The 57,671-nt window shown below is 73.6% G+C and carries 45 protein-coding genes (2 of these 45 cut by a window edge); 16 read left to right on the plus strand and 29 right to left on the minus strand.

Annotated elements, in window-relative coordinates:
- Positions 1-2,161 carry the 3' portion of a CHASE2 domain-containing protein gene (locus tag J421_RS29065; protein WP_025414638.1) on the plus strand. 614 nt of this gene lie to the left of the window's left edge, so only the last 2,161 of its 2,775 coding nucleotides appear in the window; its start codon lies beyond the left edge, outside the window; its stop codon occupies positions 2,159-2,161.
- Here the strand turns inward: J421_RS29065 and J421_RS29070 are convergent.
- From J421_RS29070 to J421_RS33235, 6 genes are all read right to left on the minus strand, one after another.
- Positions 2,125-4,986, minus strand: coding sequence for a CHAT domain-containing tetratricopeptide repeat protein (locus J421_RS29070; RefSeq protein WP_025414639.1), 2,862 nt, complete (start codon positions 4,984-4,986; stop codon positions 2,125-2,127). The two genes, J421_RS29065 and J421_RS29070, sit on opposite strands and share 37 nt — an antisense overlap.
- Positions 4,986-7,937: a CHAT domain-containing tetratricopeptide repeat protein gene (locus J421_RS29075; protein ID WP_158508974.1), complete on the minus strand. Its 2,952-nt coding sequence runs from the start codon at positions 7,935-7,937 to the stop codon at positions 4,986-4,988. The genes J421_RS29070 and J421_RS29075 overlap by 1 nt, the downstream gene beginning before the upstream one ends.
- Before the next feature lie 103 nt (positions 7,938-8,040).
- On the minus strand, positions 8,041-8,523 hold the full coding sequence (locus tag J421_RS29080; RefSeq protein WP_025414641.1) for a GAF domain-containing protein: 483 nt from the start codon (positions 8,521-8,523) through the stop codon (positions 8,041-8,043).
- Complete coding sequence (locus tag J421_RS29085; RefSeq protein WP_025414642.1) at positions 8,520-9,272, minus strand: S8 family serine peptidase; 753 nt, start codon at positions 9,270-9,272, stop codon at positions 8,520-8,522. Before J421_RS29085 ends, J421_RS29080 begins: the two co-directional genes overlap by 4 nt.
- Positions 9,269-10,096, minus strand: a complete 828-nt coding sequence (locus J421_RS29090; RefSeq protein WP_025414643.1) for an RNA polymerase sigma factor — start codon at positions 10,094-10,096, stop codon at positions 9,269-9,271. The genes J421_RS29085 and J421_RS29090 overlap by 4 nt, the downstream gene beginning before the upstream one ends.
- Positions 10,083-10,436 carry a hypothetical protein gene (locus J421_RS33235; protein WP_025414644.1) on the minus strand — a complete coding sequence of 118 codons (354 nt, stop codon included), beginning with the start codon at positions 10,434-10,436 and terminating at the stop codon, positions 10,083-10,085. Before J421_RS33235 ends, J421_RS29090 begins: the two co-directional genes overlap by 14 nt.
- Before the next feature lie 211 nt (positions 10,437-10,647).
- On the opposite strand from J421_RS33235, the gene J421_RS29095 reads away from it, so the two are divergent.
- The 4 genes from J421_RS29095 (at position 10,648) to J421_RS32425 (ending at position 14,972) form a co-directional block, all read left to right on the plus strand.
- Positions 10,648-11,028 carry a hypothetical protein gene (locus J421_RS29095; RefSeq protein ID WP_025414645.1) on the plus strand — a complete coding sequence of 127 codons (381 nt, stop codon included), beginning with the start codon at positions 10,648-10,650 and terminating at the stop codon, positions 11,026-11,028.
- 175 nt (positions 11,029-11,203) lie between these two features.
- Entirely contained in the window at positions 11,204-11,707 is a 504-nt protein-coding gene (locus J421_RS29100; protein WP_025414646.1) for a hypothetical protein, read from the plus strand.
- Complete coding sequence (locus J421_RS29105) at positions 11,704-14,190, plus strand: caspase family protein (protein ID WP_025414647.1); 2,487 nt, start codon at positions 11,704-11,706, stop codon at positions 14,188-14,190. The genes J421_RS29100 and J421_RS29105 overlap by 4 nt, the downstream gene beginning before the upstream one ends.
- A 557-nt stretch (positions 14,191-14,747) precedes the next feature.
- Positions 14,748-14,972 carry a hypothetical protein gene (locus tag J421_RS32425; RefSeq protein WP_148306618.1) on the plus strand — a complete coding sequence of 75 codons (225 nt, stop codon included), beginning with the start codon at positions 14,748-14,750 and terminating at the stop codon, positions 14,970-14,972.
- A gap of 80 nt (positions 14,973-15,052) precedes the next feature.
- Here J421_RS32425 and J421_RS33240 read toward each other — a convergent pair whose 3' ends face one another.
- The 10 genes from J421_RS33240 to J421_RS29150 all read right to left on the minus strand — a co-directional run bounded on the left by J421_RS33240 (position 15,053) and on the right by J421_RS29150 (position 23,339).
- Entirely contained in the window at positions 15,053-15,457 is a 405-nt protein-coding gene (locus tag J421_RS33240; protein WP_025414648.1) for a hypothetical protein, read from the minus strand.
- Positions 15,458-15,772: 315 nt separating this feature from the next.
- Positions 15,773-15,928 (minus strand): hypothetical protein, encoded by a 156-nt coding sequence (locus J421_RS33245; RefSeq protein ID WP_158508976.1) that lies wholly within the window; start codon positions 15,926-15,928, stop codon positions 15,773-15,775.
- A 166-nt stretch (positions 15,929-16,094) separates the two neighbouring features.
- Entirely contained in the window at positions 16,095-16,697 is a 603-nt protein-coding gene (locus J421_RS29115; RefSeq protein WP_025414649.1) for a hypothetical protein, read from the minus strand.
- A gap of 103 nt (positions 16,698-16,800) precedes the next feature.
- Positions 16,801-16,989, minus strand: a complete 189-nt coding sequence (locus tag J421_RS29120; RefSeq protein ID WP_025414650.1) for a hypothetical protein — start codon at positions 16,987-16,989, stop codon at positions 16,801-16,803.
- A 198-nt stretch (positions 16,990-17,187) separates the two neighbouring features.
- A complete protein-coding gene (locus J421_RS29125) occupies positions 17,188-17,433 on the minus strand; it encodes a hypothetical protein (protein WP_148306619.1) in 246 nt (81 codons plus the stop codon).
- The gene (locus J421_RS29130) at positions 17,430-17,912 is read right to left on the minus strand and encodes a response regulator (protein WP_025414652.1); all 483 of its coding nucleotides are present in this window, start codon (positions 17,910-17,912) and stop codon (positions 17,430-17,432) included. The genes J421_RS29125 and J421_RS29130 overlap by 4 nt, the downstream gene beginning before the upstream one ends.
- 299 nt (positions 17,913-18,211) lie before the next feature.
- Positions 18,212-18,415: a hypothetical protein gene (locus tag J421_RS29135; RefSeq protein ID WP_025414653.1), complete on the minus strand. Its 204-nt coding sequence runs from the start codon at positions 18,413-18,415 to the stop codon at positions 18,212-18,214.
- Positions 18,416-18,635: 220 nt separating this feature from the next.
- The gene (locus J421_RS29140) at positions 18,636-21,155 is read right to left on the minus strand and encodes an ABC transporter permease (protein ID WP_025414654.1); all 2,520 of its coding nucleotides are present in this window, start codon (positions 21,153-21,155) and stop codon (positions 18,636-18,638) included.
- Positions 21,152-22,474, minus strand: a complete 1,323-nt coding sequence (locus tag J421_RS29145; protein WP_025414655.1) for an alpha/beta hydrolase-fold protein — start codon at positions 22,472-22,474, stop codon at positions 21,152-21,154. The genes J421_RS29140 and J421_RS29145 overlap by 4 nt, the downstream gene beginning before the upstream one ends.
- A gap of 40 nt (positions 22,475-22,514) precedes the next feature.
- A complete protein-coding gene (locus J421_RS29150) occupies positions 22,515-23,339 on the minus strand; it encodes a helix-turn-helix domain-containing protein (protein WP_025414656.1) in 825 nt (274 codons plus the stop codon).
- Positions 23,340-23,443: 104 nt separating this feature from the next.
- Here J421_RS29150 and J421_RS29155 point away from each other — a divergent pair, with 104 nt between their 5' ends.
- A complete protein-coding gene (locus tag J421_RS29155) occupies positions 23,444-24,580 on the plus strand; it encodes a hypothetical protein (RefSeq protein ID WP_025414657.1) in 1,137 nt (378 codons plus the stop codon).
- Here J421_RS29155 and J421_RS29160 read toward each other — a convergent pair.
- Positions 24,570-25,400, minus strand: coding sequence for a helix-turn-helix transcriptional regulator (locus J421_RS29160; RefSeq protein ID WP_025414658.1), 831 nt, complete (start codon positions 25,398-25,400; stop codon positions 24,570-24,572). The genes J421_RS29155 and J421_RS29160 overlap by 11 nt on opposite strands.
- Positions 25,401-25,589: 189 nt before the next feature.
- Between J421_RS29160 and J421_RS29165 the strand changes: the two genes are divergently transcribed.
- The 4 genes from J421_RS29165 to J421_RS29180 all read left to right on the plus strand — a co-directional run bounded on the left by J421_RS29165 (position 25,590) and on the right by J421_RS29180 (position 30,776).
- Entirely contained in the window at positions 25,590-25,799 is a 210-nt protein-coding gene (locus tag J421_RS29165) for a hypothetical protein (RefSeq protein ID WP_025414659.1), read from the plus strand.
- A gap of 126 nt (positions 25,800-25,925) precedes the next feature.
- Entirely contained in the window at positions 25,926-26,402 is a 477-nt protein-coding gene (locus tag J421_RS29170; RefSeq protein ID WP_025414660.1) for a hypothetical protein, read from the plus strand.
- A 154-nt stretch (positions 26,403-26,556) separates the two neighbouring features.
- Entirely contained in the window at positions 26,557-28,209 is a 1,653-nt protein-coding gene (locus J421_RS29175) for an ankyrin repeat domain-containing protein (RefSeq protein WP_025414661.1), read from the plus strand.
- Positions 28,210-28,283: 74 nt separating this feature from the next.
- Positions 28,284-30,776 carry an ABC transporter permease gene (locus J421_RS29180; RefSeq protein ID WP_025414662.1) on the plus strand — a complete coding sequence of 831 codons (2,493 nt, stop codon included), beginning with the start codon at positions 28,284-28,286 and terminating at the stop codon, positions 30,774-30,776.
- Positions 30,777-30,802: 26 nt separating this feature from the next.
- Here the strand turns inward: J421_RS29180 and J421_RS29185 are convergent, their stop codons facing one another.
- The 4 genes from J421_RS29185 to J421_RS29200 form a co-directional block, all read right to left on the minus strand.
- Complete coding sequence (locus J421_RS29185; protein WP_104023477.1) at positions 30,803-31,462, minus strand: hypothetical protein; 660 nt, start codon at positions 31,460-31,462, stop codon at positions 30,803-30,805.
- Positions 31,463-31,495: 33 nt separating this feature from the next.
- Positions 31,496-31,894, minus strand: a complete 399-nt coding sequence (locus tag J421_RS29190; protein WP_025414664.1) for a hypothetical protein — start codon at positions 31,892-31,894, stop codon at positions 31,496-31,498.
- An 84-nt stretch (positions 31,895-31,978) separates the two neighbouring features.
- Positions 31,979-32,848 (minus strand): class I SAM-dependent methyltransferase, encoded by an 870-nt coding sequence (locus J421_RS29195; RefSeq protein WP_025414665.1) that lies wholly within the window; start codon positions 32,846-32,848, stop codon positions 31,979-31,981.
- Complete coding sequence (locus tag J421_RS29200) at positions 32,845-34,491, minus strand: M28 family peptidase (RefSeq protein WP_025414666.1); 1,647 nt, start codon at positions 34,489-34,491, stop codon at positions 32,845-32,847. Before J421_RS29200 ends, J421_RS29195 begins: the two co-directional genes overlap by 4 nt.
- Before the next feature lie 166 nt (positions 34,492-34,657).
- On the opposite strand from J421_RS29200, the gene J421_RS29205 reads away from it, so the two are divergent.
- Entirely contained in the window at positions 34,658-34,972 is a 315-nt protein-coding gene (locus J421_RS29205; protein ID WP_148306620.1) for a hypothetical protein, read from the plus strand.
- 81 nt (positions 34,973-35,053) lie between these two features.
- Positions 35,054-37,525 (plus strand): ABC transporter permease, encoded by a 2,472-nt coding sequence (locus J421_RS29210; protein WP_025414668.1) that lies wholly within the window; start codon positions 35,054-35,056, stop codon positions 37,523-37,525.
- A 34-nt stretch (positions 37,526-37,559) separates the two neighbouring features.
- On the opposite strand, the gene J421_RS29215 is transcribed toward J421_RS29210, so the two are convergent.
- A complete protein-coding gene (locus tag J421_RS29215) occupies positions 37,560-38,288 on the minus strand; it encodes a BPL-N domain-containing protein (protein WP_025414669.1) in 729 nt (242 codons plus the stop codon).
- A 4-nt stretch (positions 38,289-38,292) separates the two neighbouring features.
- On the minus strand, positions 38,293-39,465 hold the full coding sequence (locus tag J421_RS29220; RefSeq protein WP_104023600.1) for an MFS transporter: 1,173 nt from the start codon (positions 39,463-39,465) through the stop codon (positions 38,293-38,295).
- Between the two features lie 225 nt (positions 39,466-39,690).
- Here J421_RS29220 and J421_RS29225 point away from each other — a divergent pair, with 225 nt between their 5' ends.
- Together J421_RS29225 and J421_RS29230 are read left to right on the plus strand one after the other, a co-directional pair.
- Positions 39,691-42,939, plus strand: a complete 3,249-nt coding sequence (locus tag J421_RS29225) for a WD40/YVTN/BNR-like repeat-containing protein (RefSeq protein ID WP_025414671.1) — start codon at positions 39,691-39,693, stop codon at positions 42,937-42,939.
- Positions 42,930-43,457 (plus strand): EVE domain-containing protein, encoded by a 528-nt coding sequence (locus tag J421_RS29230; protein ID WP_236646393.1) that lies wholly within the window; start codon positions 42,930-42,932, stop codon positions 43,455-43,457. Before J421_RS29225 ends, J421_RS29230 begins: the two co-directional genes overlap by 10 nt.
- Positions 43,458-43,491: 34 nt before the next feature.
- Here J421_RS29230 and J421_RS29235 read toward each other — a convergent pair whose 3' ends face one another.
- The 5 genes from J421_RS29235 to J421_RS29250 form a co-directional block, all read right to left on the minus strand.
- Positions 43,492-43,998, minus strand: a complete 507-nt coding sequence (locus J421_RS29235; RefSeq protein WP_025414673.1) for a DinB family protein — start codon at positions 43,996-43,998, stop codon at positions 43,492-43,494.
- Positions 43,991-46,630 carry a protein kinase domain-containing protein gene (locus tag J421_RS29240; RefSeq protein ID WP_025414674.1) on the minus strand — a complete coding sequence of 880 codons (2,640 nt, stop codon included), beginning with the start codon at positions 46,628-46,630 and terminating at the stop codon, positions 43,991-43,993. Before J421_RS29240 ends, J421_RS29235 begins: the two co-directional genes overlap by 8 nt.
- A gap of 75 nt (positions 46,631-46,705) precedes the next feature.
- Positions 46,706-48,274, minus strand: a complete 1,569-nt coding sequence (locus J421_RS29245; protein WP_025414675.1) for a M28 family metallopeptidase — start codon at positions 48,272-48,274, stop codon at positions 46,706-46,708.
- Between the two features lie 82 nt (positions 48,275-48,356).
- Entirely contained in the window at positions 48,357-48,566 is a 210-nt protein-coding gene (locus J421_RS33250) for a hypothetical protein (RefSeq protein WP_158508978.1), read from the minus strand.
- Positions 48,567-48,570: 4 nt separating this feature from the next.
- Complete coding sequence (locus J421_RS29250) at positions 48,571-51,558, minus strand: CehA/McbA family metallohydrolase (protein WP_025414677.1); 2,988 nt, start codon at positions 51,556-51,558, stop codon at positions 48,571-48,573.
- A gap of 112 nt (positions 51,559-51,670) precedes the next feature.
- On the opposite strand from J421_RS29250, the gene J421_RS29260 reads away from it, so the two are divergent.
- Positions 51,671-54,823 carry a SusC/RagA family TonB-linked outer membrane protein gene (locus J421_RS29260; protein WP_025414678.1) on the plus strand — a complete coding sequence of 1,051 codons (3,153 nt, stop codon included), beginning with the start codon at positions 51,671-51,673 and terminating at the stop codon, positions 54,821-54,823.
- On the plus strand, positions 54,820-56,328 hold the full coding sequence (locus J421_RS29265) for a SusD/RagB family nutrient-binding outer membrane lipoprotein (RefSeq protein WP_025414679.1): 1,509 nt from the start codon (positions 54,820-54,822) through the stop codon (positions 56,326-56,328). Before J421_RS29260 ends, J421_RS29265 begins: the two co-directional genes overlap by 4 nt.
- 192 nt (positions 56,329-56,520) lie before the next feature.
- Here the strand turns inward: J421_RS29265 and J421_RS29270 are convergent, their stop codons facing one another.
- Positions 56,521-57,671 carry the 3' portion of a beta-L-arabinofuranosidase domain-containing protein gene (locus J421_RS29270; RefSeq protein WP_104023603.1) on the minus strand. Its footprint extends 913 nt past the window's final position, so only the last 1,151 of its 2,064 coding nucleotides appear in the window; its start codon lies beyond the right edge, outside the window; the stop codon is at positions 56,521-56,523.

Raw genomic sequence — 57,671 nt, forward strand, 5'->3', positions numbered from 1 at the left:
ACCGATGCAAGGCCGCGAGGGCGACTACGTGCGCGATCCGATCGTCGGACACGAGGAGCTGCTCGACCTGCATCGCGGTGCCCCGCGCGTACTCACGTTCGACCTCGACGCGCTGTCCCGCGGCCGCGTGCCGCGCGCCTGGGTGGCCGGCCGCATGCTCTTCGTCGGCTACGACGCCGCGTCCATCCGCGACGAGGTGTACCTGCCGACTACGGATCCCGATCGGCAGCCGCCGGGCGAGCCGGGCGCGTTCTACCACGCACTCGCCGCGAGCCAGGCCGCCGACCTCACGCTCGGCGGCGGCTCGGTGCTTCGGGTGCGCACGCTGCCCGACTGGGGCGAGTGGATCGCGCTCGCCGCCGGCTGTGCGTTGGGAGCGACGTTAGGCGCGCTGCTCGGTCCTCTCCTCGGCATGCGGCGAACGGGCGCGTGGCTGCTGCTGGCCGCGTGCGCGTCGCTCGCGCCGCTCGCCGTGCTCGGTGCGTGGGGCGCGCTCCGCGCCGGCTGGTGGCTGCCGCTCGTGCAGCCGCTGCTCGGCTGGGCGACCGCGGCCGCGGCGACGACGGCGATGCTCGCCGTGGCGGAGCGGCGCGCGCACGCCGCGGTGATGCAGCTCTTCTCGCGGCACGTGTCGGCCGACGTGGCGCGCGACATCTGGCGACGGCGGCACGAATTCCTCGACGGCGCGCGACCGCGGCCGCGGCGCATCCCGGTGACGGTGCTTCTCGCCGACCTGAAAGGCTACACGAGCGCCGCGGAGCATGCGCCGGCCGAGCAGGTGATCGCGTGGGTGAGCCGCTTCACCGACGCGATGGCACGCGAGATCGATCGACACGGCGGGATCGTGGACGACTACGCGGGCGACGGCATCAAGGCCGATTTCGGCGTGCCGTTCGCGCGCGCGACCCACGACGAGGTGCGCGACGACGCGCGCCGCGCGGTCGGCTGCGCGGTCGCGATGGCCGGCGCGCTGGAGCGGCTGAACTCCGAGTGGCTCGCGGCCGGGCTCCCCGTCGCCGCGATGCGCATCGGGGTCGCGAGTGGAGAGGCGGCGGTCGGCAGCATCGGCAGCGCCGACCGCCTGAAGTACACCGTCGTCGGCGACGTCGTGAACGTGGCGTCGCGGCTCGAATCGCTCGACGTCGTGCACGACTTCGCGGCGCTGCCGTGCCGGATCCTCCTCGACGCGGCGACGCACGCGCTCGTGCGCGACACGGTGCCGTGCGAGCCGCTCGGCGCGCAGCCCGTCCGCGGACGCGCGCAGCCGGTCGAGGTGTATCGCGTGCGCGCGGGCGCGACCGTCGCCCGTCTGCCGGCGGTGCCGAACGCGACAGTCGCGGCGCGCACGCTCGTCGTGCTCGCGTGCCTGACGGTTTCCGCAGCGGCCGCCGGTGCGCAGCCGCGCACGCGCGCGGCGGCCGAGTCCACGCCGCCTCACGCGCGCGCCGACTCCACGACCCGGAGCGCGGCGCGCCGGGCGACAACGCGCGCGACGCCGCCGGCGACGCGACGGATCGCGTACATGAAGGTCGGGCTGCCGCCGCGGCTGATCGGTGCCGGCGCGCGCGGCTGCGCGCCGCGTCGACTGCCGACGGTCGTCCTCCTCGCGCCGCACGACCACGTGGCGCAATCGGCCACGGCGAGCCCCGTCCTGTTCTGGCGCTACGCGGCGGCGCCCGAGGTCGCGCCGAGCGACGTGATCCTCGTGCTCGCGGGTGCCGGGCGCGCGGACACGGCGCGGTTGCCGGTGCCTGACGGGCCCGTCGTGCGGCGCGTGCGTCTGGCCGATCTGGGCTACGCGCTGCGGCCCGGCGTCACGTACACGCTGCAGGTGCGCGCCCGCGTCGGCGGACGCACGCTGGCCGGCGACAGCGTCGCGCTGCGCATCGCGCGCGACGTGCGGCCGCGGCTCTCGGGGGAGGCCGCCGTCGCCGCCGCGCGCCGGTTGGCAGGCGGCGGCGTGTGGTACGACGCCTACGCGCTGCTCGCCGACAGCGCGAGCGTCGCGCCTAACGACGACGCCATCGCGGCGCTGCGCGACACGCTCGAGCGCGACGCCGAGCGCGCGTCGCATCACGCCGCGCGGCCGTGCTCGGAAGACGACGCGGCGGTTGATCGGCCGCGCTACCGCGCGCCGACGAGCTGGAACGCGGCCCAGTAGCGCGGCGACGCAAAGCCGGGCGTTAGGCGCACGTCGGTCTGCGCGAGGCGCAGCGCCTCCGCCTTGCTGCGCGCCGGCTGCCCGTCGGCGCCCAGCCAGTGGGCGTAGAACTGCCGCATGAGCAGCGCCGTCGCCCGGTCGTCGACGCTCCACAGGCTCACCAGCACGCTGCGGGCCCCCTTCGCGAGCAGCGCGCGCTGGAAGCCGACCGTCCCTTCGGCCCGTTTCAGATCCCCGAGCCCGGTCTGACACGCGCTCAGCACCACGAGGTCCGCCGAGAGCGGCGGCACCGCGTCGAGCAGCTCGCCGATCGTGAGGAGACCGTCGTTCTTGCCGTCGGGCGCGAGCGCGACGTACGAATCGCGCACGCGCGCCTCGCTGCCGTACGCGAGCCCGTGCGTGGCCAGATGGACGAGGTGCGCGTTCGGCAGCGCCTGCCTGACGGCCGTCTCCGTGGCGCCGCGGTCCGTCAGCACGGCGACGCCGAAGCGTCGCGCCACGGCGTCCCCCTCCGCGCGGGCGGCAGGCAGGTCGCGCAGCTTCACGCGCCGCCCGTCGGCGGCCGTGACGGTCGGCATCGCCGGGTCGCCGACCACGAGCGCGCGGCCGGCCGCTCCGGCGACGGCGTGTGCCTCGGCGGCGGCGAGCGCACGCAGCGACGGCGCGTAGCGCAGCGCGTAGCGAGCGCCTAACGGCAGCGTGTCGCCGACGATGGGGAGCGCGCCGAACGGCACGAGACCGAGCACGCCGTGAGGCACGATGACGAGGTCGGTGCCCGCCGGCACCGTCCGCGCGAGTCCCGGCGGGAGCAGCGTCGCGGCTAACGCTGCCATCACGGCGCGGAGCCGCGCCTGCGCCTCCGGACTCGCCTCGTCCTCGACGCCACGCGACCCCGCGGTGTCGTCAGGCGAGCGCCGAGCGACGCGCTCCTGCTCGACGTCCCCACCGCGCGCCATGCGCGTCCGCGCAGCGTCCGCGCCGAGTGCCGCGCGCAATGTCGTGACGAGCGCGGCGAGGCTGTCGCCGTTCAGGCGCCTGCGACCGCCGACGCGAAGTTCGCCGGTCGGGCTCAGGAGCCACGTCGTCAGCGCAGCGGGGCTGATGAAGTAGTAGAGCGCCGCGGAGCCGGCGCGCCGCAGCGCGTCCAGCTCCGACGTGCCTTCCGTCGCGAGGTCCGCATCGGGCACGGTGTCGTGCGCCCAGCCCGTGGAGTCGGCCGTCGGCCCGGCCGCGCTCCCGGACCGGGCGAGCAGATCGCGCAGCCCCTGCGCTCTCCCGCGCTCGGCGGCGGCGAGAGCGGCGGTGACTGCCACGGTCGCGGACGTGTCGCGCGACGCCGCTCTCGAGAGCCAGGCCCCGACCCACATGTCGGCCGCGTCGTGGTGGTCTTCCGCAAAGGCCACCGCACCGGCGTCGCCGCCGGCGTGCATCCGGATCGTGGCGTACAGCGCCATCGCGCTGTCCAGCACGTGCAGCGCCGCATCGTACCGGCGTATGCTTCCGTAGATCCGACTGATGGCGCTCAACGTCCCCGCCTGTTGACTGGGGTCGCCCACCGCGCGAGCGAGCGAGAGCGCCGCCCGGAAGTACGCGAGCGCCGAGTCGGCTTGGCCGCGCTCGGCGAAGCCGCGGCCGATGTCGCCGAGTGTCTCGGCCTCGCCCCCGCCGTCGCCGACGGCGCGATGGAGCGGGAGTGCCACGCGGTAGTACGTCAGCGCCGAGTCGACGTGGCCCGTGCGGTGGTACGCGACACCCATTCTGCTCAGCGCCAGCGCCTCGCCGCGGCGGTCGCCGACGGCGCGCAGGAGCGGCAGTGCCGCCCGGAAGTACGTGAGCGCCGAGTCGAGCGTTCCGATGCCGGTGAAGATCCAGCCGAGGTGGCTGAGCGTCACCGCCTCGCCGGTTCGATCACCCACGGCGCGGACGCGGGGGAGCGCCGCGCGGTAATAGAAGAGCGCCGAGTCGGGCTGTCCCGTGCGGCTGAAGACGCCGCCGATGCTCGCGAGCGCGGTCGCCTCGCCCGCGCGGTCGCCGACGGCGCGGTGCAGGAGCAGCGCCGCGCGGAGGCACGCGAGGGCTGAATCGGGCCGGCCGATGCCCTCGAGGACCGCGCCGATTACCCTGAGCGTCTCCGCCTCGCCTTGGCCGTCGCCCGCGGCGCGACGGAGCGCCAGTGCCGGCCGCAGGAACACGAGCGCTGAATCGGGCCGCCCCGTCTTGAAGTACTCCCCACCGATCGTGGTGAGCGTCTCCGCTTCGTTCTTGTGGTTGCCGACCGCGCGGTGGAGCGCGAGTGCCTCGCGATAGTATGCGAGTGCGGAATCCGGACGGCCGATGCGCCCAAAGACGACGCCGATGTTGGTGAGCATCGACGCCTCGCCACCGCGGTCGCCCGCCGCGCGGTAGAGCGCGAGCGCCAACCGGTCGTAGGCCAGCGCCGAGTCGGGTTGGCCGAGCCGGGTGTAGACCACGGCGAGATCTTGGAGCGCTCCCGCCTCAGCGTTGCGGAGCCCCAGCGCGCGCGTGAGCGGCAGCACCGACTGGTAGTATCCGCGCGCCGAATCGACCTGGCCGATGGTGAGAAACACTCTGCCGATGCCGTACAGCGCCGCGCCCTCGCTCCGGCGTTCGCCGACGGCGCGACTGTGCGTGAGCACCGCCCGGAACGTCGCCAGCGCAGAATCGCGCTGGCCCGCCCCGAGCTGGCGTTCGCCACGACCCACGAGCGACATCAGACTGTCGGCTGGCGTCTGGGCGCGGCACGGCGACGCGGACGGAACGACGAGCGCCGCGAGCAGCGCGAATGCGCCGACCGCCGCACGCATCAGCGGGCCCCCACGAGCTGGAAGGCGGCCCAGTAGCGCGGCGACGCGAAGCCGGGCGTCAGCCGCACGTCGCTCTGCGCGAGCCGCAGCGCCTCCGCCTTGCTCATCGCCGGCATGCCGTCGCTGCCCAACCAGTGGGCGTAGAAGCGATCCATGAGCAGCGCCGTCGCCCGATCGTCGACGCTCCAGAGGCTCACCAGCACGCTGCGCGCGCCTTTCGCGAGCAGCGCACGCTGGAAGCCGACCGTCCCCTCCGCCTGCTTGAGATCCCCAAGTCCGGTCTGGCACGCGCTCAGCACGACGAGATCGGCAGCGAGCGACGGCACGTCGTCCAACAGCTCACCGATCGTGAGCAGCCCGTCGTTCGCGCTGTCGGGCGCCAGCGCGACGTACGAGTCCCGCACGCGCGCTTCGCTGCCGTACGCCAGGCCGTGCGTCGCCAGGTGCACGACAGGAGCGGTCGGCAGCGCCTGCCGGACCGCCGTCTCGGTGGCCGCGCCGCCGGTGAGCATCGCGACGCCGAAGCGGCCGGCGACCACCTCGCCCTCGCGGCGCGCCGCAGGGAGGTCCCGTAGCGGGACACGTCGACCGTCCGCGCTCACCACGCGCGGCATCGCCGGGTCGCCCACGACGAGCGCGCTTCGAGCGCGCGACACGCCGCGCGACTCCGCCGCATCGAGTACGCGGAGCGATGGTGCGTAGCGGAGCGCGTAGCGGGCGCCTAACGGCAGGGTGTCGCCGGCGATGGGGAGGGCGGCGAACGGCACGAGGGCGAGCACCCCGTGCGGCACGATGACGAGGTCCGTGCCGGCGGGCACGGCGCGTGTGAGCGCGTCGGGGAGCAGCAGCGCGCCTAACGCCGCGGTCGCGGCGCGGGATCGCGCCTGCCCTTCAGGGGTCGACTCGTCCTCGACACCGCGCGAACGGGCCGCGTCGTCGGGCGCTCCGGTGCCTGAGGCGGCCCGCTCCTGCTCGAGCTGCCCACCCCGCGCCATGCGCGTGCGCGCGGCGTCGGCGCCCAACGCAGTGCGCAGCGTCGTGACGAGCGCCGCGAGACTGTCCGGCTTCACGACGGCCAGGCCGGCGAGGCGCAGCTTTCCCGCCGCGTCGAGCAGCCAGGTCGTCAGCGTGTCCTGACTGCTGTAGCTGTCGTGACCGAGGAAGTAGTAGAGCGCGGCCGTCCTCGTGTGGCGTAACGGGGCCAGCTCCTTCGCCGCCTCGGCGGCGAGGTCCGCGCCGGGCACGGTGTCCCGCTCCCACAGGATGTCGGCAGAATTCGGCACCGCCGGTCCGGCCGACGTCGACGCGCGGGCGAGCAGATCCCGCAGCCCCTGCGCGCGCCCGCGTTCGGCGGCGGCGAGGGCGGCTGCCACGGCTCCATCGGATGCCGCCCGCGCGTGCGTGAGCCAGCTCCGTACCCAGAGATCGACGGCACCCCGCTGGTCTTCGGCATACGCCACGGCGCTCGCGTCGCTCCCGGTACGCATCCGCACGGTCGCGAAGCGCGCGCTCGCGCTGTCCAGAAGGGCGCGCGCCGCGTCGGACTGGCCGGCGTGATCGAGCAGCTTGCCGATCCACGAAAGCGCCGCCGCCTCGCCCTGCGGGTCGCCCATGGCACGCCGGAGTGCGAGCGCGTCCCGGAAGTCGCCGAGCGCGGCATCGGGCCGACCGGTGCGCCAGTACAGCACACCGATGTTCGCGAGCGCGCTCGCCTCGCCGTCACGGTCGCCCACGTCGCGCTGCAGTGGAAGCGCCATCTGGTAATACGTCAGCGCCGAGTCGAATTGGCCGATGCGATGATAGACGGTGCCGATGTTGCCGAGCGCCGACGCCTCGGTGCCTCGGTCTCTGACTTCACGGCTGAGTCGCAGCGCCTCCCGGTGGTAGCTGAGCGCCGAATCGAGCTGACGCATGCCCCAGTAGGCCGATCCGACGCTGTTGAGTGCCTCCCCCTCGAGCGCACGGTTGTTCACCGCGTGGGCGAGCGGCAGCACCGACCGGAAGTAGCTGAGCGCCGAATCACGCTGGCCGGTGCCGAGATAGATCGAGCCGATGTCGTAGAGCGTCGTCGCCTCGCCTCCCCGATCCGCGACGGCACGCTGGATCAGCAGCGCCGAGCGGAAGTAGGCGAGCGCCGAATCGATCGCACTGGCGCCGTGATACACCAAGCCGATGCTGCCGAGCGTCGTCGCCTCGGCTCGGCGATTGCCTGCGGTCCGGTAGTAGGCGAGCGCAGCTCGGTAGTAAGCGAGCGCCGAGTCGGCCGGGCCGATGCGATAGTAGATCGTGCCGATGGTCGATACCGTCGCCACCTCGCCGGCACGGTCGCCCATCGCGCGTCGGAGGGGCAGCGTCGCGCGGTAGTAGGCGACCGCGGAATCGCGGCGGCCGGCGGAATCGTGGGCCATGCCGATGCTGTTGAGCATCGCCAATTCGCCCCCACTGTCGCGCAGCGCGCGGACGAGCGGGAGCGCCGCCCGCAAGTAGCCGAGTGCCGAGTCGGGGCGGCTCGTGCGAAGGTAGAACCCGCCGACGCCGACGAGCGCCATCGCCTCGAGCCGGCCGTCGCCCGAAGCGCGGCTGAGCGGAAGTGCTTCCCGGAAGTAGCCGAACGCCGAGTCCGGACGGCCCGTCGTCTGGTACAGTAGACCGATGGTCGTGAGCGTCGTCGCTTCCAGCCGGCGGTCGCCGCCATCGCGCGCGAGCAGGAGCGCCGCCCGGAAGTAGATGAGTGCGGAGTCGGGCTGGTGAGTGCTGAAGTGCAACAGGCCGATGCCATTGAGAACTCTCGCCTCGCCGCCGTGATCAGCGATCGCATGCTTGAGCCGGAGCGCCGCCCGCAGCGAGACCGCCGCCGAATCGAACTGGCGTGACTGGGTCTGGCGCAGCCCGCGATCGAGCAAGTCCGTCGCGCTGTCCGCGGTCGTCTGCGCGTGAGACGGCGACGACACGAGAACGGGTGCGAGAAGCATCACGATGCGCGTGCAGCGCATATCCACTCCCGATTCCGATTCCTTCACGCTGCGCGCGACCGCGCCGCAGCGCCAGCCTCGCTCATTCGGGCACGGCGGCCTTGGCGTGCGTCAGAACCGCCTCGATCAGGAACGCATACCACGCCGCTTCCGCGAGATCCTCGACTCCGAACCGCGCGCGCTCCGCGGGGTTGATCGCCGACAGCACGCCGACCACCTCGCCGCCTAACGTCACCGGCACGGCGACCATCGCCGTGACCGGTCTGCCCGTCGCGCGCATCACCGTCGGGTTCTGCCAGTCGTCCGGACCGACGACCATCCCCGAGCCCTGCGTGGCGACGAATCCGACGACGCTCGCGGTCACCGGCACCGACTGCGCCTCCACCACCGATTCGTCAGGCCCGTGATTCAGCGCCGCGGCGAGCGCGTCGTCGCCGTCGTACGTCCACAGCGTCGACTCGGCGGCGCCGAGAGCACGTGCCGCACCGGCGAGCAGGCGACGCAAGCGAGCGGCGAGCGGCGGCCGTCGGCAGAACCCGGCGTCGACGTCAGGGAGCGTGCTCATGTCGCCATCGGTCGCGCGATGTCGTACAGCGCGGCCTTCACCTGCGTCGCGTTCCACCGCGGATGCCGCTCGCGCAGCCGCGCCACGAGCGCGGCGACGTGCGGTGCGGCGAAGCTGCTTCCCGTGACGACCGCCGTCGCGCCGTCCCGCCAGGCCACCGGCACGTCCACGCCCGCGGCGCGGAACTCCACGAGCCGTCGCGCGCAGCGCTCGAGCGCGAGCGGCGGCAGCGCGGCGTGCGCCACGGACACGACGGAGGCGAAGTGGGCCGGGTACTCGACGATGTCTGGATCGAGATTGTTGCACGCCGACACGAGGATCGATCCCGCGACGTACACGCCGTCCACCGCCGGCTTGAATCGGCCGAGCAGCGCGAGGTACGTCGAGCCGAGGCTCGTGTTGATCACGTCATAGCGCTGCACGACGGCCCACTCGAGCGCCGCGAGCAGATGCTCCGTGGTGCCGCGCCCGCGCTTCCCGACGACGCGCACGCTCGCGAGCGCCGCGTCGGGCGCGTGCCGCCTGACGATCGACGCGACGGCGGTGCCGTGGCCCACCAGATCGTTAGGCGCGTCGGGCACGACGCGCTTCCGACCGTCCTCCGACTCGTCGACGGCGAAGTGCGCGACCGCCGCACCGGCGAGCGCCGGATGCGCGTCGTCGACACCCGAATCGACGATGAGCACGCGCACGCCGCGCCCCGTCAGGCCGGCGAGCGGCTCCGCCGACTCGTGCGCGAGCGTGCTCACGTGCGTGGCAGCGCCTCATGCACGTCGTCCGCGAAGCGGTCACCGTACCGCTCGATCACTGCACGCCGGAGCCTCTTGAGCGCGTCGAAGCGACGCTTGCGCAGCGCGACCTCGCTGCGTCCCGTCGCCACGGTCAGCTCCGCGTACGAGCGCCCCTCGACGATCTGCTGCTGCAGTAGCTCCCAGTCCTCGGGCTTCAGCACCTCGCTGGCGACGGAGGCGAGCGCGCGTGCCATGCGCTTCAACTGCATGTCGCGCTCGCTCGTCATCACCTCGCCGTCGGCGGTCCAGCCGCCCTCGAGGCCGCGCACCTCGCCGTCGCGCGCCTCGAGCGGAACATGCTCGGGCTTCGCGTCGGCCGCGCGCATCCAGTTCTTGAGCGCGTTCGCGCTCACGGTGGCGCCCCACGTCCTCAGCGACGACTGCCCGCGGTACGTCGCGAGCTTGTCCCACAGGCGCGCGAACACCAGCTCGACGAGGTCGGCCTCGTTCCATCCGAGGCCGTAGGCGTAGATCCGCTTCAGCACCACGGGCTCGAGGCGGCTCCGGATCTCGACGAGCGCCGACTCGCTTCCCTGCTGCGCCTTGAGCGCGAGCGCGAGATCGGCCGCGTGGGCGGGCGGCGCCTCGCGCAAGAACAGGTCGAATCGCGCGCGCCGTCGCCGCGCACGCCGCGCCAGTTCGGCCGCCACCGTGCCCAGACGCGCGTCGACACGTGCGACGGCGGCGGACGCGCCGCGCAGCGCGCCGAACACGCGCACGACGGCCGCGAAGAAGGTCTCGTCCGCCGAGTCGATGAAAGGTGCGGCGTTAGGCTCGCCCATGGGACGGCGCGTGTTGCGGGTGGATCGAGAACTCTCCGGTCGCCCCGGCATCGTCGAGCCAGACGCCAGCGATGCCGTGGCCGAGCGCCGCGCCATCGAGATCCGTGGCGGAGCCGTCGGATGCCGTGAGCAGCAGGGCGAACCGCCCGGACTCGGCCCCGTAGATCCCGAAGACGTCGAACGGGCCGCGCGGCTCGTCACCACTCCCGACGATGATACCGTCGTGGAAGCGGAGCGCGAGTCGGAGGCATCGGCGCGTGCCGGCATCGCTACGGTACCCGGCCCAGCAGCCGTCGGGAGGTTGCCGTCGTGCGTGCGTGGCGGTGGAGGGCTGTGGCATCGGAGTCCGGTGAACGTGTCTCCGCGGGGCTGACACCGTAAGACGGCGTGCGTTACCGCCGGCGCGCGCGCCGCGCGCGTTGCGCGCGTTGCGCGCGACTCGTAACGCGTCGCCGGTGCGCGTGTCAGTCGGTGTGCGCAGCCGCCCCGATCGACAACAGCCGACTTCCCGGCCCGGCGGCGCGCTCGACTCTCACCCCAGGGTTCCTGCCATGCGTGCCACGCTTCGTGCTTCCGTGATCGCGCTCCGCGACCGTCTCGCCCGCCGTCCGCTCGTCGCCGCCGCCGCGGCGCTCCTCCTGATCGCCGCACCCGCCGGCGCGATGGCCGACGCCTATCTGTTCACGAGCCGCGCGATGCCGCACGACTACAACATCCACACGATCTACGCCTCCGGCGGGCGCGTCACCGTACGCGGCGACGGCGACACCGATCTCGACTGCTACCTCGTGAAGAACGGCCAGGTGATCGCGACGGACGACGACGCCACCGACTACTGCATCCTCGACACGCACGGCTACGCCGGCCCGTACGCGCTGATCGTGAAGAACTGGGGCAACGTCTACAACCAGTACGACGTGCGGATCGAGTGACGGCGGACACTTCGGTCCCGAAGTATCCTGGCGGGTCCCGCCGCGTGGGCGCGGGACCCGCCGACGGCACCATTCGCCGCGACACAGCATTGACAGCCGCATCCCACGCCCCACTGTTGTCCTGCCTCACCCGAAGTCGATGCGGCTGCGCGTCCTTCACCCTCTTGGAGGTCCCATGTCATCGATCGTCGGTCGACACCTCAGACCATTCTTCGCCGCCCTGCTCGTCGTCGTGACGCTGGCGTTGTCCGTGGGTGCGCTCGAGGCGCGGGCGCTCAACGAACCGCACCGCCAGCCAACGCAGCCTGCGCAGGTGGTGCACACGAAAGGCGTGAAGAGCCGGGGCGCCGCGACGGACCCGAACGTCAAGCGCGACTCGCTCCCCGCGAATCATGCCGGCACCACGGTGCCGGCCCCGCCGAGCAAGGGCGGCGCGAAGACGCGCGGCGCGATGAGCGGCGCGCTGCACGTCGACAACCGCACGTCGTGGATCATTCGCATCTACGTGGACGGCGACTACGTCGGCAACGTCGGCCGGTACGGCGACTCGTACGGCTACTACGGCTGCTCCGTCCGCACGCTCTACGCTCGCGCGTACTTCGACGACGGCACGTGGATCGCCTGGGGGCCGGTCCGCCGTGACCTGTGCGACAACTACACGTGGGAGCTCGACCCGTGAGCCCCGCGCGCCGCCACGCCGGCCGTCTCCTGCTCCGCGTGGCGGCGCTCGCACTCGGCGCGCGCGCCGCACACGCGCAGTCGCGCCATGCGCTGCTGATCGGCATCAATCAGTACGAGTACGCCGCGCCCGTCCTCACGTCGTGGCAGCGCCACGTGCAGCCGGCGGTCGCCGCGTGGCGAGCGCGGTTACAGGGCAGCGCGCCGGCGACTGCGGCGCGCCTCACCGGCGAGCCCGCGCCGCACCGGCAGCTCGTCGGAGATCTCGACGGTGCGGTGAACGACGCGACGGCGATGGCCGAAGTGCTCCAGCATAGATATCAGTTCGCACCGCCGCGGCTCCTGCTCAATGAGCACGCAACGCGCGACTCGATCCTCGCCGCGCTGCGCCAGCTCGCCGACGACGCGCGGCCGGGCGATGTGATCGTGTTCTACTACGCCGGCCACGGCTCGCAGCGCGTGAACTCGCTCAGCACCCGCAAGCTGAACCACCTCGATCAGACCATCGTCCCGGCCGACGCGAACGCGGGCCAGTTCGACATCCGCGACATGGAGCTTGCCGCGGCGTTCGATCGCGTGCTCGATCGCATCGGCCCGACGGGCACGCTGACACTCATCTTCGACAGCTGCCACAGCGGCGCGGTCACGCGCGGCGAACCGAGTCCGTCGAAGGTACGGTGGGCAGCCGCCGACCCGCGCGACGCGGCCGACTCCGTCGCCGTACCGCCGCCGGAGGATCGCGGCGCGCTGTTCCTCGCCGCGGCGCAGGACTTCGAGCCGTCGAGCGAGGTGACGACGTCCGACATCGAGGGGCGGCCACGCGCGCACGGCGCGTTCACCGCGGCGCTCCTGCGCGTCATGCGCTCGGCGCCCCCGAACGAGCCGGCGATGCGGGTGTTCGAGCGCGCCCGCGCGATCCTGCAGCAGGACGGCCTCGCGCAGAACCCGGTGATCCGCGGCACCGAGTCCGACCGCCGCCGCTCGCTGTTCGGCACGTATCACGGCGCGATCGCGGGCGGCGTCACCGCGCCGGTGCTGCGCGTCGAGCACGACACGGTGCGGCTGCAGGCGGGCCTCGCCGTCGGTCTCGCGCCGGGCGCGGAGCTGCGACTCGTCGACTCGGCGCCTAACGCGCCGGTGCGGCTGAAGGTCGTCGCGGTGCACGGACTCGCCGAGAGCGACGCGGTGGCCATCGCCGGCTCGCCAGGTCGCCTCTCGCCCGGCACGCTCTTCGTGGTCGACCGATGGACGTCCGCGAGCGGTCCGGCGCTGCGCGTGTGGATCCCGGCCGGCCGCGAGCCGGCGGCGCTGACGCGCGACGTCGCCGCGCTCGGCGCGCTCCGCCACGGTTCGGTCGCGGAGTGGACCGACGATCCCACGACGCTGCCCGACGACGGACGGCCGTTGTACGTGGTGCGCTACGAGCCGGACGGCTGGCATCTCGTCACACCGGCCGGCGCGACGATGCGGCTCGCCACTGCAACAGCGGACGAGGTGGGCCGCGCGATCGCCGCGGCGGAGTCCGCCGCGACCTCGGTGCGCGAGCGCGAGCGTACCGCGCTGCGTGCCGCCGGCGCCCAGGCCGATGGCATCCTGCCGCCCGCGGGCGTACGGCCACGCGTGGCGGTGCTCGTGCCGCCGCCGACACCGCTGCGCACCAGTCTCCGGCTCGGACGCGGAACGCCGAACGACGCCGTCGAGCCGGTCGACGACCCCGCGGCGGCCGACTACCTGCTCGCCGGTCGGCTCGGCGACGGTGGCGTCAGCTACGCGTGGCTGCGGCCTAACGGCAGCGCGGCGTCGCAGCGGCGCTCGAGTCTTCCGCCGCGCACGCTGTGGGTGGGCTCCGGCGCGCTCGACGTCGCGGCCGACTCACTCACCGAGCTCGCGACGCGCCTGGCGCGGCTGCGCGGCTGGCTCACGCTCGCGGCGCCGCCGGACACCGGCGAGTCTCGGTTCCCGTATCGGCTCGCCCTTCGAAATCGAGCGACCGGCGCGCTCCGCGACTCCGGCGAGACGCACGACGGGGAGAGCTTCGACCTCGTGCTGCAGCGCGACTCGACGATCCCGGTCGACCGCATTCCCGCGCGCTGGGTGTACGTGCTGGCGATCGACAGCTACGGACGCGGCATCCCGCTCTTCCCTTCGGCGGGGCTCGGCGGTAACCGGGTGCCGATGGACTCCGCGGGCACCGACATCGCGCCGCCGGTGATCACGCTGCCGCGCCGCGCGCCCATCCGCATCGTGCCGCCGTACGGCGTCGACACGTTCGTCCTGCTGACGACGGCGGAGGCGATCGACCCCGACGTGCTGCGCTTCGACGGCGTACGCGGAGCGTCGAGCGACGCGGCGGGCGGAACACTCTCACGGCTCCTCGCCCGCGTCGGGCGCACGCGCGGCGTGGACGACGACCCCGTGCCGTCGTCGTGGTCGGTGCAGCGGCTAGCGCTGCGCAGCGGGCCGGCGACGACGGCGAAGCCGTGACGACCCGCTCCGCGAGCATTCCCTCACACATCGCCCACGACCAGCGACGAGCCGGCTGCCGTGACACCGCCGCGATGTTCCCGCCGTCTACCGTGGCCATCGTGGCCTCGGCGAGGCCGGCGGCGATCTCGGATTCGGTCTCGGACCTGCCTACCGCGGCCAGCCCCGCGCCAGGTACCGGCAGCACGAAGGCGAGTGCCTCGGGACCGTCGCGCAGGCTCGCCACCAGACGGCATGTAGCGACCGTCGCCTGACGCTGTTCGGCGTGGGCCGGGCCAAGGTGTGCGATCCGTCGGCGCCATTGAGCGATGAGCTACGCGCGAAACTCCGCGCTATGCCTCGCTGCCTAACGATGCGCGACGGACGACCAGTGACGCCCGGCGCGACCCGGGCGCCTCCGATCGCCATCCACCGTCGGCCGTGCATCGCGCGCATCCTGCCTCCTTCGTGGGGAAGTCGATGCGACGCCCCAATCGAGGACTAGGCCGAGCGCCCCCGACATCGATAGATTGTCTAGGACAACTATTGGACAGCGCCATCCTTCATCCTGGCTCCTCGTGTCCATCTTCGGCCCGTTCCACCATCCGACCGCGGCCCCGCCTAACGGCAGCCTGTATCGCAGGACAGGCACACTGCAACTCGGCCCGCTCCGGCTCGAAGGCGGAGCCGAGGTCCGGCAGGCAGCCTCGCGGGAGCTCGGTGGCACCGTCGCGCCGTCCACCGCGGTGGTCGTCACCACGAAGCCGGCGGCCGCCGGTGTGCGTCCCGACGCCGGCGCGTGAGGCGTCTGTCCAATCGGTCGGTGCGACGAGCCTCGAGACGAGCCTCGAGAAGAGCCTCGAGCTGTCGTCACCGCGGGTCGTCACACGATGCTGCGGTCGCGGCTCTGCACCGGCTGGGTCGCGTCGAGCTGCTCCATCGCCGTTCGAACGATGCGGGCCGACGACCACCACCGGTCACTCGGCACGTGGAAACGGATCACCGACCCGTCGCCTCCGCCGTCGGTGAGTGGTCCGGCGTGCCACTCGTCGACGAAGATCGGTGCGCTGGCCGACGTCGCCCACGCCCGCGCGCTCATCGCCGCGCTGTACGGCCGGCCGGCCACGGTCCAGCGCACACGGGTGCAGTAATCCCGCGTGTAATCCCACTCCTCGCAGAGCGAGGCCTCGTCCACCCCGGGAAGGATCTCGACCTCGGGCACTCGGTGCGCCGCGTCCGCGGCGTAGAGTGGCGGGGCGGTCGCGCCCGCCGGGCGTGTGCGGCGCATGCTCGGGAGGTCCTCAGGTGAGCGCGCGAAGTCCGTCGCGCAGGGTCGGCTGGCGACGGCGTGGCATGGTGCAAATGCGTAGGTCTCAGTCCGACGTCTGTCAAGCTTTTGTCTTGGACAATTCGTTGACGCTGTGCCTGCTGCGCGCCATGCTTCTCTCCTGCGAGACGGCCTGACGCCGTCGCTCGCGCGGGCAGAGTTCGATCTCGTCGCGCACCCGGGGCTCAACGATCGCGTCCGGACGCTCGGGGCGCGCCTGCGCGAGCGCTGACGTGCGGCACGCCTAACGCGCCGCACGCCTGACGAGCCCCGCGCCTAACGCAGCGCGACGCCGAGCAGGATGGCGGCGCCGACGACGTTCGCGAGCACCAGGAGCGCGCGCAGCAGCACACGGAGCCAGCGTCGCGGATCCTCCGCGGACGGGGCGGGCGGGCCCAGGATCTCCGACGGGCGCATCACCTCCATCGCCATGGCTCGCGGGAGCGCGCGTTCGGGTGCGCCCGCGTGGACCCGTGTGCTCACGTGGCGAAGCACGCCGCGACGCTGCTGCGACCGGCACCGTGCAGCAACGCGTCGAGCGCGTACGCGCCGACGGTCCGTGCGAGCGCGGCGTGGGCCGCAGTCGAGAACGTGGGCATCAGCCCGAGTCACCGGCGGCGACGTCCACGACGGCCTGCGCCAGGAGCGCGAGACAATGCGCCGCCAGCGCGTCGGTCTCGTAACGCGTCCCGTCGGCCATGCACCACCCCCAGTCGGCGGGGACGGACTGCGCCTCGGCGACGTCGATCGCGTCGACGTCGAGCGCGGCGACGTCATCGAGCGCTCCCCCCCGATCGTCGCAGTAGAACACCAACGCCCGGACGATCGTCGCGCCGCCTGGCCCACGCTGCGCCGACCCGGGACGGGAGACGGTTCCGCGCCAGACGAGGACCTGCAGCTCACCGAACGCCGCGTCGCTGGCCGCGTCGGGGAACCACGACACGCTCACCGCGGCCGCGGCGCTCTGCAGGATGCACGCGCGCGGCGTGCGATGACGCTCGACGGGCTGCGGCGGCCGCGCCGCGCGGATCACCGTGCGCTCGGGCGCGAGGATGTCGAGCAGGCGATTGACCGCGCGTTGGACGCCGGCGCGCGCCTTGTGCGTCGGCGGGTCCGTCCACCGTCTCGTGAGGTCGACGCGCTCCGGTGACTCCGCGGCGTCGGCCCGGTCGAGCAGCAGCGCATCTTGATGGTCACTCACTTCGCGGTTCCTCCCAGTCGGTCCCGTGCCGTGCAGCCCCTGCGCGGCGGAGCGCCGCGCATGTGGGCCCGCGCAGTCGCATGCGTGCCGCGGGCGCGAGACGTCACGGGTCGTACGTGACGGCTTTCGGCGCCGTCAGCGCGCTCGCGGCGAGCCGCTGACAGAGGTCGCCGATGACGTAGCTCGGCGCCGTCGCGATCGCGATCTCGCGCCGTGCTTCGAGCTTCGCCTCGGCCTCGGCCAGCGTGCGCCGCAGCGGCGGGTCCTTGTACTCGTCGTATGGGCGTGCCATCGGTGCCGCTCCCGCGCGGGTGACGTGCAGGTCGCCGCTGCATCGCGACCGTGCCGGACCCTCGGAAGGTGTGCCGGGGACCGCACAGAGTCAAGAAACTGTCTAGGACATTTTCTCGACAATCCTGCGTGCCCGGTCCAACCGGCACCTCGGGCAGCGCACGGTCGGAGACCGGGGAGGGCGTGCCGGATCTCCGAGCTACGGCTGCGCCATGAGGGCCTCGAGATCGACCGGTGCGAGCGCGCGCCAGTGGAGCGGGAAGTTCCACGCGCGGCGCACCAGCCCTTCCGAGAGGAAGATGAGGCACCGCGCGCCACGCGAGCCCGGCACGAGCGCGGCGTCGCACTCCACCACGCGCCACGCGATGCCGTGGGCGTCGACGAGGTGCACGGCGTCGGGCGCGTTCCAGAGGGGCGCGCCTAACGGGTCTCGGGCAACGCTCACGGCGCCGCACCTCCGGCGCGGCCGTCCTCCGATCCGCCGTTCGTCCCGCCCAGCGCATCGAGTCGGCGCACCTCGCGCAACAGCACACTGGCGGTGGCCGGCTTGTACAACACCGCGTCGCTGCCGGTCTGCAGCGCCCGGTCGAGATCGGCGGCACTCCGGTGGCGGGTGTAGACGAGCACGCGCAGCCGCGGGAGCCGGCGCCGGTCCCCCTTGAGCACCATGACGACGCACGGCCCCTCGGCGCACCCGATGTGCAGCTCGGACACCACGCAGCGCGTGAGGGCGGCGCGCACCAGCCGCAGCACGACGTCGCCGTCCACCTCCGCGGCGACCTCGTACCCACCGCGCTCGAGCACGGCGCGACTCGCCGCCGCGTCGGCAGGGACGTCGTCGACGAGGAGCACCGGCGGCACCGCGGACGGCGCGCGCGCGGCCGGCTCCGCCGCCGGGCCGTCGCCGAGATCGAACGGGCACATGCAGCGCTCCGGGACCGGGAACGCCCGGCGGCGTGCCGGGCGGGTCGAGCGGGCGCTGACGGGGGCGCGGTCTGGGAGAGGTCGACGGACCCGGGAGGGCGTCTGGGGACCGGAGAGACGGCGGCTGCGTCAGCCGAACCGTGAAGTGACCACCGTACTGCATTTCCGGCTCCACGACCACGGCCCACGCGCACCGCGGCGTTGCACGGCGCGCGTCCGCCGCCGGCACGGGCGCGATGACGATCGCCGGTGCGCCCCGACGAACACGCGCGACCGCACCGTACGCCCGGCGCCGTCGCTCAGTCCGCGCGCTCGAGCGAGCGCACGCACACCACGCCGCGGGCGCGTGCGCTCACGCGGCCGGTGAGGTCGAGCGCGCTCAGTGCATCCTCCAGGCGGCGGACCACCCGCGCCATGACCTGCGGGCTCACCAGCGCGGCCGAGCGCTGGCGCGCCGCGGGCCACTCGGCCGTCTCGAGGACGGATTGGCGGGGGTTCGTCATCGCAGTGCTTCCTCCGGTGCGGGGATCGGGCGGGTCCGTATCGGCGTCGTCTGCCACACGGTACGGGTGTCGCGGCGGGCCAGCATGAGTCAGGTGACCCCGCCGCGCGCGACAGTGTGGCGGTGCCGATCAGCAATACGCCGCACGGCCCGTATTCGCGTCACCGCGACGCGCGCAGCCGCCTAACGGCGCGGGCAACGACGCAGGACGCCCGCTCCGGTCACTCGTATCGCAGCGCCCGAATCGGCTCCACGGTCGCGGCCCGGCGCGCGGGCAGATAGCCCGCCCCGTACGCCACGAGCGCGAGCAGGGCCGCCGCGAGCCCGATCGACAGCGGGTCCCAGCCGGGGAGCCCGAACAGGAGCGACTTCGCCGCCGTGCCGAGGGCGAGCGCCGCCGCGACGCCCACGACGCCGCCGGCGAACGTCATGCGCGTCACCTGGCGCAGCACCATCCCGCGGACCTGGGCGCGGCTCGCCCCGAGCGCCATGCGCACGCCGATCTCGCGCGTCCGCTGCGCGATCGTGTACGCCAGCACGCCGTACAGCCCGATCGCCGCGAGCAGCGTCGCGAGCACCGCGAACGCGACGGCGAGAACGCTCACGAGGCGGTCGAGGTAGGTGTTCTCGCGCACCTGCTGCGGCAGCGTCTTGAGGTTCTCGACCGGCAGGTTCGGGTCGAGCGACTGCACGATGCGCGGAATCGCTCGCAGCACCTGCTCGGACGTGAGCGTCGTCCGCACGTAGTAGTTCATCTCGCCGATGGCGCTGTCCTGCCGGAACGGGAGGAGGAACGTCGGCGGCGTCTCGCCCTTGACCTCGGAGTACTTCGCGTCGCGCATCAGCCCGACGATCTCGATGTCGAGCCGGTGATCGGCGTCGCTGCCGATGTTGCCCATGGCCATGTGCCGGCCGACCGCCTGCCGTCCGAGGCCGAACTTCCGCGCGAACGTCTCGTTGACGATCGCGACCTTCGGGGCGCCCGGGCCATCCGCGGCCGTGAATGCCCGCCCGGCGAGCAGCGCGCTGCCTAACGTCTGGAAGTAGCCCGCGCCGACCTGGTTGTAGCGCGCGTTGGCGTCGGTGTCGGCGTCGCGGTGGAATCCCTCGACGGCGACCTCGGTGCCCCAGTTGCTGCCCGCGAGCAGCGGCACGCGCGCCGCCGTGACGGCCGCGACGCCCGGCTGGGCCGCGAGCTCCTGCTCCAGCCGCTCGAACAACGCCGCCGACCGCGCGTTCGCGTAGCCGTTGAGCTGCGGCGAGATCCCGAACGTCACGACGCGCTCCGTCGCGAGACCGAGGTCGACGCGGCTCACGTTCACGAGACTGCGGATGAACAGTCCGGCGCAGACGAGCAGCGTCATCGCGAGCGCGATCTGCGTCGTCACGAGCGACGTGCGGAACCGCGTCGCCGCCCTCGCGCCGGAGAGCTGCCCCGCGCTCGACCGGATCGTGCCGATGAGGCCCGGCCGCGTGCTGTGCAGCGCGGGGAACAGGCCGAACAGCACCGCCGTGCATAGCGCGACGAGCGCGGCGAACGCCACGACCGTCGGGTCGAGCCGCGTGTGAACCGTCTGGGCGTCGTCGGCGGGCAGCAGCGCGGTGATCCCGCGGAGCGTCCAGTACGCGACTCCGAGACCGAGCGCGCCGCCCGCCGCGCCTAACGCCAGCGACTCCGTCAGCAGCTGCCGCACGAGCGCACCGCGCCCGGCGCCCAACGAGAGCCGCACGGCCATCTCCCCCGCGCGCCGCGCGCCGCGCGCGAGCAGCAGGTTCGCGATGTTCGCGCACGCGATGAGCAGCACGATGCCCGTGATGGCGAACAGGAGCAGCAGCGGCGCCCTGGCGTCGGTCGGCTGCGCGCTCTGCCCCCGCGCGCCCGGCTTGACGACGATCTGCTTCGTGCGGAAGCGCGCCATCGTCGCCGCGCTCATGCCCTTCTGCAGCGGCGCCTCGACGTCGGCGAGGATCGGCCGGTACGCGGCGGTCAAGCCGCGCGCCGCCTGCTCCGCCGTCGCCCCCGGCGCGAGACGGCCGAAGACGTAGAGCCAGTACGCGCGGCGGTTGTCGACGACCTTCCACCCCGGCGCCATCAGCTCGCGCATCGCGAGCGGCACGAAGACGTCCGGGTGCATGCCGAGCGTCGTCCCCTCGAACCCGCGCGGCGCGACGCCGACGATGGTCATCGCCTGCCCGTTGATGACGACGATCTGGCCGAGCACGCCCCGGTCGTGGCCGAGCCGGGTGTTCCAGTAGGCGTAGCTCAACACGGCGAGCGGGTGTGCGCCCGGCGTCTCGTCGTCCGCCGCCCCGAACAGCCGGCCCAGCGCCGGCGTGAGACCGAGGGTCGGAAAGTACGAGCCCGACACCAGCATCCCCGTGCCGCTCCGCGTCTCCCCGCGGAACGCGAGGTTCGCCCCGAAGTCGCGATGCCCCGCGAGCCCGCTCAAGACGGCCCGCGTCGCCGGGGCGCGCTCGAGATCGCGGAACATCGGGTAGCTGAACACGGCGTCGCAGCTGCCCGCCATGCCGCACGCCACCGCGCCGGGCTTCGGTCCCGGCGCGACCAGGTTCACGAGCCGCGCCGGATCGCGTACGGGCAGCGGCCGGAGCAGCAGCTGGTCGAACAGCGAGAAGATCGCCGCGTTCGCACCGATGCCGAGGGCGAGCGACAGGATGGCGACTGCGGTGACGAACGGCGTCTGGCGGAGCGCGCGGAGCGCGAGCCTCGGGCTGGTCATGGAGCGCTCACGGAATCGGGAGCGATGACGAACGGGTTGCGACGAAGCGTACGGTCCTCGCGCACCGACGGCCATGCGCCGGTGACGAGCCGCGCGCGCCGCCGCGGCGCGCGTCGCTGCAGGAGCGTGTCGAGGGTCGAGCGCGCGTCGCCCGGCAGCTCCGTCGGCGACGACGGCGCCATCGCGATCGCGCGCCGGAGCTGCGCGATCGCGCCGGTCGTGTCGCCGAGCGCGAGATGGCCCGCCGCGAGGCGCGCCACGGCGCGCGCCGAGCCGGGATGAAGCGTCACGTTCCTCCGCAGCACGAGCAGCGCGACGCGCGGCTGCTTCAGCGTGTTCGACGCGACGCGGGCGAGACGGTTGACGTCCGGCTCCGGCAGTCGCTCGGACAGCAGGAGCGTGCGCGCGGAGTCGGCATACATCGCCTCCGAGGCCGCGAGCGCGCGCACGACCGCCGCGGAGTCGGCGCGCTCGTCGAGCGTGGCGATGGGCAGCGACTGCGTCGCCACCGGCGCGAAGACGAAGCGCAGGCCGTCGGGGAGCGCCGACAGTGGCACCAGCGCGTGCCAGTCGTCGGGGTAGCGGCGGTGCGCGAACGCGACGTTAGGCGGTCGGATCGAGTCGAGGTGCGATGCGAAGCGGCGCGTGGTCGTGTCGATGTCGGCGTCGCCGAGGCCGTGATGTCCGGCGAAGATGCGCTGCCGCGCCGACGATCGCGCGATCGCGTCCGCGTACTCGACGGCGGGACGTCGGTCGTTGTACCAGATCGCCGGGTCCATGGCGATCACACCCTGGTAGCGTCCGGGCCACGTCGCCGCCGAGTAGAGCGCGAACACGCCGCCCGCGGAGAAGCCCGCGAGGACCGTCGTCGGCAGCGTGCGGTAGCGCGCCCGGACGGCCGGCAGGGCCTCGTCGAAGAGGAAACGCGCGAACGCGTCCGCCCCGCCGCCGGTGGGAAACTCCGCCACCGACGAGCCGGTGGGGGCGGGCAGCATGTCGTGCAGCCGGTCCGCGCCGTTCTCCACGCCGACGACGATCATCGGCGGCACGCCGTCGGCGTTCTCGGCCAGATACGCGGCCTGCGCGATGGCGAGCCGGAACATCGCGCGGTCCTCGGCGTCGAGCACGACGAGCACCGCGTAGCGGTCGCTCCCTCGCTCGTAGGCGTCGGGCACCGCCACGTCGATCGTCCGGCGACCGAGCGCACGCGAGGCGATGCGGATCGGAACCCACGGCTCGACGCGCTCGCGCTGGGCGGCCGCCGGCGACGCGAGCGCGAGTCCGATGAGGAACGACGGCAGGTGAGTGACGCGCGGCATGCGGCAAATGTGCGGCCCGACACGAGCGTCGTCTTGAACGCTAGAAGCGCACGCGTTCGCGGTACCAGCGAGGCGAGCACCCCGTGAGGCGGCGGAAGGTGCGCGTGAAGTGCGCGTGGTCCGAGAAGCCGGCCCGCGCCGCCACGCTCGAGATGGTGCCCTCCCCGCTCACGAGCTGGTCGCACGCCCACGCCACGCGCCGCCGGCGGACGAACTCGCCCATCGAGCAGCCGAAGCGTCGGCGGAAGAGCCGCGTGAGGTGCATGGGATGCACCCCGGCGATCCGGGCGACGTCCGCGAGCCGCACCGCGCCGGTCAGCCGCCCCGCCAGGTACTCCGCGCACGCGTCCAGCCGGCGGTGCGGCTCGAACGTGCCGCGCGCGCGGCGGTCCCGCACGGCGTCGCACAGCAGCGCCACCGCCTCGTCCATGCCGAGCGCGCTCCCGTCGTCGTCCCGATGGAACTCGCGCCAGACCGCGAACGCGTGCCACTCGACGTCGTCGGTGAGCACGCGCCCCGCGATCCGGCGCGCCGGCGAGACGTCGTCGGTGAGCTCGCGCCATGCGTCGAGCGCGAGCTCCACGTTCAGCGACGCCGTGCCGCGGGGGCCGACGACGTTCGCGTGCGACTCGTGGTCGCGATGGAATATCACGGCGCCTCGACGGCAGTCCCGGGTCGCGCCGCCCGCGCGCTCCGCGTACGCGCCGCGCAGCACGTACGAGAAGAACGGTGAGGCGTGCTCGTGATCGGGGAGCCGTGAGTGTGGCTCGTACACGGCCTCGAACACGTGCAGACCGGCGCGCGTCACCGCACGCTGCACCCGCCGGGCCGCCAGCCCGTCCGTGGTCGCGGGGTCGCCGTCCATCGGATCACGTTACACGGACGGCTCGCGCGGTGCACTCGACCTGCACCGCGTCGCATGTCCGAAACGTCCAATCGCGCCGCCGTGCTGCGGCAAAGATTGGCGGCATGACTGACACTCCACTCCGGCGACGCGTCGTCGTCCTCCTCGCCCTGGCGCAGCTCACCGCGCCGCTCGCCGCGCGTCCGTCCGCCGCGCAGCAGCCGTTCGACAGCGCGACCTGGGACATCCGCGCGGCGGAGTCGCGCATCGAACCCTATCGAGGCCGCGCCGCGCTGCTGCTGCGGGACGGTGCCGCGTGGCTCACGCGCAGCCGCTTCCTGAACGGCACCATAGAGTTCGACGTCGCGTTCGGCGACGGGCCGGCGTTTCCCGGCGTCGCGTTTCGCGCGGCCAGTCGCACGGACTACGAGCTGTTCTACATGCGCGCGGGCTCGAACGGGCGGCCGGACGCCACGCAGTACACGCCGGTGCTGCACGGCCTGTACGGCTGGCAGATCTACACCGGGCCCGCGTACGACGCCGCGGTCCGCTGGACGTTCGATCGCTGGATGCACGTCAAGCTCGTGGTGGCCGGCACGCGCGCCGAGGTGTTCGTGGACAGCGACACGGCGGTTCAGGTCATCCCGCGGTTGCGTGGTGCCGAGGTCGCGGGCGAGGTGGGGTTCGTGGTGGCGCCGGGGTCCGCGCGTTTCGCGAACGTCGTGGTCCGAGCGGAGAGCGAGCCGCGCCTCACCGGCACGCCACCCGCCGTGCGCGATTCCACGCCGGCGACGATCGTCCGTTCGTGGCGCGTGTCGCCGCCGTTCGCCGAGTCGTCGCTCGCCGGCGTCACCGAGCTGGCGGCGGCTCCCGGCGCGGTGCCCGGCAGCGGCTGGTGCGCGCTCGACGTCGAGGAGCGCGGCATCGCGAACCTCGCGCGACTCGCGGGCGTCGACAGCGGCCGCAACACCGTCGTCGCGGCCGTCACGCTCGACGCCGATCACGCGATGACGGCGCGAGTGCGCTTCGGCTTCAGCGATCGCGTGCGCGTGTTCCTGAACGGGAGACTGCTCTACGCGGGCAACGCGAGCTTCGCGACTCGCGACCCGGAGTTTCTGGGCACGGTGGGACTGTTCGACGAGCTGGCGCTGCCGCTCCGGCGCGGCCCGAACGAGCTGTGGCTCGCGGTCAGCGAGACGTTCGGCGGCTGGGCGATCACGGCGGACCTGCCCGAGCGACGCGGCATCCGCGTCAGCCCGTGACGCTCACGCTCGGCTCGGCTCTGCGCTCGGCGACGAGGCGGCCCGGCGTCGCACCGGCGAGCGCGCGCAGCTCGCGGATCAGATGCGACTGGTCCGCGTAGCCGTGGCGCGCGGCGAGCGCCGCCCAGGCGGGCGTCGCGGCGCGGTCGGCGTCGCGGAGGAGCGCGTGGAGCCGCTGCACGCGCGCGAAGCGCCGCGGCGAGATCCCCGTTTCCGCCAGGATCACGCGGCGCAGGTGGCGGTCGGTCACGCCGAGCGGCGCCGACAACGCATCGACGCGAAGGTGACCGGCCGACGTGCGCAGCATCTCCATCCCTGCACGGACCAGCGGCGGCGCGGGTGCGCGTGACGCGCGGCGCGCGACCGTTGCAGCTGCGGTGCGTGCGCGCAGGAACTCGACGAGGACGCGCAGCGCGTCGCCCGGTGTGCGGGTGCGCGCCAGGCGCTCCTCGAGCGGCGCGCCGAGAGCAGGGTGCGCGAGCGCGTAAGGATGTTCCGCATCCTCGTGCTCACCGGGCGCCACGCCGAGCAGGCTGCGGCACCACTCGAGCTTGATGCGCACCGACGTCATGTGCGATCCGGGCTCCGGCGCGAACATGCGCGCCTGCGCGACCGGGCCGATGAGGATCAGCCGCGACGAGCCCGGGCCGTTGGCGTCGCGCACACCCGTGAAGCACAGGCTCACGGCGGGGTCGGGCACCACGCGGTGCACGGTGGGCCGCACGGGCGCGGTCGCGTGCGTCCACAGCGCTTCGACGGCGAACGCCAGGTCGGCGGGTGGGGGCGATTCGCGATAGCCGCCGATCGCATGGTCAGTCATGGCTCGCGGCCTTGCGCGGTGAGAGAAGCGAGATGCCCAACGGGAAGCTGGCCGCGCGGCATCGCCCGGTGCAAGCTGATCGCATGACACCCTCGCTCCTCACGCTCCTCCAGGCAGCGGCCGGCGACGCGCCTGCGACGCAAGGGCGCGGTCAGCCCCGAGACCGCGCTCCGGCGCGACGAGATCGGCATGACGAAGGCCGACGAGCGCCGGTTCGAGCGCCTGCTCCGGCAGGGGCTCATCCGCGAGGGGCCGACGCCGGGCACGTACTACTACGACGCCGCAGGTCAGCGGGCGAAGATGCGGCGGACGCTCCCGCTCCTGCTCGGCCTCGTCGTCGTGCTCGGCGCCGTCATCGTCGGACTCGCGTGGCGGACTGCCCGACGCGGCGCGCCCTGACGCGGCGCCGACGCGGGATCTCGCGCGTCGACCGATCACACGTCTCCCGGCGCGTCGCATCGGCGTGTTAATCGACGCCTAATCCGTCCGACACGACCCGGTAACTCGGCCACCGTATCATCGATCATGACGACGTTCGCCGCCGCCATGGCCCAGCGCGAGTCGCGCGTCGTGCGCTTCGTGCGGCGCGCGGCGGTCGTGGCGGGCTGCCTGTACGCGGTCTCGTTCGCGTGGAGCATCTGCCGTCGGCTGCGGCAGATCCTGCACATCGAGGCGCGCGCGAGCTCGCTCGTGTTGGCGCCGGGATCCGCGGTCGGCTTCGACGTGATCGCATCGGGCGAGGTGCCGAACCGGATCCGGCTCGAGCTCGTCCAGGGACCGCGGCGTGAGGTGCTCCTGGAGCAGCGCGCGAGGACGAACCGGATCCGAAGCCTCGACCCGCGCGTCTTCCGGTACACGCCGACCGTTCCGATCACGCCCGCGCTGCTCGCGCGATTCCGTCCGGGACCCGCGACGCTGCGCGCGACGGGCTTCGGCGGGCAGAAGCTCCTGCACACGCCGGCGCCTCGGATCGACGAGCTGCAGGTTCGGCTGCAGCCCTAGGTTGCGCCACGGTCCGGCGCCGGCCACACTTCCCGCCGGCGCGCAGGGCGCCTCCGGTCCGCGGAAAGGGTCTCCCGCCTGCTGCGTGTCGTGCCGTGCGCGCCTACGACCTCCTCGCCCCGCCGTGCGGACCCGGGCATCAGGGAGATCGTACATGTCCGACCAGCCCTCCCCGCCCGCCGAAGGCGCCCGCTCCGCGCTCGACGCCGTTCGCCGCGAGGCGAAGCGCCTCCTCCGCCAGGCCCGCGCCGGCGACGCGCCGGTCCTCGCCGCGCTCCGCGCGCTGCTTCCGCGCCTCGCCGCGCTCGACGACGCGGGCGTGCGAACCGCGATCCGGCTCGCCGACGTCCAGCACGCGGTCGCGCGGCAACACGGCCACGACAACTGGGCGGCGCTGAAGGCCGCCTACGAGCGGCTCGACCCGCTGCACGTCCACGCGGCGCGCTTCCTCGAGGCCGTGCGCGGCGACGACACGGCGCGCGCGCTGGCCGTGCTCGAGACGCACCCGGCGATCGCGCACCACGACCTGGCGTGCGCCTGCGCCGCGGGCGACGTCGCGGCGGTCGAGGCGCGGCTCGCCGCCGATCCGTCGGCGGCGGCGCGCCCCGCACCGCCCGACGAGCCGCCGCCGCTCGTCTACGCCGCGCTCTCCGACGTGAAGCGCGCCCGCGGCGTGACCGAGGCCGAACAGGTGCGGCTCGTGCGCCTGCTCCTCGACGCCGGCGCGAGCCCGAACACCAGCGTGCCGCTGCCCGACGGGCCCGATCGGCTTCCCGTGCTCTACTACCCGTGCCTCGCCGGCAACGTCGCGGTCGCGCGGCTGCTGCTCGAGCGCGGCGCCGCGCCCACCGACGGGGAGAGCCTGTACCACGCCGCGCAGCACGACCGTCGCGAGATCCTCGAGCTGCTGCTCGCCCACGGCGCGGACCCGAGCCGCGGCCCCGTGGAGGGCGCGACCACGCCGCTCTACTTCCTCGCGTCGCACCGGGCGTCGAACCCGATCGGCGCGGCGGCGATGCGCGGCATGGCGTGGCTGCTCGCGCACGGCGCGGACCCGAACGTGCCGCTCGGCCGCGTGAGCGACGGGCAGACGCGCGCGCAGCTCGGCGAGACGCCGCTGCACCGCGTCGCGGCGGGCGGCCACGGCGCGGCCGCGATCGAGTCGCTGCTCGCGCACGGCGCGCGGGTGGACGCCGCGCGCACCGACGGCGCGACACCGTACGTGCTCGCGATACGCGCCGGGAACCGCGCGGCGGCCGACGCGCTCGCCGCCGCCGGGGCCGACGTGGCGCGTCTCGCACCCGTGGACCGGCTGCTCGACGCCTGCCTAACGGGCGACGCGGCGGGCGCGCACGCTCTCGTCGCGTCGCACCCCGGGCTCGTCGCCGCGCTCGACGAGGAGGCCGCGCGGGCGATCCACGTCGCGCTGGACGACGACCACCCGGAGGCGGTGGCGATCATGCTGTCGCTCGGCTGGCCGCTGGGCGTGGAGAGCGAGTGGGGCGGCACCGCGCTGCACTGGGCGGCGTGGCACGGGCGCGTCGCCCTCGTGCGGCAGCTGCTCGCCCACGGCGCGCCGGTGAACGCGCGCGACTCGCGCTACGGCAGCTCGCCGATCGCGTGGGCGGCGCACGGCTCGCGCTTCAGCCCGCGCGCCAACGACGACGACTACCCGGCCATCGTGCACCTGCTCCTCGACGCGGGCGCGACGCGCGCCGAGGCGTACAACCGGTGGCATGAGCCGCCCGAGCGCCTGGCGCGGCCGTCGGTCGTGCACGCCCTGCGCGCGCGGGGGTTCGCGCCGTGACGTGATGCCTAACGACAGCCCCGGACGAGACGGCGCGGTCAAACCCTGGCCGCGCCGCCCCTGTCCAAGCCCGCATGCCAAACCTCCGCCTCGCCTTCCGCACGCTGCGCCGGACGCCGTTCGTCACCGCCGTCGCCGTGCTCTCGCTCGCCCTCGGCATCGGGGCCAACGCGGCCATCTTCTCGCTCGTGCGCGAGCTGCTGCTCGCGCCGCTGCCGGTGCCGCACCCCGAGCAGCTCGTCATCTTCGGCGGCAACACGCCGACGCCCGGCTCGCACCAGACGACGCTCGCCGGGGGCGACAGCAAGTGGATCTTCAGCTACGCCATGTTCCGCGACCTCGAGGCCCAGCCGGGGCCGTTCAGCGGCGTGGCGGGGCATCAGGACTTCAACGCGAACCTCGCGGCACGCGGCAACGTCGTGAACGCGCGGGCCGAGTTCGTGTCGGGCTCGTACTTCGGCGTGCTCGGCGTGAAGCCCGCGATCGGCCGGCTGCTCGGCCGCGACGACGACCGCGTGATCGGCGCCAACGCGGTCGCGGTGCTGAGCCACGACTACTGGCAGAGCCAGCTCGGCGGCGACCCGTCGGTCGTCGGTACGACGATGACGGTGAACGGCCAGTCGATGCGCATCATCGGCGTCACCGAGGCGGGGTTCCAGGGCACGACGCTCGGCAACCGGCCGGCGCTCTTCGTGCCCATCACGATGCGCGGCGTGCTCGACGCGGGCTACACCGGCTACGAGCAGCGCCGCCAGTACTGGATCTACGTCTTCGCGCGGCTCCGTCCCGGCGTCACGCTCGAGCAGGCGGCGGCGCGCGAGAACGTGGTCTATCATCGCATCATCAACCAGGTCGAGGCGCCGCTCCAGCGGGGCGTGAGCGAGGCGACGCTGGCGCGCTTCAAGGCCAAGTCGCTCGATCTCTTCGACGGACGGCGCGGCTCGAGCGACCTGCACGACGAGACACGGACGCCGCTCGTCCTCCTGTTCGGCATCACGATGCTCGTGCTCGCGATCGCGTGCGCCAACATCGCGAACCTGCTGCTCGCCCGCTCGGCCAACCGCGCCACGGAGATGTCCGTGCGGCTCTCGTTAGGCGCGTCGCGCACGCACCTGCTCGCGCAGTTGCTCGCCGAGTCGGTGCTCCTCGCGTCGCTCGGCGGCCTGACGGGGTTGGGCGTCGCGTGGGCCACGCTGCACGGCATCGTCGCGCTGCTGCCGCAGGAGGTCTCGTCGACGCTCGCGTTCGCGGTCGACCCGAGCGCGATCGGGTTCGCCGCCGCGCTGTCGATGACGACCGGGCTGCTGTTCGGGCTCTTCCCCGCCCTGCACGGCACGCGCTCGGAGCTCGTGACGGCGCTGCGCAGCGGGTCCAACAAGACCACGGCGGCGCGCGGCGCGGCCCGCTTCCGCACCTCGCTCGGCACGGCGCAGTTCGCGCTGTCGATGGCGCTGCTCGTGTCGGCGGGGCTGTTCATCCGGAGCCTCGACAACGTCGGCCGCGTGCGCCTCGGCATCGACGTCGACGAGCTGGTGACGTTCCGCCTGGCCCCGGTGCTGAACGGCTACTCCGGCGCGGAGTCGCAGGCGCTGTTCGCGCGCGTGGCGCGCGAGGTCGGCGCGATCCCCGGCGTGCGCGGCGTGACGGCGGCGCGCGTGCCGCTCATCGGCGGCAACAACTGGGACAACGACATGAACGTGCAGGGATTCCCGCACGGGCCCGACACCGACACGGACGCGTACTTCAACGCGGTGGGCCCGGACTTCTTCCGCGCGACGGGCCAGCCGCTGGTCGCGGGGCGCGAGCTCACCGCGTCCGACGCGCTCGGCGCGCCGCGCGTCGCGGTCGTCAACGAGGCGTTCGTGAAGAAGTTCCGGCTCGGCGACGGCGCGGTGGGGCGCATGGTCGGCGAGGGGGACAGCCTCACGCACGTGATCGTCGGCGTCGTGAAGAACGCGAAGTACAGCGGCGTGAAGCAGGAGGACCGCCCCGTGTACTTCCTGCCGTACGCGCAGGACACGACGGTCGGCTCGCTCAGCTTCTACGTGCGCAGCACCGTGCCCGCGCGCACGCTGCTGCCGGAGATCCGCGGCACGCTCGCGCGCATCGACCGCACGCTCCCGGTCACGTCGCTCAAGACCATGCCGCAGCAGATCCGCGAGAACGTCTACCTCGACCGGCTGATCACGACGCTCTCCGCCGGGTTCGCGGCGCTCGCCACGCTGCTCGCCGCGGTCGGCCTGTACGGCGTCCTCGCGTACTCGGTGGCGCAGCGCACGCGCGAGATCGGCGTGCGCATGGCGTTAGGCGCGAGCGCACGCAGCATCGTCGCGATGGTGCTGCGCAGCGTCGGCACCATGGCGGTCGTCGGTGCGGCCGTGGGCATCGCCGCGGCGTACGGCATCGGGCGTGGCGCGGAGTCGCTGCTGTTCGGCGTGCGCGGCAGCGACCCGCTGGTGGTGATCGCCGCGGTCGTCGCGCTGTCGCTCGTGTCGCTCGCCGCGTCGTCGATTCCCGCGTGGCGTGCCGCGCGCGTGGACCCGACGCGCGCGCTCCGGTACGAGTAGCGTCCCGGTGCCGTCGGCGGCGCAGCTCAGAGTCCGAACATGCGCGCCACGCGCCGGGCGAGGTCCTGCTCCGTCATCGAGCCGTCGACCTCGAGGGCGGGTAGCGCCAGCCGCTGCGTCTCGGCGCGGAGGACGTCCGTGAACATCCGGTCGCGCTCGAGCAGATTGCGCAGCGCGCGTTCCGGGTCGCTGGTCGTGGCGAGAAAGCCCGACGCCGACCCGCCACGCGCGGCGAAGACCGCCTGGCGGAACGGCGGCGTCGGCAGGAGCCAGACGGCACGATCGCGCGCGGAGAGGAGCGGCGCGACGAGGCGCGGCAGCAGGCGGAATCCCTCCACGAGCACACCAGGCTCCCGCGGCACGTGGAGGAGGTCGTCGACGATCAGGTCGAAGCCCTCGCCGCGAAACCAGTGGAACGAGTCGAGCATCGCGTCCGGCGACCGGCTCACCCAACGCTCGTCCATGGTCATGGCCATGAACCGGTGCAGCAGCGGCGCACCGTCGGGCGTCGTGCGGCGCGCGTGATCCGCCATCACGTCGTCGGTCGCGTAGAGCCGCAGGCCGTGCTCGGCCGCGATGCGACGCGCGATGGTCGACTTGCCCGCGCCGCTCCCGCCGCCGACCCAGTAGACGTGTCGGAGCCGCTCCCGAAGCGCGGCACGATCGGCGATGCCGCCCGCAAGCATCCTATGCGCGAGCAGCCCGGACGCACATCACGATCACGCCTGCCCCGCGCGCGATGGCGTCGCGCGGCGAGTGCGAGCGGAGCGCCACAGCTCGCGCGCCGAGAGCACGGCGGAGAAGACGCCAGCGGTTCCGATCGCCAGGAGCGTCCACACGAAGAAGAAGCCGTGCGCGGCGCTGCGCGGCCCCCCCACCGTGTGCAGCACGGGCAGGCCCGCGGAGAGGATCCCGAGGAGCAGCGTGATGACGTATCCCGACCGGCGCCCGGCAAGCTCCACGGCCCCGTACAACGACACGAGTACGATGAGCAGGAACGTGAACGTCCCGGCTCGGCTCATCGAGTCCAGGCCGAAGACGATGTCGTGCGCGAGATGCACCGTGAAGAGCACGACCAGCAGCAGCGACGAGATGGTCAGCGCGGCGTTCTGTCTCATGGCGTCCTGGGCTCGGTTACCGAGGGAACGCGGTCCGGTCTCCTACGTCGCCCGTGGTAAGCGAGTTTCGTCGCGCGTCCCGTGCTACACCGTCGCCGACACGATCGACACGCGTCGCGGCGCCGACAGCCCGTCCGCGCGGCCGGCGTAGTAGCGGTGCGCGGCCTCCTCGCGCGACAGGAATCGCGCGCCGGAGAACCCGAGCGACCGCAGCATCGCCGCCACGTCCTCCGGCGTGAAGTAGCTGATCCACGGCTCGCCGACCGCTGCGGCACCGCCGGCGAGACGGTCCGCGCCCGACGTCGCGTCGGGGTTCGGTTGCGCGAACGTGAGCACGATCTCGCTCCCCGACGCGAACGACCGCACGGTGCGCAGCGTCGCGTGGATCGCCTCGCGCGTCAGATACATGGTGACGCCGAGCCACGAGAAGAACGTGCGCTTCGCCGCGTCCACGCCGCAGCGCGCGAGGCCCTCGGCGAGCGACTCGCGCTCGAAGTCGACGTCGGCGAACCGCAGGTTGACGGGGATCGCGATGCCCGCGCGGGCCAACGCCGCGCGCTTCGCCGTCTGGCTCGCGGGGTGGTCGACCTCGGTGATCGCGAGCCGGCTCGCCCACGGCGGCTGGCGGTACGCGAACGTGTCGAGGCCCGCGCCGAGCAGCACGTACTGCTCGACTCCGTCGGCGACGGCCTGCTCGAGCGCATCCTCGGTGAATCGGCTGCGCAGCAGCACGTGCGAGCGCAGCCCACGCACCGTCGGGGCCTGCAGCTCGTCGGCGCGACCGCGAATCCGCGACTCAGTGTCGTCGCCGAGCAGCCGCGCGATCACGGTGTCGTTCAGGATGGGCGGCGCGCCGTCGAGGAGCAGGTGCGCCGCCCGCAGGACGGCGACGCCGCGCGCCGTGCTGCTCGCGGCGCGCGGAACGTCGGTCGATCCGGCACCGTGTCGCGTCACCGCCCGCCGCGCGTGAGCGTCTCGGCGAAGCTGCGCGGCGGCGTGCCGCAGCGCGGCGGCGCGACGGTGCGGCCGGACTCGGCGTCCACCGGCGGCACGCGCCGGGCGCGCGACACGCGCTCCGGATCCTCCGACGCCTCGTAGGCGAGCATCGCGACGAGCGTCGCGTTCCGGCGGATCGTCGCGAAGTCGATCTTGTCGAACGTGTCGCGGTTCGTGTGCCACGTGTAGTCGCCGTACGACCAGTCGCTCGACGTGAGGAAGAAGCCCGGCGCGTCGCGGCAATCGAATGCGTCGCTGTCGGTGCTCTCGTCGTGGGCGATGCCGGGGAGCGCGAGCACCGTGGTGCGCGTCACGTCGGCCGGCATGCGCGACATCCAGCGCGCGAAGTGCGCGGCCGCGTCCACGAAGCCGTTCGTCTGCACGGTGTCGATCTCGCCGGCCCCGTTGTCCTGGTTGAACAGCGCCTGCAGCCCCGCGAGCACCTCGGGGTGGTCCGCCGCGAACGCGCCCGAGCCGATGTCGCCCTCCTCCTCGCCGCTCCAGTGCCCCACGAGGATCGTGCGCTTGGGATGCGGGTAGACCTGCTTCAGGATGCGCATCGCCTCGAGCATGATGATCGTACCCGTGCCGTTGTCGGTCGCGCCGCTCGCGCCGTCCCACGAGTCGAGATGCGCCGAGAGCATCACGTACTCGTTAGGCAGCGCGGACCCCTTCACCTCGGCGATGGTGTTGTAGACGGGCGCCTCGTTCGGCGCGCTCGTCGCCTCGGCCACGGCGTGCGCGCGCGGGTGCTGGCCGCGCTCGGCGAGCCGCGCGAGCAGCCCGTAGTCCTCGCAGCTCACGTCGAACGTCGGCACGCGCGCGGTTCGCGCGGCGAAGATCTTGTCGACGCCCCAGCCGCGCGACCACGTGTTGCCGAGCACCGCCGCGGCCCCCGCGGCCTCCAGCGCCGGCAGCAGCGTGCGCGTGTTGTATCCGCCGACCGTGACGCGGCGCCGGAACTCGGCCGCGCCGCTGTCGCGTGCCGCCTTCACGGCGGCCACCGTCGCCGGCGGCGCCCACGCGCCATAGTCGGAGTCGGGACGGCAGGTCGGCTGCGGGTACGACACGAGCACCAGCTTGCCGCGGACGGTGCCTAACCATCGGGCGAAGCCTGCGCTGTCGCGGGACTCGGCGGTCGGCGGCAGCATCACCACCTCGCCGGTCACGCCGCCGGCGGGCGTCGCCGGACTCCACGCGAGCATGGTCGCCTCGAGCGTGCGCGCGCGCGGCGCGAGGAGCTCCACCCGGCTCTGCCCGCGCGCCCAGTCGCGCCACGTGCCGTACTTCTCGTTGCGCGCGCCGACGCCCCACGATGCGTAGGTGCGCACGAGCCAGTCGTTCGCCGCACGGTTCGCCGGCGAGCCGGTGAGCCGCGGTCCGATGGAGTCCATCAGCGTCTGCGCGAGCGGGTACGCCTGCGAGCGACGCATGCCCTCGTCGTAGATGCGGGCGATGACGGAGTCGCCGGTCGGCGGCGACGACGAGAGCGGCAGGTGCAGCGTGGGCTGCGCCGCGGCGGGCGCGATGCGTGCGGCGGCTACGGCGAGCGCGATCGCCGCGCCGGCGAGGCGGCGTCGGACGGACTTCGTGGAATGCATCGGAGGCGAACGGTTTCGGCGGGAGGAAGCGCGGCGGCAGCGGATGCGGCGGCGAGCCCGAACTCTAACGTGCCGCGCCGACCTCCGGACGGCATGTGGCGCCCGCGCGACATGGCGCGGACCGCACCGGAACGACTTACTTCGCCATCCCGCCAGTCAACGCACCATGACGCCGTCACGAGAGCGAAGCGAGCACCGCCCGCGCGGGGCTTCCAGCGCCGTAGCCGTCACCCGCCGCGACCCCACCTGGGCGTTCGTGCAGGTGTGCATGCACTGCCACGCGGTGGTGTTCGTCGAGCTGCCGAGCGGGTGGCGCTTCTGGGTGCCGGCGGCGAGCGAGGCGGCGCGCGTCCTCCGGCAGGGGCCACTCGGCGGCCCGCGGCCCCTTCCCAGCCATGGCATCTGCCAGCCGTGCGTGAGACGGCACCACGCGGAGCTGCTCCCGATGCTGCGCGCGCGGTACCCGGCCGCGAACTACTGACGACCGCCTGACGTCATTCGGCCGGCGGAGCCGTAGGGCCGGTGTCGCAGCTCCCGACCTCGACACCACCGCGAGCTCCACATGGAATCGTTCCGCACCGATCTGCGCTACGCGCTGCGCCTGCTGCGCAAGAATCCGGGCTTCACGCTCATCGCCGCGCTCGTCGTGATGCTCGGCGCGGCCTCCGTCACGACGATCTTCAGCGTCGTCAACACCCTGCTCATCGCGCCGAGCCCCGGACTCGGCGAGCCGGCGTCGCTCGTCGACGTGACGGTGTGGGGCGAGCGCACGCCGGGGCCCTCGAACGTGTCGTACCCGCTCTACCGCGACGTCGCGCGGCGTACGCGCACGCTCTCCGGGCTCGCCGCGTGGGCGAACGCCGGCGCGGACGTCGCGTTCGAGACCGGCGGTACGACGCGGGCGCACGAAGCGCGGTCGGCGCTGATCGTGTCGGGCAACTACTTCGACGTGCTGCGCGTGCGTGCCGCGGCCGGCCGCTTCTTCCGCGCCGACGAGGACAGCGAGCCGTTGGCGAAGCCAGTCGTCGTGGTGAGCGCGGCGCTCGCCGAGTCGCGTCTGGGCGGCGCGGCCGCCGCCGTGGGCCGGGAGATCGAGGTGAACGGGACCGTGTTCACGGTGATCGGCGTCGCATCGCCGGAGTTCGGCGCCACGATCGCGCTCGTGAAGCCCGACCTCTACGTGCCCGGGATGATGGCGTCGGTGCTGCTGCGCGACATGCCGCGCATCGTCTCCGAGCGGCGCGCCGAGTGGCTGTCGCTCGTCGGCCGCCTCGCGCCGGGCGTCTCTGCGGGACAGGCGCAGGCGGAGCTCACGACGCTCCGCGCCGGCGTCGCGCGCGAGAACGCCGACGACGACGCGCGCGAGCGGGTGCTCGTCGTGCGGCTCCGCCCGATCCCCGTGCAGGGGCAGGAGGTCGTCGCCGTCGCGATGGGCGTGCTGATGACGGTCGGCGCGCTCGTGCTCCTCATCGCGAGCCTCAACGTGGGCAGCATGCTGCTCGCGCGGGGCGTCGCGCGGCGCAAGGAGTTCGGCGTGCGGCTCGCGATCGGCGCCACGCAGCGCCGCCTCGTGAGGCAGCTCGTGACGGAGAGCGTGGTGCTCTTCCTCCTCGGCGGGACGGCGGGCGTGATCCTGACCGACTGGGTGCTGCGGCTCGCCGAGACGATGCGCGTGGACGCCCACGTACCCATCGCCGTCCATTTCCCGATCGATCTCCGCGTGCTCGGCTTCACGCTCGCCGTGACGCTCACGACCGGCGTCGTGTTCGGCCTCTTCCCGGCGCTCGCCGCCGCGCGGCGCGACCTCGCGCCCACGCTGCGGAGCGACGGCGCGGGCGTCGGCGATCGCCGCACGCGGTCGCGCCGCGTGTTCGTGACCACGCAGCTCGCGATGTCGGTGCTGCTGCTCGTCTCGGCCGGACTGTTCCTGCGCGCGCTGCAGCGTGCGAGCACCGTGGACCCCGGCTTCGACTATCGGCAGCTCGCCGCCGCCGACCTCGGACTCACGAGCGCCGGGTACGACTCGGTGACGGCCGGTCCGTTCCTGCGCGAGCTGGCCTCGCGCGTGACGCGGCTGCCCGGTGTGGAAGGCGCGACGTTCGCCACCATGCCGCCGCTGAGCCAGCGCGTGATGGGGACGACCATCGGCGTGCCGGGGCGTCCCGCGGCGGCGAAGGGCGAGCGGCCCGACGTCACCGCGTTCGAGATCGTCGGACACGACTACTTCCGCACGACCGGCATTCCGCTGCTCGCCGGCCGCGCGCTCGACGAGACCGACGTGGCCGGCGCGAGCCCGAGCGTGGTGGTGAGCGCGGCGTTCGTGAGACGCTTCTTCCCGGGCGTGCGCGTGCAGCAGGCGGTGGGGCGGACGTTCACCGTCGACGGCACGACGGAGACGATCGTCGGCGTGGCGCGCGACGGCCGATTCACCTCGCTCGTCGACGAGCCGCGGCCGTTCGTCTTCTTCCCGGACGCGCAGCGCCACCGCCCCGACGCGGCGATCGTCGTGCGCGCGCGGCCGGGCGTGGACCCGGCGAGCCTCGGTCCCCAGATCCAGCGGATCGTGGCCGCGCTCGACCCGCGGCTGCCGCGCCTCGCGGTGCAGGACCTGACGACGATCGCCGCGTCGGGGCTCCTGCCGCAGCGCGTGGCCGCGCTCGTGACCGTGTCGTTAGGCACCCTCGGGCTCCTGCTCGCGGCGGTGGGCGTGTACGGGTTGATCAGCTATGGCGTCGGCCAGCGCGTGCGGGAGATCGGCGTCCGCATCGCACTCGGCGCGCCCCGGCACGGCGTGGTGCGCATGGTCGTCGCGGAAGGCTGGCGGCTGGCCGGCATCGGGCTCGTCGCCGGGCTGGCAGTGGCGACGCTGCTGTCGCGCGCGCTCGCGCGATTCCTCCTCGGCGTGAGTCCGCTCGATCCGATCACGCTGCTCGGCGTGCCCGTCGTGCTGCTCGGCGTGACGCTCGTGGCGAGCTGGCTGCCCGCGCGCCGCGCCGCGCGGATCGACGTCGCGCGGGCGCTGCGGGACGGATGACGGTCGCGCCTAACGGTCGCGACGCGTGGCCGCCTCAGTAGTGCGGCAGCCGATCGCGTTCGAGCGCCGCGCGGACGAGCGTCGCGGCATACGCGTTCGCGTCGTCGACCGACGTGCGGAAGCGCAGGCCGCGGCGCCAGCTCGCGGGCGCCTCGGGATGCACCCCGGTGAGGATCACCCAGCCCGCGCCGAACGTCCCCTCGACCACGGCCGGCGTCCCGTCGGGGTAGCGTGCGACGACGTCGCCCCAGCCGCTCAGCTGCGGACCGTCCTCCCAGTAGTGCTCCAGTGTCCGCCCCCCGGGCTCGGCGACGGCGACCACCGTCCGGCGAATCCCTCGCGCCTCGGCGGCGTAGAAGCCGAACCGCGCGCCCGCGGTCAGGTTCAGACCGTTGTACGGCGAGTCGCCGGCGAAGAACGCGCCCGCGCACAGCCCGAGGTAGCTCAGCCCACCGCGCACCGCCTGGCGCACGTTCGCGGTGGCGTCCGCCGTTAGGCCGCTGCCGATGCGCTCGAAGTCGCCGCCCGGCACGATCAGCAGCCGGTATCCCCCGAGCCGGGACGCGCTCATCCCGTTCAACTGCCGGGAGCTCGCCGTCGCGTAGGCGAGGTGCGCGCGCCGGAGGATCGTCTCGACGGCCGCGACGTCGCCGCGTGAGGTGCCGGCGCCGGTGAAGAGCAGCACGGGCGCGCCGGCGTGCGGCGCGCGTTGGTCGCCACACGCGGCCAGCAGGACCGCGCACACGAGGACGCGAGCGCTCATGCCGTCAACGATACCCGCGCGGGCAATGCGGCGCGTCGGGCACGGGGCGCAGCCACGCCCGGTCGCGCCAGGCCGGCACGAGGGCGGCCGCCACGAGCGCGCCGGCGACGCCGAACGCCGCCGGATATCCGGTGCGCGCCGCGAGCACGCCGAAGCCGGCGCCGCCCAACGCGAGACCGGTGTCGTACGCGATGTTCCACACCGCGCTCACCGCGTCGTAGTCGCGCGGCGGCGCGTGCTCGAACATCAGCGCGAGGCTCGCGTTCTGGGCCACGCCGAATCCGGCGCCGAGCACGAGCATCCCGAGCACGACGGCGATCGGCCGCCCGACGAGCGTCAGCGCGCTCAGGCCGACGGCGGCCAGGAGCACCGCGGGCAGGAGGAGCCCTGCGGAGCCGTGCCGATCGCCGTGGTGCCCTGCCCACCACCGCGCGCCCGCCGTGCTGGCCGCCTGCGCGAAGAGCGCCGAGGCCGCGAGGCCGCCGGACCCGCGAGCGACGGCGAGTGGGAGGAACGTGACGACCGCGCCGGCCGCCATCGCCGAGAGCGAGAACACCGCCGACGGCCACGCGAGCGCGGGGCTGCGCAGCGCCGCCACGACGCCGCGGCCGGCTTCGGCTCCGGCGTGCGCGCGGGTCCGCGTCGGCACGCCCGGCAGCGCCGCCAGCCCGCCGAGCGCGGCGCCACCCGCGAGGACGAACACGATGGCGTATCCCACGCGCTCGGCGAGCCAGAGGCCGAGCGGCAGGGCGATCACGGCCGGGACCCCGACGACGAGCCCGTAGACGCCTAACGCCGCCGCGCGGCGCGCCGGCGGCGCGATCGCGGGCACGAGTGCGCTCCCGGCGACGAACAGCACCGCGAGGCCCATCCCGCGGATCACGCAGATGCCGGCGATCGCGGGAAGGCTCGTCGCGGCGCGCAGCGCGAGCGCCGGAAGGCCGAGCAGCACGAGTCCGACCGCGAGCACCGAGCGATAGCCGAACCGCCCCACGAGCCGGGGCACCGCGAGCTCCGCCGCCACGGTCGCGCCCATCAGCGCGCCGGTCATGCCGCCCGCGCCGATGCCGCCGGCCCCGTGCGACGTGGCGTATCGCGGGACGACGGAGAGCAGCAGATAGAAGCTCCACATCGCGCCGAAGCTCGCCGTGAACACCAGCGCGAGGGCGCGGCTCATCAGCGGCGGCCGCACGCCGTCGGTCCCTCGTCCGCTGCCTAACGAATCGTCCACGAGCGTCGCCCCAGCCGCAACGGGTGGTCCCGCCTCGCACCATCCTCGGCCGGTGATGATAACCGCGTTGCGATCTCCGACGGCGGGCCCGCTTGTCCGACGCGCGCCCTCGCGTCATACTCGCCCCGCGTCATCCATCACCGGCACGATCTCACGCTCCCGGCGGCCCGCATGCTCTCGCTCGCTCCGCTCTTGAACGCGCGCACGACGGCGCGCATCGGCACGGCACTCGTCGTCGCGACGTGTCTCGCCGCCGCGACACGACTGCCCGCGCAGGCCGCCGGCCCGGTGGACGCGCGGCTGCTCTCGGCGCTCCGGTGGCGCAACCTCGGCCCGTTCCGCGCGGGGCGCGTCGCGGCGGTCACCGGCGCGGTCGGCCAGCCCGGCGTCTTCTACATCGGCCTCCCCGCCGGCGGCGTGTGGAAGACGACGAGCGCCGGCGCGACGTGGTTCCCCGTCTTCGACGACGTGGCCGAGGTCTCGTCCGTGGGCGCGATCGAGGCCGCGCCGTCCGATCCGAACGTCGTCTACGCGGGCACCGGGGACATGATCACCGGCGGCGCGATCAACGAGGGGAACGGCGTCTGGGTCTCGCGCGACGCGGGGCGCACGTGGCGGCACGCGGGGCTCGACGCGACGAAGCAGATCCCGTCGATCCTCGTCGACCCGCGCGACGCGCGCACCGCGCTCGTCGCGGCGCAGGGCGACGTGCACGCGCGGAGCGGCGACCGCGGCGTGTTCCGCACGACCGACGGCGGCGCGACGTGGACCCGCGTGCTGTTCGTCGACAGCACCACCGGCGCGCAGAAGCTCGCGCGCGCGAGCGACGCCCCCGACGTCGTGTTCGTCACCACCGTTAGGCACTACGTCGCGCCCGGCGTGCCGACGCCCCCGCCGACCGGCATCCCGGCGTCGGACACCGCGCGCACGGGGACGTACGTGTACAAGTCGACCGACGGCGGTGTCACGTGGCGCGAGCTGCCGTACACCGGCCTCCCCCGCCTGACGGGGCGCACGTCGATCGCGGTCGCCGCGCACACGAACGCGCAGCGCGTCTTCCTCGTCACGAACTCCGGCTTCTACCGCTCCGACGACGGCGGCGCGACGTGGCGCGCGATGGCCGCCGACGACGAGCGGATCCGCAACGGCCAGGGCGGCTACAACTGCGGCGTGTACGTCGACCCGCAGAACCCGGACGTCGTCTACACGATCAGCACGTCGAGCTACAAGTCCACCGACGGCGGGGCCACGTTCACCGGCTTCAAGGGCGCGCCCGGCGGCGACGACCCGCAGCAGCTGTGGATCGACCCGACCGACGGACGCCGCATGCTCCTCGGCCTCGACCAGGGCGCGGTCGTGACGCTCGACGGCGGCGCGACGTGGAGCTCGTGGTACAACCAGAGCACGGAGCAGATCTACCACATCTCGACCGACAACTCGGTGCCGTACTGGATCTACGGCACGCAGCAGGACGCGGGCGCGATCCGCACCCACGCGCTCGGCCGCTACGGCGCCGTCGGGCCGTTCGACTGGCGGCCGGTCCCGGGGTGGGAGTGGGGCACCATCATCGCGGACCCGACGAACCCGAACACCGTGTGGTCGAGCGGCGTCGGCGTCGTGCGGATCTCGTACCCGAGCGAGCAGTCGATCAACCTCGCGCCATCGCTCGACCCGGCGCTCGCGCTGCGCGCGACGAGCTCGCAGCCGCTCGCGTTCGCGCCGTGGAACGCGCACCTGCTCCTCGCCGGGTTCCAGAAGGTCATGGGCACGACCGACGGCGGCGCGCACTGGACCGCGCTGAGCCCGGACCTCACGACGGGGATGCCGCACGACTCCGCGCGCGCGGCCGGCCCGCCTAACGGCGGCAACGCCGGGGGTCAGGGGGCGGCCATCGAGTCGCTGTCGCCCTCCGCCGTCACCGCCGGCACGATCTGGGTCGGCACGAGCAACGGCCGCACGGCGGTGACGCGCGACGCCGGAAAGACGTGGGCCGACGTGACGATCCCCGGCGTGCCGACCGCCGGGCGCGTCCTCGTCGCCGTCGAGGCGTCGCCGCAGAACGCCGCCGAGGCGTACGCGGCGGTGGACGTGCACTACATCGGCGACTACGCGCCGTACGTCTTCCGCACGCGCGACTACGGGCGCACGTGGACGCCCATCACCGCCGGGCTGCCCGTCGGGCAGCCGAACGGCAGCTTCGTGCGCGTCGTCCGCGCCGACTCCACGCGCGCCGGCCTGCTCTTCGCCGGCACGGAGAGCGGGATGTTCGTCTCGTTCGACGACGGCGACCACTGGCAGTCGATGCAGCAGAACCTGCCCACCACCTCGTATCGCGACATTCGCACGAAGGGGACCGACCTGATCGTCGCGACGTACGGCCGCGGCCTGTGGGTGCTCGACGGCTTCCCGATGCTGCGCCAGCTCACGCCGACCACCGCCGCGCGCGCGGCGGAGCTGTTCGCGCCCGCCGACGCGCTGCGCCTGCGCCGCAACGTGAACCAGGACACGCCGTTCCCGCCCGAGGTGCCGCAGGCGCCGAACCCGCCCGACGGCGTGATCGTCGACTACTGGCTCGCGCGCGCGCCCGCGGGCCCGGTGACGCTCGACGTGCTCGACGCGACGGGCGCGGTCGTGCGCCACCTCACGAGCGCCCCCGGCGCGCCGATCGTCGAGGCGGCGCGTCCGCCGCACCCGAACTTCTGGGTCGCGCCGCCGGAGGCGCTGCCGGCGGCGGCGGGCGCGAATCGCACGAGCTGGGATCTGCGCTCCGACGCGCCGCCCGCGCTGCGGCACACGTTCGAGATCAACGCGAATCCCGAGCGCACGCCGCCGTCGCCGGAGGGGCCGCTCGTGCTGCCGGGCGTGTACACGCTCCGCCTAACGGTCGACGGACAGCGCGCGACCCGCACGGTGACCGTGCGCCCCGACCCGGCGTCTCCCGCCACGCTCGCGGGGCTCGGCGCCCAGCACGCGCTGCAGATGCGGCTCGTCGAGGGGCTCCGCGCGAGCTGGGAGGGCTACCAGCAGGCGGCGGCGCTGCGTGCGGCGCTCCGCGGCACCGGGACGCTCCCGGCGGCGGCGAGCGCGTTCCTGGCGCGCGTCGACACGGTCGCCGGCACGCTCGACGCCGAGCGCGCGCGCGGCCGCGCGTCGCGCGACGTGCCGACGTTCGTGAGCCTGAACGCGGCGTTCGCCGCGCAGCTGAACGCGCAGGAGCTCGGCGACGCGGCGCCGACGCCGGGCGCGCTCGCCGCGTACGCGAAGGCGTGCGGCGACCTGCGCTCGGCCGCCGCGGCGTGGACGCGGCTGCGCGCGAGCGCGCTCGCGGGGCTCGACGCGGAGTCGGCCGGCCGGGCGCGGGCCGCGGTGGACGGCGCCGCGCCGGCGCTCGGCGCCGCGGCGTCGGCGGCGTGTCGTTAGGCACCGCCGCGCGCATGCCGAGCCCGAAAGCTCCCGACTACGAGAAGGGCAAGTGGGCCGCCGCGTTCGCGCCGCGAGAGGCCGGCGAGCGGCGCCACTGGCTCGTGAAGTCGGAGCCGGACGTGTTCTCGTTCGACGACCTGCTCGCCGCCCCGAAGCAGACCACGCACTGGGACGGCGTGCGCAACCACGCCGCGCGCAACTTCCTGAAGGACGGGATGAGGCAGGGCGATCGCGTCTTCTTCTACCATTCGATGGCGAACCCGCAGGCGATCGTCGGGATCTGCGAGGTCGTCCGCGAGGGGTATCCCGACCCGTCGGCCGACGACCCGCAGTGGTACGCGGTGGACCTGCGCGCCGTCGTGCGGCTCGCGCGCCCGGTCACGCTCGCCGAGATCAAGGCGCGCCCCGAGCTCGCGGACATGGCGCTCGTGCGCGTGGGGCGCCTGTCGGTGACGCCGGTGACGCCGGCCGAGTGGGAGACGATCGTCGCGATGGGCGACCGCGGGCCGGGTTGAGCGACGCGACGGCACGGGGCACGCCGCGGTACGGTCACTCCATCGCGTCGCTGAACGCGATGTCGTGCCGCCCGTCCGTCGAGCGCCCCTGCCGACGGAGCTCGGCCGCGAGCTGGGCCCAGTGCCGGATGCCGTGCAGCAGTACGTGCGCGACGATCTTCCGCCGGCTCGCCGACGCCCGGTCGCCGCTCGCCGTCGTGAACTCGAGCCGGCCCGTGAGCGCCTCGTCGGTCGCGCTCGCGAGGTAGCGCTCCAGCTTCTCGCGCGCCTCCCGCCCGCTCGCGAACAGCGAGTCGACGTCGTCCATCCTCACGACGTCGAGCGGCGACGGCGCGTCGCCGTGCAGCCGGTCCGCGGACCGACGCTCGATGGCGAAGATGTGCTGCACGAGGTGCCGCACCGTCGGGATCCGCGCGTCGCCCCACGCGAGGTCGAGCGCGCCGGGGTTCGCCGCGAGCCACCGGTGCCAGCGCGCGGTCTCGTCGTTCGTGTAGTGGATCAACTCGCGAAACGCGATCGCCGCCGCCGGCCCGTCACTCATCGCGCACCCCCGAATCGTTAGGCACCTCACGCGTCGGGAAGAACTCCGGGTGCGCGGCCTCCGCGCGGCGGCGCATCGCTGCCAGATCCGCGCGCATGCGCGCCACCACCGCGCCGTAGCGCGTGTGCGTGCGGAGCGGCTCCAGGAACGGGTCGAGCGCCGTGATGCGCGCGTCCGTCCACCCCGCGTCGTAGCCGCGCTGCAGCCAGTCGAGCGCCGCCGCGCTGTCGCCCCGCACGGAGGCGATCGCGGCGAGCTCCACGCGCAGCGCGGGGCTCTCGTGGCCCTCCGCGATCTGCCGTTGCGCGAGCGCGGCCGACGCCGCCCACAGCGACTCCGCGCGTGCACGCTCGCCGCGCCCGGCGAGCGCGAGCCCGAGCTGTGTGCGGAACGACTCGGCGAGGAAGTCGCCACGACCGTCGGGCGCCTCGCGCACGAGCGGCGCGAGGAACGACTCCGCGTCGGCGGCGCGGGTGACGGTCGCGACCTCGGCGGCGAACATCTGCGACTCCTGGTCGGCCGGGCTGCGGCTCAACGTGCGCCGCGTGCGGTCCGCGGCGATCGAGTCCCGGCCGAGCAGCAGCTCGAGGCGCGCGAGGCTCAATGCGAGGCGGCGGCTCTCCGGGAAGCGCGCCGCGGCGCGCGCGAAGAAGCGCTCGTCGAACGCGTCGTCGCCGATGTGGACGAGCGCGGCCTCCACGTGGTAGAACGCGTCCGCCGTGTTAGGCGCCAGCCGGAACGCGAGCGCGTGCCAGTGCAGCGCCTCGTCGAAGCGACCCGCGAGCTCCTCGTTGAACCCGAGGTCGTTCATCGCCCAGTCGTAGTTCGGGTCGAGCGCGAGCGACCGGAGGTACGACGCGCGCGCGTCGTCGAACCGTCCCGAGTAGCTCTGGAGATCGCCGAGGACGAAGTACCCGTTCGCGAGCTCCGGGTCTGCGGCGATCGCCGCGCGCGCCTGGGCCATCCCCGAGTCGACGTAGGCGGAGCCGCGGCCGTAGGCGAGGAACGTGTAGCGGTGCGCCAGCTCGTAGTGCGCGAGCGCGAAGCCGGCATCGAGGGCCACCGCGCGGCGCAGCAGGTCCATGGCCTCGCGATTCGAGGCCGCGACGGCGACCGGCATGCGCGTCGCGCGCAGGTACAGCTCGTACGCCTCGGGGCTGATCGTGGGCGGGCGCCCGCGGCGTCGCGCCTCGGCGGGCGTCACGCGCGCGCGGAGCGCGTCGGCGATGGTGCGCGCGAGCTGGCTCTGCACGACGAGGGCGTCCGCGATCGCGACGTCGCGCTCCGTGCTCCAGACGGTGCCCTCGGAGCGCGCGTCGACGAGCCGCACGGTGACGCGCGCCGAGTCGCCGTTCACGCGCACGCTTCCCTCGATGATGCTGCCGACGCCGAGCTCCTTGCGCAGTCGCGCGAGACGGTCGGCCACCGGCGCGTACGGGCGCACGGCCGAGCGGCTCATGACGCGCAGCGCCGACAGGCGGGACAGCGCGGCGGTGACCTCCTCGGTCAGGCCAGCGGCGAAGTAGGCCTTCGCGGAGTCGGCGGAGAGGCTCTCGAACGGGAGCACGGCGACGACGTACTTCTGGTCGGCCGGCGCGATCTCCGCGCCGCCGCGCCGGCCGGCCGCGCCGCGGCGCAGCGCCCAGCCGCCGCCTAACGCGGCCGCGCCCAACGCGGCGCGTGCGCCGAGCGCTGCGGCGACCGTGCGCCACCGGCGTTCGACCCGAGGCCGGGGCACGACCGACGCCGGTCTCGCGACCCGGCCCGACCCGGCGAGCCCCGCGAGCAGCTCCGCCGCGCCGTCGGGACGCTCGGCCGGGTCCTTCGCGAGCGCGCGCGTCAGGAGCGCCGCGACGTCGCGCGGCGTGTCGGCCCGCAGCTCGGCGATCGGGCGCGGCGCGTCGAGCAGGTGCTGTCGCAGCACCGACGCAGCGGAGCCGGTGAACGGGGGCTCGCCGGCGAGCATCTCGTAGAGCACGCAGCCGAGCGCGTACACGTCGCTGCGCCCGTCCACATCGCCGTCGGCCGCGATCTGCTCGGGGCTCATGTAGGCGGGCGTGCCGAGCGACACGCCGGTGCCGGTCAGCCGCTCGCGCGCGCCGTCGTGTCCATCGCGCGTCGCCATCGCCACGGCGCGGGCGATGCCGAAGTCGGCCACGACGGCGTGCCCGGATTCGAGGAGCACGTTCTCCGGCTTCACGTCGCGGTGCACGACGCCGTGCGCGTGCGCGTAGGCCAGCGCGTCGGCGATCTCGCTCGCGAGCCGTATCGCCTCGTCCACCGGGAGCTGCCGCTCGCGACGAAGGCGGTCGCGCAGCGTCTCCCCTTCGACGTACGGCATGACGTAGAACGGCGTGCCGTCCGCGTCGCCGCTGTCGAACAGCGGCAGGATGTGCGGGTGACGGAGCTGCGCGGCGATGCCGATCTCGCGCCCGAATCGACCGCTCCCGAGATCGGCCGTGACCTCCGGCCGCAACACCTTCAGCGCCACGCGCCGACCGTGCTTCACGTCCTCGGCGAGATACACCCGCGCCATGCCGCCCGCGCCGACCTCGCGCTCCAGCCGGTAGCGATCGGCGAGCGCGTGCGCGAGTCCCGCCGGATGCGCGACGCGGAGCGGGCCAGGGGTCATGACCGTAAGAGAACGCTCGGAGGAGCTCCCCCGCCAGCGCGGCGAGGTCGACGCTTCGCGGGGCGCCGCGACCCGTCAGCGCTCCAGCCGGAACCCGGGATCGAGCGCCGGCCGCGCCGGCGCGTTCGCGGCGAACCAGCCGGTCAGGTACATCCACTGCGCCATGCGCGTCAGCTTCGGATAGTCGATGCGCCCCGGATCGTCGCGCGGCGTGTGATAGTCGTCGTGCAGGTTCGTCGAGTACATGAGTGCCGGCACGTTCAGCCGCGCGTACGGCAGATGGTCGCTGCGGAAGTACCACCCCTCCGAGTGCGTCGGCCGGTCCCAGATCGTGTCGAGCACGAACCGCCCAGTGAGCGCATTCGCCCGCAGGGCCATCGCGACCAGGTCACTCGAGTTGCGGTGCGGCGGCTGGCTGCCTAACAGCGCCGCCGAGTCCGGGTTGTTGCGGCCGATCATGTCGCCGTTCAGCACCGCCACGATCCGCGCGAGCGGCACCACCGGGTGCGCGGCGTGGTAGCGCGAGCCGAGCAGCCCGCGCTCCTCGGAGCCGTGGTTGATGAAGAGCACGGAGCGCTTCCCCGGCTGCCGCACGAACGCGCGCGCCGCCGCGAGCTCCGCGGCGGTGACCGACGCGTTGTCGTCGGCGCCCGCGTGCACCGAGTCGCCCTCGAGCGTGGCGCGCACGCCGTTCGCGTCCTGGTGCGAGCTGAACACGACGTACTCGTCGCGAAGCTTGGCGTCGGTGCCCTTCACCGCGCCGACCACGTTCACCGACGGCGCGGTGAACCGCTCCAGCCGCACGGAGAGCTCGGCCTGCGGCTGCCGCGCGAGCGTGTCGCGCATCGCGGCGCGCACGAGGAACGCGGGCGTGGGGCCGGTGCCTAACGCGGGCGGCGGCGCCACGCGGTCGGAGCCGTTCGCGGCGCGCGGCACCGCGCGGTCCACGTCGTACGCGCCGCGCGAGCGGGCCGACGCCACCACGTCGAACGCGCTGTCGACGGACGCGCTCGCGACGAGCAGCACGGCCGCGGCGCCGCGGCGCGCGAAGCGCGCGAGCGTGCCGCTGATCGCCGCGTCGGCGTAGCGCGAGGCGAACGTGTAGCTGTTGGCGCGGATGGTCGACGGCGCGGGCGCGAGCAGCGGGGTCGCGACGATGCGACCGCGCACGTCCACGGTGGTGTCCGCCGCGTCGGGCACCCAGAGCACCGCGCCCGACGCCTCGGCCGGCACCACGAGCAGCGGCACGACGTCGCGGAAGAGCGTCATCACCTCGCCGCCGATGCGCATGCGGCTCGCGGCGGTGGAGACGCGCGTGCGCGTGATGTCGAACCACTGGAAGTACGTCCCGTCCTCGCCCATCGGCACGAGGCCGATGCGGCGGTACCGCTCCGCGACCCACATCGACGCGCGCAGCTCGTCGAGCGTGCCGCCCTCGCGGCCGCGCATGGCGGGCGACGCCATCTCGCCGACGTCGCGGCGCAGGTCGGCCTCGCGGATCGCCGAGTACGCGGCCGGGATCTCGTCGCGGCGCGCCGCGGGGCGCGAGGCGGGCTGCGCGGACAGTCCCTCCGCGCCGGCCAGGGTGACGGCCGCGGCGAGGGCGACGAGGAGCGACGTGGGCGAGAGGAGCGGCGGACGCATGACGGGAAGTGATGGAGTGGGTGCGCGCGCGGGCGCGCGGCCTGACGTCAGGCTACTCGACGGACGAGCGGGCGTCGACCTGTCACCGCCTCGCGCCCGCCAGGATCTCGCGCACGACGGCGCTGTCGAGGGGCTCGGTCCGTTCATCGCGCCGCAGCACGGTGTGCGTCTGCAGGGCGAGCACGATGGCGCAGTGGCCGGTGCCGGGGCCGACCGCGACGACGCGCCGCCGGAGCAGCGTCGACGGCGGCATCGTGGCGTCCGGCGCGTCGTCGGGCGACACGTACGACACCGAGTCACCCTCGTCGAGGTAGGCGCGTTCCTCGATCACCGCCGAGAGCGCGCGCCACGGGCCGACCGCGAGGCTGTCGGCGTACGACAGCGCGAAGCCATGCGGCAGGTCGGGCAGCGCGTAGTGGCGCTGGGCGCAGCCCGCGCCGACGCACACGATCCCCGGCGGCGTCTCGTCGCGCGCGAACCCCGCCATCGCGACCGCGCTGTCGAAGTTCGCCGACGCCGCGCGCACGATCAGCCGGTCGAGCGTCGTCGTGTCCTCGTCGTTCGCGTAGAGCGGCGGCTGCCGGTCGCAGCGCTCCGTCCACTCGTCGCGGACACCCGTGACCCGCGCGATGGGATAGCGCACCCAGAGCCGCGGCCCCGCGAGATACACGAACCGCCAGCCGGCGCTGTCCGGACGCGGCGCCACCACGCGCGCCTCGGTGCGCGGCTCGGCGCGCGCATCGATTCGCTCGTCGGAGCCCGAGCAGGCGGCGAGCAGCAGCGCCGCCAGCAGGGGCGCGAGACGGCACGCGCGCATACTCAACGATCCGGGGCGACCGCGTCCCGCTCGATCGCCGCATACACGGCGCGCGCCCGATCGAGCGCCGCCTCGAATTGCGCGCGCTCGGCCGGCGTGCGCCACGGCTCGCGCGCCACGCGCGCGCGCGCACGGCGTCGACCGCGTCGGCGAGGAACCGCGCGTCGTCGGCCGACGTGAAGCGGCGGCCGTCGCGCACGACGTACACGGGGCCCGTGTGCGCGAACGCGTAGTCGTCGCCCACGTAGCGCGACGGCGGGCCCACGACGCGCGCCGCGACCCAGCCGCCGCGCGGGAGCGACACCTCGGTGGCGACGGCGATGTGGAGCGAGTCGGTCGCGGCGACGGTCTGCACCACGGCGCCGTTGACCACGATCTCCAGGCGCGCCATCGGGGTGATCGACGTCGCCTCGGCGCGGACCGTGAGGCGCGGCGCGTCGGCCGCGCGGAGCGCGATCTCGTCGCCGGGCTCGCGCCCCGCGACGTCGAGAAAGAGCAGCGGGCCGGTGGACGCGAACGTGTGACCCGCGCGGATCCCGTCGAGCCACCGCGCGAGCGTGACCGGTCCCCCGCCCCGCAGGTGCACGTACGTGCGGTCCGAGCCGGGCGGCGGGTCGCGGCCGACGTCGGAGAAGTTGTCGGTGCCGGACGTCGCCGCGAGGCGGAAGCCGCAGTTCAGCAGCCGGTAGTACACCTCGGTCGACGCGAGCTCGTCGGAGTAGAGCGCGCCGAGGTCGTAGAAGTCGCCCTTGCCTAACGCCACGTCGACCGGGATGAGCGTGCTCGCCACCGCGGCCGGCGTGGACGCGCGCGACAGGTACGGGTGGCCGAACCCGGCGATGCCGCCCTGCGCGTGCGCCGAGTCGACGTACGCCGCGTCGATCACGGGCTGCGCGTACGGCGTGTTCCGCTCGCCCGCCGTGAACGGCAGCGCGAAGTGCTTCACGCCCAGCATCGACACGTGGCCGAGCGAGCCGCGAAACTCCTCGCCGTACTGGAGGATGTACTGCGGCGTCGAGCCCGGGTACGGCATGCCGGTGAGATCGTCCCACCGCCCCATGAGCCGCGTGCCATCCATGTGGATCAGCGCGTTCGTTACGTGCAGGTCCTCGGCGCGCAGCTGGTCGAAGAACTCGGCGTGCGAGAGGCCCTCGAGTCCCTGGTGCAGGTCGTGGACGTGGGTGTCGCCGGACCACCAGCCGCGCGCCGGCAGGTCGACGAGGCGCGTCAGGCGGAGCGTGACGTCGCGCACGCCCCCGGCGGGCACGTCGACCGTGAGCCGCGCGGGGCGGTACTCGAAGCCCTTCGCCGCCTCGACGGTCGTGCGGCCCGCGGGGACCTCGACGTCGGCCTCGCCCGCGGTGTGGAAGTAGTGCGTGTCGTTCGCGAGGCTGACGCGGTGGAAGCCGCCGTCGGGCGCGTACCCGCGGCCGTCGCTCGCGTCCACCGTGACGCGCGCCGGCGTGGGGCGCCCGTCGGGCCCGAGGACGCGCACGTGCACGCGGCCGGCGGGCGTGCGCGGCGTGCGCGCGCGCAGCGGCACGGCGCGCCACGCGGAGCGCGGGCCGCCGCCGGCCGACACCGTGTAGAGCGTGGTCGGCCCGGTGCCGTTCGACACGAACGCGACACGCGCGCCGTCGGGGCTCGACGACGGCGCGAACTCGTCGTGCGCGTCGATCGTCAGGCGGATCGGATCGCCGCCCGCCGCGGAGACGAGCATCACGTCGTTCGAGCCGCCGACGTCGGAGACGAACAGCAGCGACTGCCCGTCGGGGGTCCACCGCGGATGCGCGCGGTACTCCGTCTCGTCGACGTAGACGAGCCGCGGCGCGCCGTCGGGGAGCGGCTTCACCCAGATCCCGCCGCTGCCGAGTCGCCCGGGGACGGGCGCGACGTAGGCGAGGCGCGTCCCGTCGGGCGAGACCGCGGGCTGGAAGCCGGCGACGACGAGCGTGTCCTCGGCGGTGGCGAGGTCGTGCCGACGGATCTGGAACCGGTTGCCGCGCGCGCTGACGTAGAACAGCGCGCGCCCGTCCGGCGCCCACGTCGGCTCGACGTCGACCTCGGGGCCGGTGGTGATGCGCTGCACCGCGCCGCCCGACGCGCTCACGATGCCGATGTCGAGGTTGCCGTCGGCGTCGACGGTGAGCGCGACGCGCCCGCCGTCGGGGCTCCACGCCGGCTCGTAGTGGTAGGCCGGCCCCGCGGTGAGCGCGACGGCGGTGCCGCCGTCGGCGGGGACGGTCCACACGTCGCCGCGCATCGCGAACGCGAGCGCGTTGCCGTCGGGGCGCCAGACCGGATCCATGGGGCCGGTGGTGACGACGGGGAGCATGTGGCGCTCGACGCGGTCGGACTGGCCGTAGTGGTTCGGCCGTGCGGCGACGTGGGCCGCGGCGACGACGAGGGGGAGGAGGGCGAGCAGTCCCGCGCGGGCGACGGCGCGGCAGGTGGGCGCGAGGGGCATGGGCGCTCGGCGGGTGGCGGGGCGGACCGTATCCAATATACCGCATGCATTGACGCGCGGCGTGCGTGTCGGATATTGGATGCAATATACCAACCCCCAGGGAGGTCCCTCGATGCTCACCCGCCGCCGCCGGCCGCTCCGCGCGGGCCTGTCGGCTCTACTCCCGGCCGCGCTCTGCGCGCACGCGCTGCACGCCCAGCCAGGCGTCGCGATCAGCGGACGCGTCCTCAGCGACGCCGGCGCCGCCCTGCCCGGCGCGACGGTGTACATCGAGGGCACGCAGCTCGGCGGGACGTCCCAGGCCGACGGCCGCTACGCGTTCACCGTCCCCGCCGCCCAGGCGACCGGCCAGCGCGCCGTGCTCGCCGCGCGCCGCATCGGCTACCGCGCCACCCCGGTGACCGTCACGCTCACCGCCGGCACCCGCATCACGCAGGACTTCACGCTCGTCACCACGCCCACGCAGCTCGAGGGGCTCGTCGTCACCGCCCTCGGCATCGAGCGCGACAAGCGATCGTTAGGCGTCGCGCAGCAGAGCGTCGCGCCGGAAGAGCTCTCGACCGCGAAGGACCCGAACGTCGTCAACGCGCTCTCCGGCAAGGTCGCCGGCGTCGAGGTCACGAACGCCGGCCCGCCCGGCGGCTCGGCGCGCATCGTCATCCGCGGCGAGAACTCGATCACCGGCAACAACCAGCCGCTGTTCGTCATCGACGGCGTGCCGGTCGACAACTCCGCGCCACGCAACACCGGCTTCGGGGGGCTCGACTACGGCAACACCGCCGCCGACATCAACCCCGACGACGTCGAGTCGGTGAGCGTCCTGAAGGGCGCGAACGCCGCGGCGCTGTACGGCTCGCGCGCCGCGAACGGCGCGATCGTCATCACGACGAAGAACGGGCGCGGCAGCCGCGGGCTCGGCGTCACCCTGACGCAGAACCTCACGTTCGAGAATCCGCTGCGCCTCCCCGAGTTCCAGGACGTCTACGGGCAGGGCTCGGGCGGCCTGTTCTCGTACAAGGACGGCCGCGGCGGCGGCGTCGCCGACAACGTGAACCGCAGCTGGGGGCCGAAGATGGACGGCCGCCTCATCACCCAGTGGTGGAGCAACGGCCAGCCCGCGCCGTGGGTGCCCGCGCCGAACAACGTGCGCGACTTCTTCCAGACCGGCCGGACGTCCACGACGTCCGCCGAGGTGTCCGGCGCGAGCGACCGCGCGGACGTGCGCCTCGCCGTGACGGACCTCGACATGAAGTCGATGTTCCCGACGAACACGATCCGTCGGCTCAACACCTCGGTGAACGGCGGCGCCACCATCACGCCGAAGCTCAGCACGCGCGCGATGGTCTCGTACGTCCAGGACCGCGGCCACAACCGCACCGGCACCGGGTACGACGGGAACAGCGCGATCTACAACCTCATGATCTGGGGCGGCCGCCAGCGCGACCTCCCGCACATGCAGAACTACATGGCGCCCGACGGCAGCCAGATCGCGCCGAACCGCACGACGACGAACAACCCGTACTGGGACATCTACGCCGACCCGAACGACGACACGCGCGACCGCGTGATCGGCTCCGGGCAGGTGCAGTACAAGTTCGCGAAGTGGCTCACCGGCCTCGCGCGCACCGGCACGGACTGGTACCGCCAGTGGCGCTGGCAGCAGTTCGCCGACGGCAACATCGCCGTCGACTACTCGGGCGGCGCGTTCTTCGAGCAGAACGCCTACCTCCGCGAGACGAACAGCGACCTGCTGCTCACCGCGGACAACGGCTCGAAGGGTCGCCTCGGGCTCCGCGCGAGCGTCGGCGGCAACCTGCGCAGCAACCTGTCGAAGGGCGCGAACATCGGCACGCCGCACCTCGTCGTGCCGGGCACGTTCAACATCGCCAACTCGGCCGTCACGCCGCAGGTGTCGAACAACACGTCGCAGCGGCGCGTGAACAGCGTCTACGGGCAGGCGCAGCTCTCGTGGAACGACTACCTGTTCGTCGACGTCACCGGACGCAACGACTGGTCGTCGACGCTGCCGGCGGGGACCAACGGGTACTTCTACCCGTCGGCGTCGGGGAGCTTCGTGTTCACCGACGCGCTGCCGGCGACGCGGCTCGGCGGCCTGCTCTCGTACGGGAAGCTGCGCGCGAGCTGGGCGCAGGTCGGGTCCGACGCCGACCCGTATCAGCTCCAGGTCGCGTACTCGGCGGGCACGCCGTTCGGCAGCGTGGCGCGCTACTCGGTGCCGAACAACATCGCGAACGCGAACCTCAAGCCGGAGCACACGCGCTCGTTCGAGGGCGGGGCCGAGCTGCGGTTCGTCGACGACCGCGTGTCGCTCGACGCGACGTACTACAGCAAGGCGACGACGGACCAGATCATCCCGGCGCAGATCAGCCCGACGATCGGCTACACGAGCGCCACGGTGAACGCCGGCACGATCACGAACAAGGGGCTCGAGGTGCAGGCCGGCCTCACGCCGCTGCGCAACGCGAACGGCCTGACCTGGGACGTGACGGTGAACTTCGCCGCAAACCGCAGCCGCGTGACGAGCCTGTACCCCGGGCTCCAGACCGTGGTGTTAGGCACCTACTGGGGCATGTCGGTCGAGGCGCGGCTCGGGGAGCTGTACGGCACGTTCTACGGCAACCCGTACCTCCGCGACACGCAGGGCCGCCTCGTCCTCGCGAACGGCCTGCCGCAGATCGACCAGCAGAAGGTGGTGATGGGCCACTACTCGCCGAACTGGGTCGGCGGCGTCCAGAACCACTTCCGCTACAAGGGCCTCGACTTCTCGTTCCTCGTCGACACGAAGCAGGGCGGCCGGCTGTTCAGCACGACGAAGATGTTCGGCAACATGTCGGGCGTGCTGAAGTCGTCGCTGTGGGGGCGCGAGAACGGCGAGACGCTGACCGACGGCGGCGCGATCCTCATCGAGGGCGTGAACGCCGACGGCACGCCGAACACGACGAAGACGACGTCGCAGGCGTACTTCAACGCGCTGTTCCAGCTCCACGAGCCGAACATGGTCACCGGCTCGTTCGTGAAGCTGCGCGAGGCGCGCCTGGGCTACGACGTGCCGGCGCGCTACACGCGGCGGCTGCGCGTGTCCGCGCTGAACGTCGCGGTCGTCGGCCGCAACCTCCACCTGTGGACGAACGCGCCGGACATCGACCCGGAGACCGCGTTCGACGCGAGCAACGTGCAGGGCATCGAATTCGCCAACTTCCCGACCGCGCGCAGCGTCGGGTTCGCGTTCAAGGTGACGCCATGAGCCGCTCAACTCTCGGGATCCTCGCGGCGGCGTGCGCGCTCGCCGCCGCGTGCACGCTCGTCGCGTGCGACAATCGCGACATCACGAACATCAACGACAACCCGAACGCCCCCACCAAGGTCACGCCACAGCTCCTCTTCCCGAGCGCGGTGACGGACGTCGTGAGCCGGGCGCGCGGCGGCAGCATGGACCTGACCTTCCTCGAGCTGTGGTCGCAGCAGATCGCGATGGACCGCTTCACCGACGAGGACCACTACGCGCTGCGCGTCGACAACATCACCGGGTACTGGTCGGGCTTCTACTCCGGCGGCCTCCAGGATCTGGCGACGATCCTCCAGCAGAACACGGCCGCGGACAAGCCGAACATCGTCGCGCCGGCGCTCGTCATGAAGAGCTGGACGTACGGCATCATGACGGACATCTGGGGCGACATCCCGTACGCGAAGGCGAACACCGGCGACGTGTCGGCCCCGCCGGAGTACGACACGCAGAAGCAGATCTACACGGGGCTGTTCGCGGACCTGAAGCAGGCGGCCGACATCGCCGGCACCACGGGCACCACCACCAGCGCCACGGCGTCGTACGGCACCGCCGATCTGATCTACGGCGGCGACATGGCGAAGTGGAAGAAGCTCGCGAACTCGCTGCGCCTGCGGTACGGGCTGCGCCTGTCGAAGGTCGACCCGTCCACCGCGGCGACGCAGGTCGCCGCCGCCGTGAGCGCCGGCGTCATGACGTCGAACGCCGACAACGCGCTGCTCAAGTGGCCCGGCGACGGCACGAACGACAGCCCGTACTTCACGACGTTCCGCACGCGCGACGATCAGCACGTGAGCGAGACGCTGATCAACACGCTCAAGGGGCTGTACATCTCGATCTCGGCGGCCGGCGACACGACGTTCGACCCGCGGCTCGCGATCTACGCCGACCCGATCCAGTCGAGCCCCGCGAAGGCGCGGTGGGTCGGCATGCCTAACGGGCTCGTGGAGGAGGACGCGAACGCCATCCCGCTCACGAACACGTCGCGGGTCGGCGCCACGCTCCGCGCGCGCACCTCGCCGTCGATCCTCATGCGCTACGACGAGGTGCTGTTCGACGAGGCGGAGGCGGCGCTGCGGGGCTGGATCCCGGGCGACCCGGCGGCGCTGTACCGCGCGGCGATCACCGCGTCGATGCAGTACTACGGCATCCCCGACGCGACGATCGCGGCGTACCTCGCGACACCGCGCGTCGCGTACGACCCGGCCAAGGCGATGAGCCAGATCGCGCTGCAGCGGTGGATCGCGCTCTACAACGAGGGGAGCGAGGCGTACAGCGAGTGGCGGCGGACCGGCGTACCGGCGCTGAAGGCCGGCCCGGGCGCGATCACGAGCCCGCGCGAGGTCGCGCGCCGCAGCCTGTATCCGAGCTCGGAGCAGTCGTTCAACAACACGAACCTGCAGGCGGCGATGGCGCGCCAGGGGAACGTCGGGCTGCTCGGCCGCGTGTGGTGGGACACGCCGTGAGCGGCGACGACAGGCCGTTCAGTTGACCGCAGAGGACGCGGAGCGCCGAAGAGAACATCAGGGGGCGAGATGACAGGCGAGTACTCTGGGGATCCAACGGCGATGGTGAGGATCTCGAGATCCTTTCTTTCGCATTTGGATCCCCAGAGTACTCGCGGAGCACCTGAAACCTGCCGACCGTCGTCGACTGGTTCACGCGAGCCGCGGAAACGCCGACACGCGCAGCCGTGCGCTCCCCATCGGCACGAGCGTCACCCGCTCCACCGGCTGCGCCGACGACACGGGGCTCTGTGGCAGCACCGCGCAGAGCCCGTGCTCGTCGAGGCCCCACTCGGGCAACGGCCGCGCCGCGGCGCGTAGCTCGATCGGCGCGTGGCCGCCGGCGAACGGGTTGTCGTCGGCCGGCCACGGCTTGCGCACGACGGTGAACGATCGGCGCGGGTCCGCGTCGTCGAGCGCGAGCGCGTAGTTCCACGGCGATGCCGGCTGGATCTCGAACGCGGGCCACTGGCTCGCGTCGGCGCCCTCCTGCCAGCGCGCGTCGTGCTGCGCCGTCTCGGTGCTGCTGCGCCGCTCGTACCGCTCGGCGATCGCGAGCGAGAACGTGAGCGGGCCGTAGTCGACGCTCACGCTGTTCTTGTTCTTCCGCCACTCGCGCACCGCGAGCTCCATCGGCAGGTCGAGCGTCAGGCGGTCGCCGTCGCGCCAGCGCCGCGCGACGCGCAGGTACTCGCCCGGCCGCGCGGCGGCCGAGACGCGCTCGCCGTTGATGTGGAGCGCCGCCGCCCGGCACCAGCGCGGCACGCGAAGATAGAGCGGAAACGCGACCGCGCGCGGCGCGTGCACCGTCAGGCGCACCTGCTCCTCGAACGGATAGCGCGTGTTTGACACGAGCCGCACGTCGACGCCGTCGCCGACGCGCGCGCGCACCTCGTTCTCGCCGTAGAGCTGCGCGGCGAGCCCGTCGTCCGGCGTCGCCGTCCAACTGTGCTCGGCGAAGTACACCCAGCCGGCCGAGTGGTTGTGCTGACAGCAGCGGCTGCTGAACGGGTTCATCATCAGGAACGGACCGTCGTTGTCGATCCCCGGGTGGTGATCGCGGCCGTCGCTCACCACCATGTTGGGGGCGGTGAGGTAGCGCAGCGCGCGGTAGTCGGCGGTGAACGCGGCGGGGAACATGTTGAACGCGACGTCCTCCGTGTGCTCGGCCCATCGCGCGTCGCCCGTGAAGCGCAGGAGCAGCGCGTTCGACGTCATCTGCTCCACCATGCCGCACGTCTCGATCGCCTGGCGCGGGTCGTCGTAGCCGGGGCGCGCGTTCTCGTCGGCGCCGAACATCCCGC

It is taken from the genome of Gemmatirosa kalamazoonensis (genome assembly GCF_000522985.1).
Taxonomy (GTDB): Bacteria; Gemmatimonadota; Gemmatimonadetes; order Gemmatimonadales; family Gemmatimonadaceae; genus Gemmatirosa; species Gemmatirosa kalamazoonensis.

What these genes read in the sequence shown, in the direction of transcription:
- J421_RS29070 (WP_025414639.1), bottom strand. Translation starts at nt 4,986, where the DNA reads ATGCGTGCGGCGGTCGGCGCATTCGCGCTGCTCGCGGCGCTCGTCGTT.
- J421_RS29080 (WP_025414641.1), bottom strand. Translation starts at nt 8,523, where the DNA reads ATGAGCACGCTCCCTGACGTCGACGCCGGGTTCTGCCGACGGCCGCCG.
- J421_RS29090 (WP_025414643.1), bottom strand. Translation starts at nt 10,096, where the DNA reads ATGGGCGAGCCTAACGCCGCACCTTTCATCGACTCGGCGGACGAGACC.
- J421_RS33235 (WP_025414644.1), bottom strand. Translation starts at nt 10,436, where the DNA reads ATGCCACAGCCCTCCACCGCCACGCACGCACGACGGCAACCTCCCGAC.
- J421_RS29095 (WP_025414645.1), top strand. Translation starts at nt 10,648, where the DNA reads ATGCGTGCCACGCTTCGTGCTTCCGTGATCGCGCTCCGCGACCGTCTC.
- J421_RS29100 (WP_025414646.1), top strand. Translation starts at nt 11,204, where the DNA reads ATGTCATCGATCGTCGGTCGACACCTCAGACCATTCTTCGCCGCCCTG.
- J421_RS33240 (WP_025414648.1), bottom strand. Translation starts at nt 15,457, where the DNA reads ATGCGCCGCACACGCCCGGCGGGCGCGACCGCCCCGCCACTCTACGCC.
- J421_RS33245 (WP_158508976.1), bottom strand. Translation starts at nt 15,928, where the DNA reads ATGGCGATGGAGGTGATGCGCCCGTCGGAGATCCTGGGCCCGCCCGCC.
- J421_RS29120 (WP_025414650.1), bottom strand. Translation starts at nt 16,989, where the DNA reads ATGGCACGCCCATACGACGAGTACAAGGACCCGCCGCTGCGGCGCACG.
- J421_RS29130 (WP_025414652.1), bottom strand. Translation starts at nt 17,912, where the DNA reads ATGTGCCCGTTCGATCTCGGCGACGGCCCGGCGGCGGAGCCGGCCGCG.
- J421_RS29135 (WP_025414653.1), bottom strand. Translation starts at nt 18,415, where the DNA reads ATGACGAACCCCCGCCAATCCGTCCTCGAGACGGCCGAGTGGCCCGCG.
- J421_RS29140 (WP_025414654.1), bottom strand. Translation starts at nt 21,155, where the DNA reads ATGACCAGCCCGAGGCTCGCGCTCCGCGCGCTCCGCCAGACGCCGTTC.
- J421_RS29145 (WP_025414655.1), bottom strand. Translation starts at nt 22,474, where the DNA reads ATGCCGCGCGTCACTCACCTGCCGTCGTTCCTCATCGGACTCGCGCTC.
- J421_RS29150 (WP_025414656.1), bottom strand. Translation starts at nt 23,339, where the DNA reads ATGGACGGCGACCCCGCGACCACGGACGGGCTGGCGGCCCGGCGGGTG.
- J421_RS29155 (WP_025414657.1), top strand. Translation starts at nt 23,444, where the DNA reads ATGACTGACACTCCACTCCGGCGACGCGTCGTCGTCCTCCTCGCCCTG.
- J421_RS29160 (WP_025414658.1), bottom strand. Translation starts at nt 25,400, where the DNA reads ATGACTGACCATGCGATCGGCGGCTATCGCGAATCGCCCCCACCCGCC.
- J421_RS29165 (WP_025414659.1), top strand. Translation starts at nt 25,590, where the DNA reads ATGACGAAGGCCGACGAGCGCCGGTTCGAGCGCCTGCTCCGGCAGGGG.
- J421_RS29170 (WP_025414660.1), top strand. Translation starts at nt 25,926, where the DNA reads ATGACGACGTTCGCCGCCGCCATGGCCCAGCGCGAGTCGCGCGTCGTG.
- J421_RS29175 (WP_025414661.1), top strand. Translation starts at nt 26,557, where the DNA reads ATGTCCGACCAGCCCTCCCCGCCCGCCGAAGGCGCCCGCTCCGCGCTC.
- J421_RS29180 (WP_025414662.1), top strand. Translation starts at nt 28,284, where the DNA reads ATGCCAAACCTCCGCCTCGCCTTCCGCACGCTGCGCCGGACGCCGTTC.
- J421_RS29185 (WP_104023477.1), bottom strand. Translation starts at nt 31,462, where the DNA reads ATGCTTGCGGGCGGCATCGCCGATCGTGCCGCGCTTCGGGAGCGGCTC.
- J421_RS29190 (WP_025414664.1), bottom strand. Translation starts at nt 31,894, where the DNA reads ATGAGACAGAACGCCGCGCTGACCATCTCGTCGCTGCTGCTGGTCGTG.
- J421_RS29200 (WP_025414666.1), bottom strand. Translation starts at nt 34,491, where the DNA reads ATGCATTCCACGAAGTCCGTCCGACGCCGCCTCGCCGGCGCGGCGATC.
- J421_RS29205 (WP_148306620.1), top strand. Translation starts at nt 34,658, where the DNA reads ATGACGCCGTCACGAGAGCGAAGCGAGCACCGCCCGCGCGGGGCTTCC.
- J421_RS29210 (WP_025414668.1), top strand. Translation starts at nt 35,054, where the DNA reads ATGGAATCGTTCCGCACCGATCTGCGCTACGCGCTGCGCCTGCTGCGC.
- J421_RS29215 (WP_025414669.1), bottom strand. Translation starts at nt 38,288, where the DNA reads ATGAGCGCTCGCGTCCTCGTGTGCGCGGTCCTGCTGGCCGCGTGTGGC.
- J421_RS29220 (WP_104023600.1), bottom strand. Translation starts at nt 39,465, where the DNA reads ATGAGCCGCGCCCTCGCGCTGGTGTTCACGGCGAGCTTCGGCGCGATG.
- J421_RS29225 (WP_025414671.1), top strand. Translation starts at nt 39,691, where the DNA reads ATGCTCTCGCTCGCTCCGCTCTTGAACGCGCGCACGACGGCGCGCATC.
- J421_RS29235 (WP_025414673.1), bottom strand. Translation starts at nt 43,998, where the DNA reads ATGAGTGACGGGCCGGCGGCGGCGATCGCGTTTCGCGAGTTGATCCAC.
- J421_RS29240 (WP_025414674.1), bottom strand. Translation starts at nt 46,630, where the DNA reads ATGACCCCTGGCCCGCTCCGCGTCGCGCATCCGGCGGGACTCGCGCAC.
- J421_RS29245 (WP_025414675.1), bottom strand. Translation starts at nt 48,274, where the DNA reads ATGCGTCCGCCGCTCCTCTCGCCCACGTCGCTCCTCGTCGCCCTCGCC.
- J421_RS29250 (WP_025414677.1), bottom strand. Translation starts at nt 51,558, where the DNA reads ATGCCCCTCGCGCCCACCTGCCGCGCCGTCGCCCGCGCGGGACTGCTC.
- J421_RS29260 (WP_025414678.1), top strand. Translation starts at nt 51,671, where the DNA reads ATGCTCACCCGCCGCCGCCGGCCGCTCCGCGCGGGCCTGTCGGCTCTA.
- J421_RS29265 (WP_025414679.1), top strand. Translation starts at nt 54,820, where the DNA reads ATGAGCCGCTCAACTCTCGGGATCCTCGCGGCGGCGTGCGCGCTCGCC.